The following is a 57,671-nucleotide window of genomic DNA, read 5'->3' as shown; positions in this document are numbered from 1 at the left end:
GCTGCGTGCTATTAGCGAAGAGCTAAAAGAAGCGTTAGATCAATACGAAGGCGTAACCGATATTAACGATACTTTCTCTGGTGGCAGTGATGAAATTCAGTTAGCGCTTAAGCCACAAGCTGATGCACTTGGTATTTCGTTACGAGACCTTGGTCAACAGGTACGTTTTGGCTTTTATGGCGCAGAAGTTCAGCGTATTCAGCGAGACGACGAAGAAATAAAAGTTATGGTACGCTACCCTAAAACCGAGCGAAGCTCCGTAGAGCATCTTGAAAATATGCGTATTCGCGCACCAAATGGACAAGAAATACCTTTTGAGCAAGTGGCGACCTTCACTGTTGGCCAAGGCTTTGACTCTATTATTCGCGTAGACGGAAAGCGTTCTGTTACCGTTACGGGTGTAGTTGATAAAGCATTACTCGACCCATCAGAAGTGACGAATGACGTAATTGAAAACCTAATGCCAGACTTGTTGGCTCGTTATCCAAAAGTTGACTTTCAGCTGCAGGGGAACTCAAAGGAACAAGCCGAAGCTATGTTTAGTCTGATGCAAGGGTTGTTGTTTGCATTGTTCGCTATCTACACATTACTTGCTATTCCGCTCAAATCTTATAGCCAACCTCTGATCATAATGTCAGTAATTCCTTTTGGCATAGTGGGCGCTATTATCGGCCACTTGGTGCTTGGCATGGCGGTAAGTGTATTGTCTGTCTGCGGCATTATTGCGTTATCTGGGGTTGTGGTAAACGACAGCTTGATCATGGTGGATTTTGTAAACCGTGCGCGCAAAGAAGGAATGTCTCTAATGGAGGCGGCAATTAGCGCTGGTACGCAGCGTTTTAGAGCGATAATTCTAACGTCATTAACTACCTTTATGGGGTTGATGCCAATTGTATTTGAACGCAGTCTGCAAGCACAGGTTGTCATACCTATGGCTATTTCCTTGGCCTTCGGTATTTTGTTTGCAACGGTGATAACGCTGCTACTCGTTCCTGCACTTTATCTAATTCTTAACGACCTTAAGAATGTATTTAAAGGCAGAAGACAAGCTCAAGTTACGACAGAAAGTTAAATAGATAATGCCGGGTAAAACCGGCATTTTTCTTTTAGGGAATAAAAAATGAAGAAAAATCTAATATACGCAGCTGTGGTTGCAGCTTCCGCAGGCTTAACTTTGGCTTGCACAAGTTCGCCAAGCGAAATGTCTGATTCAGTTAAAATAGAACAGAACAGCGCTAGTATGCCGAAAGTGTCAGGTTACCCAGAAACGAAAACCGTTGCACAGCAGGATAATTATCATGGCACTATGGTTAGCGACCCCTATCGCTGGTTAGAGGAAGAGAAAAGCGGAGAAGTAAAAACGTGGGTTGAGTCGCAAAACACGCTTGCTCGCCCTTACTTGGCCGAATTACCCTCTAGAGAGCGTTACAAAGAACGTTTAACCGCGCTTTGGGATTATGAGAAGTATTCGACGCCATACATGGTAAACGGCAAGCTATTTTATTCCTACAACAACGGTTTACAAAATCAGTATGTGCTTTACATGGCAGACGGCGTTGACGGTGAACCCGAAGTGTTGATTGACCCAAATACGTTAAGCGATGATGGCACAGTATCAATGGCATCAACAGAGCTTAGCCCCAAAGCCTCGTACCTTGCATATATGCTATCTGATGGTGGTACTGATTGGAAAACCATTCACCTTCGCAACACCAGCAATAAATCAGACTTAACGGATACTATCAAAGGCATTAAGTTTTCGAATATCGCCTGGTTGCCTGACGAAAGTGGATTCTTTTACTCTCGTTACCCAAAAAATGAAATGGGCGAGTATGATGATAGTCAAACGGTAGCTATCTACTTTCATGAGGTAGGTACAGCACAAAGTGCAGACAAAAAGATCTTTGCGTTTGAAGGAAAGGATACCTGGAACCCATATCCTTCAGTTGTACAGGATGGTGAAACATTACTTATTTCTGTTTTTGAAGGGTATCAGGCTAACGGTGTGTATGCTAAATCGCTTAGAGAGGATGACAGCGAGCTTGTTCCTGTTTTCGACAAGTGGGATGGTCGATACGATTTAATTGGCGAGCATGGCGATGCGCTGTTCTTCACTTCTACTGCAGATGCCCCAACAGGCAAGGTCGTTAAAGTAACTTTTGATAATGGTGTTAACGCTACTGAGACCGTTATTGAGAGTACACCTGATACCTTATCTAGCGTTTCTCTTCTAGGTGAGAAGCTTTTTGCACAGTATCTAAAAGACGTGAAAGGTCAGGTGAGCGTATTTGATTTAACCGGCGAAAAAGTTGATGAAATCACGTTCTCTGACATAGGTAGTGTAAGCGGCTTTTTTGGCGGAAAAAATGCCGATACAACCTTTTATAAACTGACTGGATTTACAAATCCAGGTCAGGTGTATGCCTACAATATAAAAAGTGGTGAGTCTTCGTTATTTAAAACCATCGATACCGGTATTAATTATGACGATTACGAAACAAAGCAAATTTTCTATACCAGTAAAGATGGAACGAAAGTGCCCATGTTTATTGTACATAAAAAAGGCTTAAAGCTAGATGGCAACAACAAAACCCTGTTGTACGGGTATGGTGGTTTTAATATTTCATTAGTACCACGGTATTCAGTATCGCGTATGGTATGGGTAGAGCAGGGCAATGTACTGGCCATAGCTAACCTACGCGGTGGTGGCGAGTATGGGCAGAAATGGCATAAAGCTGGTACTAAGCTAGACAAGCAAAACGTGTTCGATGACTTTATCGCAGCCGGTGAGTATTTAGTTGAAAGCGGCTACACCACACCTGAGAAAATGGGTATTCAAGGTGGTTCGAATGGCGGCTTGCTTGTAGGCGCGACCTTAACTCAGCGTCCGGACCTTTTCTCTGCGGCCTTACCTGCAGTCGGTGTGTTGGATATGCTTCGCTATCACACGCCAAGTGCGAACGCACGCGCTTGGTCTTCTGATTATGGGTTAAGTGAAAATAAAGACGAATTTGAAGCGCTTTACGCTTATTCGCCACTTCACAATACTAAGCCTGGCACCTGTTACCCAGCTACATTAGTCACTACAGGTGATCACGATGACCGTGTTGTGCCGTGGCACAGCTATAAGTTTGCAGCCCAACTACAAGAAGATCAAAGCTGTGATAACCCGGTTCTGCTTCGTGTAGAAACCCGCGCAGGTCACGGTGCAGGTACGCCAACGTGGATGCAAATTGAGGGGTATGCCGACCAGTGGGCCTTTTTAGAGTCTGCTCTTAACTAACTTCCTATCATTTTCAACAAAAACAAGCCGCTGTGAAAAAGCGGCTTTTTTGTTTGCATTTTAAACAAATGAACATACACTGTATAAATATCAGTATGGTTTATTTTGAATCTTATTTAGGCGTGCGACTTTGCACAACCTTTAGGAGAAAATTATGCAAACAGGCATTAAAGCGGTTGATCAACTTATATCGAAACACGGCATTATGGCTGAATTCGGAGCCGACACGTTTCAACGCCGCACTCGCTTAACCGGTGGCGATGAACGCGCGAACACACTGCCTTTTTGTATGTATCAAAAAGTGGCAAACGCTCCTTTATCAAAGCAATTTACCGTGCATCATTTTTACATGCCGGGGAACAAAGGAAAGTTAGCGAGCTTTTTGTTTGATGAAAAAGGGCAGTTAATAGAGCAGGTCTACTATCAAAAAGTCGCGCGGTGGGTGCAGGTGTGCAGAAAACTACAGCAGTTAGTGGAAGTGCCAACCTCAGACGTTCATATGGCGGCGTAAAAAAAAGCGGTAGCGTTTTTAAACGCTACCGCTTTTGATAAACCAAATCGCTACCCTACATGAAAGTAGCTACCTATATTGGCTTAGAAATAAGTGTACTTAAATTCAACACCCCAAACGCGTGGCTCGTTTACGATACCCGTTAGGTTGTTAAAGTCGATTGCACCTTTAACGTTATCTTCGTCAGTAATGTTACGGCCAAATAGCGCTACTGTGTAGTTGTGCGCGAAGTTTTCGTAACCAATACGTAGACCACCTTCGAAGTTGTCGTCAGTAGTGAATTCAACCGCTTCGTATAGGAAGATGTTAGTTTCACCTTGGAACGCCCAATCGGTAAACACGAAGAACTCACCGTCATCACCCATAGGAATGGTGTAACGCGCAGTAAAGTTGAAGATTGACTCTGGTGCTTGTGGGAATGGGTTGCCGTCGATTGAAGCAACAAATCCATCTGGACGAGGGTCGGTTACCGTACAGTTGCCTGTAGAACCAAACACTGGGTTAGTACCACATGGCGAAACCGTTAACGTATCGTCTTTGATTTCTGTGTGGTTGTAGCTATAACCTGCAGTAAACGTTAGTTCATCAGTTGCAAGCCATTGTGCATCTACTTCAAAACCGTACGCTTCACCTTTGTCTGCATTTACTAGTGCTGTAAAGTTGTTGCCACCACCAATCGCAGAGAACTGCATATCATCTACTGTGTAGTAGAATGCAGCTGCGTTTAAGCGAAGTGTGTCGTCTAGAAGGTCAGATTTAACGCCTACTTCAAATGAATTGATAGTTTCAGCATCAGCAACAGAAGGTGCGCCTTCAAACGCAACGTCACGGCCTTGAATAGTTTGGGCGCGGAAGCCGTTTGCATAACGTGCGAAAACAGACATGTCGTCAGTAACGCGGTAGTTTGCACTAAGTTCAAAGCTAGCTTGACCATCATCTACATCAATGTCGTCGTAGTCCTGAATTTGAGCATCTCCGGTAACCAACGCAAAACCATTCACGTTTTGATCGCCAACCACTAAACTCTTAGAGTCGTGCGTATAGCGAATACCACCGGTAACGTTTAGTTTTTCGTTAACTTGGTAAGAGGTTTGACCAAATACCGCCCATGTTTGGTTTTCGTGGAATACGGTTGTTGCACCAAAGTAGCCGTCGATACTGGTTACATTGAACGATGCATCATAGTAGAAGGCTCCAACCTGCCAGTTCATCGCATCACGGCTGTTGCTTGCAAGTCTAAATTCTTGAGTGTATTGCTCTAGGTCATCAAGGTTATCTTGCGTTACCGCCGAGAAAGGAATGAAACCAGGACCTGAAGTACCGTCTGCACGGTTAAAACCACCATCAACATCGCCTAAGCTTGAGCCATCAGCTGTTTCGATAGCCGAGATAGACGTGAAGGTAACTTCATCCATATCGTATTCAAGTTTTAGTGACGCACCAAAACCGTCATATTCTTGTGGGTTATTGTCGATGCCGTCGCCTTGAAGGTCGCCATCATAGAAAACCGTTTCGCGATCGTAGTTTTCGTTAAGCTCGTTACTGCCTTTGGTGAATACGTTGGCACGGAAAATAGACGCTGTACCTTCAAGCTCGCGACCGTGTACGTTTAATAGTGCAGAGAAGTCAGCAGACGGTTCCCAGAGAAGCTGTAAACGATAGGCTTTCTCATCGTAGCCACCGATTGCATCGTTTTCGCCTGTGAATGCGTTATCGATGTAGTCGTCACGTTCTTGTGACAATACAGAAAGACGAGCAGAAAGTTCGTCAGTGAGGCCACCGCTAATAGCACCTTCGAAGTTCATTGTTCCGTAAGAACCAAAACCAGCTTTCGCGTAACCTTCAAGGTCTTGTGTCGGTTTTACAGTATCAAACTTAATGATACCTGCAGTGGTGTTACGACCAAATAATGTACCTTGTGGACCGCGAAGAACTTCAACTTGTTGAACGTCGAAAAGCGGGAAGCTCTTAAGTACTACGTTTTCCATTACCACTTCGTCCATGATAATAGAAACAGGTTGTGACGCCGCTAGGTCAAAGTCGGTGTTGCCAAGACCACGGATATAAAAGCGTGGAGCGACACGACCGTTTGACGACTCGGCGTAAAGACCAGGTACACGTACCGCTAGTGCAAGAATGTCTTCACCACCAGAGAAAAGGCTTTCGAATTTTTCACCGCTTAACGTCGCTACAGAGATTGGTACTTCTTGAATTGACTGAGTACGCTTTTGCGCAGTAACGGTAATTTGTTCAAGTGAGGCTTCTTTTTTTTCTGTCGTTGCGGCCTCTTGTGCAAGAACTGAAGAGCTGAACGCGGCACTAACAGCTAGTGCTAGCGTGGCGATTTTGTGTGTTCTCATGTTTCCACCAAGATGATTTTGAAATTATACTTTTGTAGTGTTTTAAGCACATAAATTTTCGATCTATGCTTGGCGCTGCATTTTACACAAAGTTTGGAATAAAAACTTCAAATTTGTGCAAAAAAGGGCTCATTTCACCTGATGTGCACTATATTGGAAAACTCGCATATACATTAAAGCCCTGTTTGCACTGTCATGACCCAATTAGTATTCGAAACTATTCTTACTGGTGCAGCTCCCTTGTAAAACGGGAAAAGCTAGTTTCGCTTAAACTTCGCTCGATACTGAGAAGGGGACATTCCTGTCGCTTTTTTAAATAGTCGAGTGAATGAACTTAGGTCTTCGTAACCTACGGCGCTTATCAGGCTTTCTAATGGAGTATTTGAGGTTTCTAACAACTTTCTTGCCTGTTCAATCCGCAATGACTGTAAATATTGACCCGGAGTGGTATTGCATGCATTTTTAAACCGGCGTATTAACGTTCGCTCGGTCATATTGTGCTGTGTTGCCACGTCAGAAATTGTGACTTTGCTTTGCAGATGCTTTTCCAAAAATGACTGAACCTCCATAATATCTTTATCCGAATGGAAACGCCGTTGGCGACTGCTCGCATAAATAGTTTGGCTTGTCCTCGACACATCTAACACATGAGATTTCGCAGTATCGCTTGCCACTTGATGACCACAATATCGCTCTATCAATAAAATGGACAAATCAATCCATGCCATCCCTCCACCTGCACAATAGATTTCATTGTCTTCCGTCACCATTTTTTCAGGCTGTAAATTGACTAAGGGAAACATAGCGCTAAATTTTTCGGCATATCCCCAGTGCGTTGTGGCAATCTTATCTGTAAGTAACCCTGTATTTGCCAATAAGAAAGTGCCAGTGCAGTTTGCAGCAATATCGGCGCCCACCTTTTGCAATCTTTTTATATGAACAAGTAATGGCAGTGTTTCAATGAGAACTTGGTCTATATCCCCACCAATAGTAGGGATCAATAAAATATCCGTGTGAGAGACGTCTTCAATAGCGATATTCGGCTGCAATGTAACCTGATTCGAGCAAAGAAATGCTTGGCCGTGATGACTGGCTAACTGCACTTTAAACTGCGGTGAGGTTGGTAATTTGTGAATGCGCTGCCAACTGATACCAGCAAACGCAAATACATCCAACGCTCCAGTTATTGCTGAAGCGAGAGCCTGATCAAAGCCGAGCACGGTAACGGTAAACTTCGGTTTATTCATAAAAGTAATTCAGGTTATTAATACGGATAAAAGCTGCTTATTGTTGGCGGTATTGACCATTATTGTGTCATTAATGACAATAATGGCACGATAACGAATATGACACAATGTGTTAACAAGTATTTGTAAAGGACAAAACACCATGGCCGACCAACTCATTCCTCGTCGTGAAATGCAATTCCAGCTTTATGAAGTATTAGACACTGCTGCTCTTTGCGAGAAGACGCGATTTGAAGAGCACAACGTTGAAACCTTTAATGCCGTTGTCGATATGGCTGAGAAGATGGCAGAGGAGCTTTTTCTTCCTCACAACGCTGTTGCTGATAAGAATGAGCCCACATTTGATGGGACCAAGGTATCAATGATCGATGATGTGAAAGTGGCATTCGACACATACAGAGAGTCGGGCTTTATTGCAGGTCACTTCGATTATGAAGATGGTGGTATGCAGCTTCCTGTTACTGTGATGAATGCTTGTGCAGGTTATTTTTTAGCAGCGAACCCTTCGTCCACTGCCTATCCATTTTTAACGGCAGCTGCAGCGAACGTTATAAAACACTTTGCATCAGAAGACGTAAAAAACGCGTTTTTACCTAAAATGCTCAGCGGCGACTTTACCGGCACCATGGCACTTACCGAGCCTCATGCCGGATCGTCGCTTGCAGATATTCGCACCTCGGCACGGCTTCAAGAAGATGGCACCTATCGGGTAAAAGGTAGCAAAATTTATATCTCAGGCGGAGAGCATGAGCTTTCTGACAACATTGTACATTTAGTGCTAGCTAAAATTCCTGGCGGCCCGGCTGGTGTGAAAGGTATCTCACTATTTGCTGTGCCTAAATACCGTTTAGATGCTGATGGCAATCCAGATGTGCGCAATGATGTAACCCTTGCCGGCCTTATCCACAAAATGGGCTATCGGGGCACCACATCCACGGCGTTAACCTTCGGTGAGAATGGTGATTGTCATGGTTATCTGATTGGTGAACCACACCAAGGTCTGCGCTACATGTTCATGATGATGAATGAGGCACGCATAGGCGTGGGCTACGGTGCAGCGATGATTGGCTATCGCGGTTATCGTTATTCATTAGAATATGCAAAAGATCGCACGCAGGGGCGTGCGGCACCTAATTTAGCGCCAGAAGACGACCCAACACCAATCATTAATCACGGTGACGTTCGTCGTATGCTGCTAGCTCAGAAAGCATATTGCGAAGGCGGTATGGCGCTTTGTCTTTATGGCAGCATGCTCATAGACGAAATGGAAACCGAAACTGATAGCGAAAAACGCACCGAACTTTCCCAGCTTCTTGACCTATTAACGCCAGTGTTTAAGGCCTGGCCGTCTGAGTTCGGCCCTAAAGCAAACGACTTGGCGATTCAAATACTAGGTGGCGCGGGTTACACCCGAGAATATCCTGTTGAACAATGCTGGCGCGACAATCGCTTAAACCCCATTCATGAGGGGACTAACGGTATTCAGGCGCTTGACTTGTTAGGTAGAAAGTTATGGCAGCATGACGGGAAAGGACTTCAAGTGTTACTTGCTCGAGTAACCGCTGACATGAAGCGCGCTGAAACACCAAGAGCACAGGCACTCGCTGCTAAGCTTAAGCCCTACTTAGACAAACTCGGCGTGCTTATTCAGCAAGCGGCGGGAGATTTACGCTCAGATAAGCAGTCGGTATTGCTAACCAATGCCAGCTGCTTTTTGAACATATTCTCAAGCTGCGTTGTGAGTTGGATTTGGTTACGCCAAGCAAACGTTGCTGAGCAAGAGTTGGCTCATGAAGTGGGTGAACAAGATGTCGATTTCTATGAAGGTAAGTTAGCTGCTGCAGAGTACTTCCTGAATTGGGAGCTGCCGTTGGTAAGCCGTGATATTGAAGTTTTGAGTACGCGTGACACAACGTGTAATGACGTAAAGGCAAGTTACTTCTAGCTGTAGAGCACGATTTATAAAAAGCGATGGCGTGCAGGTTCACGTCATCTCGATGACTTAATTACTTGGAGTACAGCTAATGAACATAGCTGCAAATGTTGAAGGCAAACATATTCTTATTACTGGCGGTGGCTCGGGAATTGGCGCTGCATCTGCCCGCGTATTAAGCGCCAGAGGCGCAATGGTAGGTATCGCTGACCTAAACGAAGATAACGCAAAAGCGCTTGCAGATGAAATTACCAAATCAGGTGGCAAAGCCTTTGCGGTGTCGGTAGACGTGACCGAGCCTGCTCAGGTTAAAGCGATGTTTGATACCGCTTTTTCTCATAATGACAAAATTGACGTCATTATAAATAACGCGGGTATTGATCATTTTCCTGCGCCTCTTACCGAAGTTGACGACGCTATGTTTATGAAAAACATTCAGGTCAATTTAGCTGGCGTATGGTATTGCATGAAAAACGCGCTGAAGCATATGACGGCAACAGGTGGCGGCCATATTATCAATATTGCTTCTGTGGCTGGGCTGCGCTCTGCGCCTATGATCAGTGCTTACAGTGCGTCTAAGCATGGAGTTATAGGTTTAACGAAATCAGCAGCAGTAGAATACGCGCGGGCTAACATTCGCATCAATGCGGTATGCCCTAGTTTTGTAGACACACCGATGGTACAGGGCGTGCTATCTAAGCTAGATGAGCGTGGTCAAAAAGGCCTCATTGGCGCAAATCCGATGAAGCGCCTTGGTAAGCCCGAAGAAATTGCAAATGCTATTGCATGGCTGTGTAGCGACGAATCATCGTTTATGACTGGCCAGTCTGTTGTACTTGATGGAGGCATGCTGGCATAGAACATTCATGTTTCGATGCCTAAAGGCTTGCCTTCTATTCTTAGAATTTGAGCCTATGATTTTTTTAACAGATTTCGCAACTAACGTAGGTAGCTAAAAAGCTATCCAATTGGTTAGTTCATAAACAGCAAGAGAAGGAATATTTGATGAAGAACTTATTCGATTTAACAGGAAAAGTTGCACTGGTCACTGGCGCCAGCCGTGGTATTGGAGAATCTATTGCTCGTTTGCTTGCACAATACGGGGCCCATGTGATTGTATCGAGCCGCAAAATTGACGGCTGTGAAGCGGTTGCTTCATCTATTCGCGACGCAGGCGGCAAAGCTACCGCACTGGCGTGTCACGTAGGCGAAATGGAACAAATTACTGAAGCCTTCAATGTAATCAAACGTGATTTCGGCAAACTGGACATTCTTGTAAATAACGCGGCGGCTAATCCGTATTTCGGTCACATTCTAGATACTGATCTGGGTGCCTACAACAAAACTGTAGATGTAAATATTCGCGGTTATTTCTTCATGTCTATTGAAGCGGGCAAAATGATGAAAGAGCAGGGCGGTGGTGTAATTTTAAATACGGCATCAGTAAACGGCGTCACCCCTGGTGACATGCAGGGAATTTACTCTATTACCAAAGCGGCGGTTATCAGCATGACTAAATCGTTCGCAAAAGAATGCGGTAGCCTGAACATTCGCGTCAACGCGCTTCTCCCTGGATTAACGGATACTAAATTTGCATCGGCGCTAACAACCAATGAGCAAATTCTTAAACATGCGCTTAAAGTCATTCCTCTTGGTCGCGTTGCTGATCCCGATGAAATGGCGGGTACCGTATTGTACTTAGTCTCAGACGCTTCAAGCTACACCACGGGCACGACAGTGGTGGTAGATGGTGGTATGCTAGCGTAATTAGTCACAATTACGAGATACGACCATGCATATATGGGTTGACGCCGACGCGTGCCCTGCAGTTATTAAAGACATTCTTTTTAAGGCAGCCAGACGAACTAAGCTGCCTTTGTCTTTGGTGGCGAACCATTCTATGTCTGTTCCACCAGACAAACATATAACATTGACCCAGGTGCCTTCTGGCTTCGATGCCGCAGATGATTACATCGTGGAGAAGTGCGAAGCTGGTGATTTGGTGATAACTAATGACATCCCCTTAGCGGCTGATGTGCTGGCGAAAAATGCCCTAGCGCTCAACAATCGTGGTGAAGAATACGATAAGTCGTCTATCAAGCAGATATTGGGTATGCGAGATTTTATGGACACCATGCGCTCAAGCGGCGAACATACCGGTGGGCCCAAAGCATTTTCACAGCGCGACAAACAGAACTTCGCCAACGCACTAGATCGACTTCTAACCCAAGGCCTCCGCAACCTCAAATAAATTATTGGGGTCAGAGTCTGAGGGATCCCCACGAATTTAATTCCATGTGCCTGCGGCCCAGGCCCGGTCGACTATGGAGCTGTACCATTTGAGTGCAGCTTTCCACTGTCGCATAGTGAATCGTATTCGGCAAGCAACAGCTCTCAGGCCGAGATAGTGGAATGACAGCACGCTTCTGGTGTCGGTATTTGCTTGGAAGCGCCGATGTTTATTCGAAGAGACGACCACCATACCCAGTAGTATTGCCACCAGTGACGCTAACGTAGTCAGCAATACCAGTATTGTTAGACGCTGCTTTTTCACGCTTTTATTCTGTTCATAGCCAAGCCCGAACTTCGTGCTTTTCATGTCTCTGAAGCCCTCTTCAATCTGCATACGTTGGCGATAAATAGCAACGACCTGTTTTGATAAGCTTCGGTGAGACGCCAGTGATGTCGCTAATAGCCACGGGTCTTTTGCGCCTTGTGCATGCACTTTTGAGCGCTTTGAGGCTTTGCGTGTACCATCTGGATTTGAAGCATGACGTCCTTTAGATTTCTGTTTAAACAGAACTAGCGTGCAGGTAAAGGGGTTGCTCCTTACTATTTGGCTGTTATCAAAGCGCTTCGGTCGATTGGTCGCTTGGGCATAAAGGTGACGAATACACTGCCACGTATTTCCTCTATCAAGCGAGTAAAAGTGTGGCTTACGAATACGCCCGACAATATCCCAGCCTAACGCTGATACTTCCCTGAACCAGGGGGATTTATATCCTGCGTCGGTGACGATAATGGGCCGACAGTTGGAAGGTAATATGGCGTGCAACGTTTTTAAGAATGCCTTGTGCGTGGCTGGCTTCTCTTTGGTCTTGTTGCAGTGTACTTCTTGGTAAAGTGTGACGGGTCTACCTTTTAAAGATATTGCCGCGCGTAAAAGAAAATGTGCTTTACGGTCGTCTAAATCAGACCAATCGATTGAGATAACAGGGCGTGACATGCTGCCACAAAATAGTTGGCATATAGATGCATAGATAAACGGTGTTTCACTGAATAAATGCGGGTTTGAAAGCAAGCGGTCAGCTCGTTTAATCCGATGTTTTTCATAAGCTTTAGTGTTAATCCCACGACCTATGCTGGTTACGGTTGCTGCGCTTCCATGAAGAAGGCTTTTTACGCACGCCGTTAGCACATCCCGACGCGCTTTATGCATTTTATAGCTGACAAGCGATACGACATTGTTCACAATAGATAGGGCATTCATGGCAGTTTGGTCTCAGTGATTTTTGGCGATTGATCTGATCACCAAACGTCATGAATGTTCCTATCTTTTTTATCTCACTGATATCGTTATATTATTTGTGGGGATACCTCAGACTCTGACCCTATTAAATTTTAGCAGTCGCCACCTCCGCCATCACTTCCGCAAGATGAACTCGAACTGCTTGTTGGCGTGTAAATCGCAGCACTACTGTCTGCGTGAGAACTGGATGTGCTGCCGCGAGTTTTTGTTGCAAATGATACTAAAAACACCAATGCACAAAGAGCAACGATAGCGACAGATGCTTTCCATTCGCCGGTTATCGCCCCACTGTAACAAGCGTATGCAGCGACGGCTAAACTAACAAGCCTTATTAGTAACCTCATAACGATCTCCTTTTCATTTAAGGGATTAGAGCGTTACATGCACACTAGCCTATTTTCAAGGTTAATTTGCACGTCAACCTTGTTCCAGTGTAACGATTATTGGTTATTTAGCTTAGTAAAAAGAGTTCGTAGAGAGGGATATTTTGTTAGGAAGTGTAACCAACTGCCGTTAAAAGCATGGTAAGGCTGTTTACCGCACATATAAAAAAGCGAGATTAATCTGAGGGAAATAAAAAAGGCAGAGTTTTCACTCTGCCTTTAAGATTTTTACAACGGTTTGCTTTCTATCAAAGCACTGATACCAATGCTTTCGCTAGCGTTTCTACGTTTTCGTGATTTATGCCTGCAATGTTTACGCGGCTAGAATCTACAAAATAAACACTGTGCTTTTCACGTACTTCGCGCACTTGCTCAGGTGTGATACACAAGAACGAGAACATACCTTTTTGATCGTTTACGAAGCTAAAGTCTTTAGGTGAACCATTGTCGTGAAGGTTTTGAACAAGCATGGCACGTAGTGACTTCATACGATCGCGCATTTCGTTTACTTCAGATACCCACTCGTTGTTAAGTGCTTCGTCAGCTAGGATAATATCAACTAAAGCGCCACCATAGCTTGGCGGCATAGAATAGATGCCACGTGCAATTGATTGAATCTGACCCTGTGCAATTTTTCGGGTTGCTGAATCTTCTGTAATGATGGCAGCTAAACCAACGCGTTCGCGGTACAGGCCAAAGTTTTTAGAGCAAGATGCTGCAACGATAACTTCTGGCAGATTTTCTACCAACAAACGCATGCCGTAAGCATCTTCTTCTAAGCCTTCACCAAAACCAAGGTAGGCCACGTCGATGAAAGGCAGGAACTCGCGCTCTTTCGCTACTTCTAGTACTTCGTCCCATTGTGCATTGGTAAGGTCAGCACCTGTTGGGTTGTGACAGCAACCGTGAAGAAGAACGATATCGCCCTTTTCAGCTTTGCGAAGGGTTTCCATCATCGCGTCAAAGCGAATGCTTGCTGAAGCCTTATCGAAGTACGGGTAGGTTTCAATTTTAAGGCCCGCAGAGCCGATAAGTGGAATGTGGTTTGCCCACGTGGGGTCGCTTACCCATACTTTTGCGTTGTCGTTACAACGAGCAAGTAGTTCTGAAAGAATGCGCAGTGCACCGCAACCTCCTGGTGCTTGAACCGCAGCAACGCGGTCAGCTAAAAGAACTGGGCTATTCTTACCTAACAGCAAAGACAACATACCATCGATGAAACCTTGGTTGCCCTGAGGCGTGATATAGGTTTTGCTGGTTTCTGTGTCTAAAAGCACTTTTTGCGCTTTAGCAACACTTGAAAGAATAGGGGTATTACCTTGCTCATCTTTGTAAACGCCAACACCTAAATCGATTTTATTTGGGTTGGTGTCTTCACGAAAAGCAGCAGACAGGCCAAGAATTGGATCTGGGGCGAGATGGGGTAATACTTCAAACACGATATGTCCTCACGTTACGTTGGTGTGCAAAAGATAGCAGGCAGGCATTATGCCACCGATGGTAGAAAAAACGACCCCCAAAGGTTGAAAATATTTCAATTAGTCAAAGAAACAAAACGTAAACGAAAGTTTCATTTCAAAAATGCCTTAAATTGAAAAGGAAAATTCACGTGTTTCTAGTGTCTCGCCTTTGTGTGAAAAGCACCGCTCTTTCCAATTCAGCGTTTTGTTTTTATCTACCAGCAGCAGGGTAGACGTGCGCGTGCCGTACTTCTCGGTTTGAATGAAAATGGAAGATAACGCCTTTTCCCATTCATAACCCACTCCCGTATCGGGAAGCAGCGCGTCATCGGCTTTATTTTCACGGCGCAAAATATCAAACAAGTCGTCATCATTAATAACGTCTTCATTTGTTACATAATGGTTCAATGCCTCTACGCCTTGAGTTACTTTTGGCCATGGTGTAGCTATATCTGCGTTTGATAAACCGTACACGCCTTGTTCGATCAAATGGGTTGAATTGTTTACGTTATTGTAAACCCTTAGCGCGTCAACATGACCAAATAGCAAGTTATAGCCATTATATAGCGAACGTGTATTTTCGAGTGTTGCCAAGTATTGTGATTGCGCAGCGTGTTTCCTATCAACAGAGTCTTGCTTTAGCCAGTTAGCGACTAATTCACCCCGTGATACGGCATTGTTGTTGATATTCTGTGGGTCTCTGACATTGGTCAGTGCCGCCAAGTTTCCATTACGCGTAACGCCCATCCAAGTGCCGTTTGCTTCTAAATCCTGCCCTGCAAGTAAATTAGGATGCCCATCCCAAAAGGTAGATGGGGCAGTAGGGCGCGCGTAAAACTCGTCCCGATTTGCAGCAATGATTAGCGGGTAGTCCTCTCGCTTTTTGTTAGCGATAAATAAAATACACATACTGAAATTTTCGAACCTTTCTCTTTTGAATGTTCTAATCGGCTATTTCATGTTTATGTTAACAATTGTTTTACATGTCGAATTTGATTACTCTTCGAAGAAATAAACACAGAATCATGGTTTGTCTAAAGCAAAGTAGTTACGCCTTAATAAATACTTTGAGAGCGCTAAAAATTGCGACTTATTGAGCACTCACTCGTTAAGCACTCATTCATCACGTAATTATTGAGCCGTATTAAACCAAGAAAATAGAGCATAATAATAATGACAGAACCCTCACACCCTAGCACGTATTCTCAGTCTGCCAATAATGTTATTGTCGGAAAAAATATTCCTCGAAAATGGCCAAATTGGTTGTCGACATTTGCGGCATGGGTGCTCACAAAGCGAGGTTGGCACGTGGAAGGTGAGCTGATTAATCAGAAAAAAGCCATTTTAGCGGTAGCACCACACACATCTAATTGGGACTTCTTTATTGGTTTATTCATTGTCTTTTCATTTAAGCTGGATATTAATTTTTTTGGAAAACACACTATATTCAAGCCGCCTTTAGGCGCGATAGTGAGAAGACTCGGTGGCATTCCGGTTGAAAGGAGCAAAGCGCACGGTGTGGTAACATCTATAGCGAATAGGATTAAAGAGGCTGACACGCTTATTCTAGCATTGGCGCCAGAAGGGACAAGAAGCCCCATTTACCCATGGAAAACAGGGTTTATGCATATTGCTCGTGAAGCCGAAATACCCATTCAAGTCATTGGGTTGGACTACGCCAGAAAGGCAATTGTGCTAGGGCCAATTATTCAGAAAGTGACTAACATAGATGAACAAATGCAAACTATCTATACGTTTTATGATAATGTTTGCGCAAAATATCCTAAAAACTGCATAACAAAGCCATAATCATTTCTGGTGAAGTGGTAAGTACGCAACCGTATCAAGTAAGATAACGGTGAGCGCATGGCAAAGTCGCAAACATCTATTTTCGGAGCTTTACCCGTGACAAAATTGGGATTCACAACCCGTCAGGTTCATTCTGATCGTATGCTAAATACCCCAGAGCATGGCGGTGTACATAGCAGTACGTCTAATTCCGTTCTTTTTGAGTTTAAAGATGCGCAGGGCATTATAGACGCGTTTCAAGGCAAACGTGCTGCCCACGTTTATTCTCGTTCTTCATCACCTTCTGTTGCTGCGCTACAAAATATGCTCAATGACCTTGAAGGCGGCGTTGGCACACTATGTTATTCGACGGGGATGGCAGCGATAAGCAGCACCTTATTTGCACTGCTTAAATCGGGCGACCATTTAATTGTGAGCCAATACCTTTTTGGAAACACGCGCAGCTTTTTTGAAACAATTAAAGATTTTGGCGTACAGGTTACCTACGCAGATGTAACTGACATTCAGCAAGTTAAAGAAGCCTATCGTCCAAACACTAAAGGGGTTTATACAGAGACCGTGGCTAACCCTGTAACTCAGGTTGCCGACCTTCACGCAATCGGTCAATTCTGCGAAGAAAAACACATGCTGTTTATGGTCGATAACACCATGACGCCTCCGCCCGTTTTCTACGCAAAAGATGTTAAGGCGTCGTTGGTGTTCTGCTCGTTGACGAAATACATCGCAGGTCACGGCAACGTTTTAGGCGGTGCAGTAGTCGATACGGGTAACTTTGACTGGACAAAGTTTGATAACCTAAAACCTGCTTATCAGGTTGCAGATACTGCACAATGGGGAATTACCCAGATTAAGAAGAAAGGTTTACGGGATCTAGGTGCAACGCTAGCTCCGCAATCTGCTTCTGCCATTGCGTTAGGCATGGAAACCTTAGCTCTGCGTTTGTCACGAAGCCAGCATAATGCGATGCAGTTAGCGACATTCCTTGATAATCATCCGAAAGTATCTAAGGTCTTTTACCCTGGCCTTGCCGATCATCCTCAGCATTTCATGGCACGGGAATATCTAAAAGGTGGGTACGGCGCAATTTTAAGTTTTGATCTGATCGAAGGTGCTGATCCGGTGGCTTTTTTAAACGAAATGAAATTGGTTATTTGTGCCACGCATTTAGGGGACAATCGAACGCTCGCACTCCCTGTTGCACCTACTATCTATTTTGAAAATACAGCCCAAGAGCGTGAACTTATGGGGATTTCCGATACCATGCTGCGTATATCGGTAGGTATTGAAGATACGCAGGATCTGATTGAAGATTTTGAAGCAGCGCTAAATACAATTTAGATAACGTTTTTCTTTTTTATATACGAGAAAGGGGCCTAGGCCCCTTTTTTTAATTTACTTCAGTCTCAGTAAGTGTGAAACGCAATGCGTTTGGCTTACTTCGTTTAGTCGAAGCCTAATGTGATCTGACCGCGAATTTCACCACTTGGAAATGCATCTGAGTGGAAGTTAGTGTAAAGACCACCGTCTGCCATAACACCCATTTGCTCAGCCGTTAACGTTGTATTAGTTGGTACTGACCACATACCATTTGCACCGGCAGTGAGTCCCAATAATACGTTACCGTTTGCGCCCGCTTCACCTTCGTGAATATGCGCCATGTTCGCTGTCATACCGGTAATAGTTACACTACCTGACAATGCGCCTGTAGACGTGTTAAGGGTAAATGCGCCAGCGCCGCTCGCATCGGTAGTGACGGCTGGTACCTCTTGTTGCCCGTTGGCGATAATGCCGTACACTTCAATGTTGTCAGGCGTGATCTGGCCGCGAATTTCGCCACCAGTAAACGCGGCAGTGTGAACATTGACATAGTGACCGCCTGAAAGTAACTGCGTTGCTGTTGCCTCATCTAGCATTAGGCTTCCATCTGTCATCCAAACACCAGCTGTTTCTTCACTTTCAACAAGCGCTTCTAGCACAGGACCATTTACACCGGCGAAGCCAGTATGAATATGTGCCATCGTCGCGTTTTCGATGGTGGTTACCGCAACAAGAGAAACATTATTGTTGGTCGTATCGAAAAGCGCATAGCCAGAGCCCATTGCCATTGTATCGACCGCTGGAACCTCTTGGCTGCCACTTAGTGAGAAAGTAACCACCGCTGTCGTGTCAGGAACAATTTGACCACGTACTTCGCCGCTAGGGTTAGCTGTAGTGTGTACATTTAAGTACCATTCACCACTAGTCAGCGCATCTAAGTTGCTAGGTGATATATTGGTTTCAGCTAAAATATACGTACCGTTGCCAGCATCAGTGAGTGGGAAAGCAACTGGCCCATTCATGCCAATGCCACCATCGTGTACGTGCACACCAGTAACATCGGTTAGGCCTGAAACATCAACGCTTACACTAAACGCTGGTAAGTCTTCGTCAATTTCAACCACTGCTGTTGCAGAAGACATGGTAGTAACAGCGGGCACTTCTTGAGAACCGCTTAAGCTTACATTATAAGTCATGTCGGCGTTAAAAGCTGGCGGAGGTGGAGCCAGACCATCAAGTAATGCTAGTTGAGGTAAGTCGCCCTCCATCGCACCGTCTAGCGCAATCGCAGTATATATCTCGCCATTTTCTAACGAGAGCACGCCCGTTTCGATTGCCGCTGTTTTGGTGCCTGTTGGTGTAACAGTGACTACATAGTCGCCTTCTGCCAAGCTTACATAGCCCGTCTCAACTAATTCGCCAGTTTGATAAGCAATATCGGCAAACGCTGGTTCAACAGCGTCAATTTCACCATCTGCGGATACATAAATATCCACGTTGCCCGCTGAAGGTGAAGCGTGAACAATACGCACTTTCGCTTCAGTTGCTACAGAGCGAGGCATATCAACAAGAACATCAAGTTCTGGTGAGGCTAAAACGTTGTTTGCTATGGCGGTATATGACATTCCCACTTCTAGCGTCAATTCAGCATCGTCAACTGCTACAACACTATTGTCACTATCGGCCACAACGTCAATTAGGTAGTCACCTGCAGCAACAGACAAGTAATCGGTGGTTCGCGGAAACTGAATGCCGTCTACCAGTACAATTTCGTTATTTGCTATAACATCAACCGCTGGCGCGTCACTAATTCCATGCACTACGCGAATTTCGGAACCCGCTTCTGCATCCCATATTTTGAAACTGCTATCGCCGTCTGCAGCTAGGAGTGTTACAGGTGAATCACCCGTGCCAACATTGTTAGTTGCGGCTATGAGCAAATCAGCACCGTCGGCTAGGTTTACAGTACCAGAATCATACACAACTGTCGTCTCACCCGCCGGTGTAATACGAATTTGATAATCGCCCGCAGGCACTTGAATCAAATCTGTTGAGTCAGTAAATTCTGCCGTTACAAGTGGCTGTTCCGCACTAATATCTGCATCGGGCGCGGTAACGTAAATATCAACTGTTGGAGCCATAGATGCTGCATGTACAATTTGTACTTGCGCGTTACCTGCCTCGACCGCGGTTTCCATGCTGGTCACTGTTAACAATGCCAGTGTCTCGTCGCTAACATTTCCTACGGCAAAAATATCGTAGTTCATATCAGCTTCAAGCGTAACGTCAGCCTGTAATACTTCAGCGTCTTCTCCAGGAAGAATACCTGTTACGCCAATGTCGTAGGTTCCTGTTTCTACTTCAAAACGCGATGAAGCAACTTGATAATCAACATTTTCCAAACCGTTTAGTATGGCATCGTTAGCGGTAATATTAACCATCGGAGCGTCAGATGCCGCGTGAACAACGCGTACATTTGAATACTCGATAACGGGGGCGGGGACTTCAACTACTTCATCATCGTCATCATCAGAACAACCAATTAGAAATAGTGGTAATATTGAACATGCAAGGAGAGCCTTGTTCCTTCTCATTTTTCGTATCCTCTTAATTGTGTTGTAGCAGACTCGATTACGCTAGGGAATTGTGGGAAGATCATCCTCCTTGCAACATTAACGCAATGTAATGTTTTCATTGTTTTTACAAGATGTTTCGAACACGTAAGATAATGTTCTACAAAATAGAACGCACCCTTCATTTTTTTGATATTTTCATTCAATTTAATTGCTCTAGTATAAGTCCGCATAATTGAAACAACGAATATTGGAGTTCGGCATGAAAAAAGTTTTAGCGATATTTTCCAGCCTTAATGGCAGTGAAGGTAATTCTTCAAAGCTTGCAAACGAGTACCTTTCTAAAATGGGGAAGGATGACTCGGTACGTATCAACCGCGTCGATGTAGCCTCGCTAGCGCTACCTCACCTAACGGGTGAAGAAATGCAGGCTTGGATGACTGAGGCTTCCGAACGAAATGAATCGCAGCAAGCGTTGGCTAAAGTGTCTGACGATATCGTAGAAGCGGTAAAGGAAGCTGATGAGATTGTGTTAGCAGTGCCAATGTATAACTTTGGCATTCCTTCAAGTCTAAAAGCATATTTTGACCGTGTGGCTCGAGCTGGTATAACGTTCAAATATACTGAAACGGGTCCCGTGGGCTTGTTAGAGAATAAATCAGCTACGGTTTTTGCGGCCCGTGGTGGTGTTTATGCAGGTTCAGACTTCGATACGCAAACGCCATACTTAAAACACTTTTTAAATTTCGTTGGCATTAACAATGTAAAATTCGTTTATGCTGAAGGACTTAACATGGGTGAAGAGCAAGCAAACGAAGCTTTTTCAGCTGCAAGTGAAAAAATTATTGAACTTACCAACGGCTAAACACACTAAATTATTGCAGTTAGCTAAAACGTAGGAAGTATGTTTCAGCTAAAAGTGTGTTCCAAGTTGAGTGTGCTTGATTGCCCCGCGTATTACGCGGGGCTTTTTTATATGCGTTAACATCGTAGGCGTTAAATTGTAGCCGTTAATAAGAGGTCAAGAGACGCTTATGAAAGAAATAACGTTTACTCACTTTTTAATAGCGCTTCAACCTCAGCAATAAAGGCAGGATCGGTAGGCTTTGTTGAACTAGGGTAGTGAGTGATTTGCTTGCCCGTGCTATCTATAAGGTATTTGTTGAAATTCCAAGATGGCGCTTTGCCAGTAGCAGTTTTAAGCATTCGATACATAGGGTCCGCGTCTTCACCTTTTACCGATATTGGCTCAAACATCGGAAACTTCACGCCGTAGGTTAATTCGCAAAGTTCGGCGGTTTTACCTTCATCATTATCTTCCTGATTGAAATCATGTGATGGAAAACCAAGTACTACGAAATCTTTGTCCTTGTAGTCACTGTAAAGTGCCTCTAAGCCTTCAAACTGTGGTGTATAACCGCAATAGCTAGCTGTATTAACCACCAACAGCGTCTTGCCACCATATTCGTTACAGAGATTGACCGTTTCTTGAGAGTTGAGTTTGCGCTTCATAAATTTGAGTACACTAGGGCATTCATTTGCAAAGCTAGTAGAGGTTAAAAAGGTAAGCGTAAGCAACGCCGGTACAAATCTTTTTGCTTTCATAATGTTTTACCTCGAGAGTTAATTTTTGTTATTTTGAAAGGGTAAGAGACCCAATGTAGACAAACCATAAACGGGGATGCTTTACGTTTGGTTCACTATCACAATCGATGAACGTTAGCGCTTTGATAAATGCTCTGGGTATAATGTTAACGCTTTTTACATAACAACGACTTAAAATAATGAAAAAATATTCTTCTTTACTCATCGCGGCCAGCGTAACGTTTGCGCTTGGTGGATGCGCAAGCACAACGAACGACACGTCAATTACAACAACCTCTTTGCCATTGCCTGCGACGAGTATTCAACAATCGGTCACACCTGATGTAGCGCCGTCAGCCAGCCAAACAAACGGTGAAATCACGCTCAAACAAATCATGTCAGATCCTCAATGGATAGGCGCGCTGCCCGAGGGTATGGGCTGGTCAGTTAATGGCGACAAAATTGTGTTTGAAAGGGAAAAGCAAAATAGTGCACTCAAAGATGTATATATTGCTGACCTATCAAATCCTGAGAATGTGATTAAAGCGCCGCTATCCGACTTACACAAATATCGTTTCAAAGAGCGCGTAGTAAGGAACGATGGTGTCATCGCTTATTCCTTTGAAGACAGTGTTTATGTGCAATTTACCAATGGCGAAACTGTGCGTATTGCTCGTGGCGGGAATGCGCTGTCAACGCTTTCATTTATGACTGATGGCCGCTTAATGGCGTTAAGCGGTAACAAATTTATTGCTATAGACCTATCTAACGGCACCCGCGAAGAATTATTGAGCTGGGAGTTTAGCGACGAGCCCAAAGCGGTTGAGCCGCCTAAAGATTATATTGCCGAGCAGCAACAGTCGCTGGTGGAATACATCAAGCTACAGCGTAAAAACAAAAAAGATAAAGACGATGCAAAAAAAGCACTGGCTGAAAAGAACGACAGCGTTGCACCTTCGCCGTTTTATTTCGATAAGTCGCATCGACTAGCAGGGATCAGTGTATCGCCTGCGGGTAACTTTGCTGTGGTTGCAACTACTGAAAGTAAGCCGACTCGTGATGACAGCGACATCATGCCGCATTATATCCAAGAAGACAGCCGTATTGCCGCGAAACCCGTACGCCAACGTGTTGCAGATGCTGAATCGGTAAATCATGAACTGTGGCTGCTTAATTTGAAAACTGGCGAGAAGAGTGAACTTAAGTACTTTAATTTGCCTGGGTACAATGACGACGTACTTGCAGATGTAAAAGAAGAAAACGCGAAAGCAAAAGGCGAGACCTATGAAGTTAATCGTTTGCCCCGCGATATTACCTTACTGCAAAGCTGGTACTGGACTAAGCCTTCGATTCGCTGGCACAAAAACGGTAACGCTGTTGCCGTTATGCTTGAAGCATGGGACAACAAAGACCGCTGGATTGCGACTGTCGATCTTGCAAATAAAACGCTGGAAAACCAACACAGGCTTCATGACGATGCGTGGGTAAACTATCGTTTCAACGCATTTGATTGGCTGAATGACAGCGAGACTCTTTACTATCAGTCTGAGCATACTGGCTACTCGCATTTATATATTCAAAAACCTGGTGAGAAGCCTGTCGCGCTTACCAGTGGCCGTTTTATTGTTGACGATTTAACGCTTTCCAACGATGACAACTATATCTACTTTAAAGCCAATATGGAGCATCCTGGTCTTTACGAAGTTTATCGTGCCGATTTACGTGATAACACTATCGACACAATGACTGATTTGAATGGTATGACGGACTATTCACTTAGCCCCGATGGTGAAATCTTGTTGCTAAGCCATAGCAAAGTGAATCAGCCACAAGAGCTTTATATTAAGCCATCAGATGAAGCAACAGCAGCAAAGCAAATTACGCGAAGCACCAGTGCTGAATTTAATGCGCTCCCTTGGGCAGTACCGAATATCGTTGCTATTGACTCATCGCATACCGATGCGCCAATTTACGCTCGCGTTTATCTACCAGAAAATTACGACAAATCAGCACTAAACAAAGCGGTAGTGTTTAATCATGGTGCAGGTTATTTACAGAATGCCCACATGGGGTGGTCTGGGTACTTCAGAGAATACATGTTCCACAGTATGCTAGTGCAGCAAGGCTATGTCGTGCTTGATATGGATTACCGTGCAAGCGCTGGTTACGGGCGTGATTGGCGTACCGCGATTTATCGCCAAATGGGTACGCCTGAAGTGCAGGACTTACGTGACGGTGTGAATTGGCTGGTAGACAACGCGAATGTAGATCGCGAGCGCATAGGCACATATGGCGGATCGTACGGCGGTTTCTTAACCTTTATGTCTATGTTTACCGCTCCTGACCTATTCGGGGCTGGTGCAGCACTTCGTCCGGTAACCGACTGGGCACATTACAACACACCATATACGGCAAACATTCTAAATACTCCTGATATCGATCCCATCGCATACGAGCGTAGTTCGCCAATCTATTTCGCAGATGGACTCGAAAAGCCCCTACTAATTAACGCGCCAATGGTTGATGACAATGTGTTTTTCCACGATACGGTTCGATTGGTACAGCGCCTTATCGAGTTAGAGAAGGAAGATTTTGAAACGGCGATTTATCCAGTAGAGCCACATGGGTTTGTTCAGCCTAGTTCATGGCTTGATGAATACCGCCGTATCTACAAGCTATTCGAGGAAAACTTATAACTGAAACGGTTAATTCGAGAAAAGCTCAGTGTTTAAAAGCATCCGCTTTTTCATATCGTGTTAGTTTGAAAAGCTACGAAAAAGGCCCGAATTCAACTGAATTCGGGCCTTTTTATTCTCATTAGCATTTTGGTTTACGCGCTTTTTATCTATCGCAGGCGGTTGAAATACATGGAAAGAGCGTCGCTCTATCGCAAGGGCGTTTATTTTCTTTTAGCGGTGATATACATAAGCAAAAATATAACAATGCCTGTCAGCGCACCGAATAAATGGGCATCTACGGCAACTTTTGCGTCAATCAGATTTGCGACTTGTTCGCTGCTACCGTCAATTTGTTCGTATCCCACTTTAATTGCTAAACCGATAAGTAATAACCAACCCGACTTCATTTTCTCTTTAATATCAACACAGGCGCCCCAGGCGAAAATACCGTGTAGTGCGCCCGACAAACCCGCGTACCAAATCAGATCTGGAGAGAAAAAATAAAGCCCGACACTAGTTCCTAAGCAGCACCAAACGAAAACTTTTAAGTACAAACCAATTCGATAATGTTCACCGTGAAGGGCCCACAACAGCGCCAGACCGGCTAAATTTAAAAGTAGGTGGTAGCCATTGGTGTGAACGATATTACCGCTAACTATACGCCAGGTTTCTAAACCTTGTATGGCATAACGGTCGTAAGCCAAATAATTGCCAGAAATGGGTTCAAAGCAAAACGCAACAACGGAGCATAGCGCTACAAATAAAGGACCAGCGCTATACTTAAGCGAAAACGGCAGTGACATCATCAGTGTTAGTTATTTTTGAATTTCGAATTTGCTGGCTATGATACAGAAATTGCCTACAGGGTGAAAACTGAAGTACACCTAAAATAAAATAGACGACAGTAAAGGAGTGATAATGTCTTACATCATTACCGAAAAAAATCAGCAGTGCTTAACTATTACACTTAACCGCACAGAGAAAAAGAATGCATTAACACGGGATATGTACCAGGCAATGGCGAATGCTATATTAGGTGTTAAGAACGATGGCTCGACGAAAGTGGTGGTGATTAAAGGCGCGGGCGATTGTTTTACCGCGGGTAATGACATTGGAGACTTTGCACAGCAACAAGAGCACGCTCAGGTGCCGGAAACAGCAGCGTTTATGCGCGCTCTGGCTGCATGTAACATACCTGTCATTGCACAAGTTCATGGTCTAGCGGTGGGAATAGGGACGACCTTGCTGCTTCACTGCGATTTTGTTTACGCTACTCCAGATACCCGATTTGTTCTACCGTTCATCAATTTAGGGCTTGTTCCAGAATATGCATCAAGTTATCTTTTGCCTAAGGTTGCAGGTCATATCAAAGCGGCAGAATGGCTAATGTTGGGTGAGCCTTTTTCTGCTGTCGACGCATTTCAATTCGGAATTTTGACCAAAATTACTGATGCCAATGAAATCGATCAGACTGTTCAAGCTACGGTTGATAAACTCATCGCCAAGCCTTCATTTTCGCTTAGACAAACAAAAGCACTATTAAAAGGCGATGGAGAGCATATCAATCAGCAAATGAACGAAGAATTTGATATTTTTTTAGAGGCATTGGGCACTACTGCAGCCCAAGAAGCGTTTGATGCGTTTCTTAAAAAACGCCCCATTAACCCCGAAAAGTTTAAATAAGAGGAAGTATTATTTTGAGACGCAGTGCTTTGTTGAGAGCTTCGGTAGTTACCTTTGCATTATCTAGCTGTTTTATTTTTGGTGCGACCGCGAAGCAAGCGCGCGAAGTAGGTGAGCCAGAAGCAGCCACAGGCTATATTGAGAAAAAGGCGTTTGAAGCTAGCGAATATATGGTTGTAGCAGCAAACCCTTACGCGTCTTGGGCGGGGAAGAATATACTAGAGAGAGGCGGAAGTGCTATCGATGCGGCCGTGGCTGTCCAATCAATGCTTTCTTTGGTTGAACCACAATCGTCCGGCATCGGTGGTGGCGCTTTCATCCTTTATTGGGATAATAAGAATAAAGTACTTCACACCTTTGACGGCCGCGAAACCGCGCCAAAAGCAGTAAATTCTCATTGGTTCATCGAAGGCAACAAACCTATGCGCTGGTTAGACGCCGTTGTAGGCGGTAAATCAGTAGGTGTGCCTGGCGCAGTAAAAGCGCTAGAAATGGCTCAGGGAGAGTTCGGTAAGCTACCTTGGAATACGCTCTTCGACGATACGATAAAAACCGCTGAAGACGGCTTTAAAGTGTCACCACGTCTGGCAAAGCTGGTGGCTTTAGACTATCACCCTGGTCTTAAAACTTTTCCTGCAAGTTCTACTTACTTCTTTCCAGCGGGTTTGCCGCTAAAAGAAGGCACAGTGAAGAAAAATAAAAAGTTAGCCAAAACGTTGAAAGGAATTGCTGAAAAGGGCAGCGATTATCTATTGAAAGGTGAAGTGGCTGAAAAAATTGTTGAAGCAGTGAATAGCGCTGAGATTAACCCAGGCCAGATGACGTTAGAAGATTTAGCAAACTATGAACCTGTAAAACGTGAACCTGTTTGTGGCCTTTATCACGAGAAACGTATTTGCGGCATGGCACCACCTAGTTCAGGAGGTGTAAATGTTTATCAAATTTTGAAAATGCTAGAAGGTTTCAATCTTGGCCAATACGCACCGGATTCGGTAGAGTTTGCAAATCTGTATACCCAAGCAAGTGCACTTTCATACGCGGATCGGGAGAAGTTTATTGCCGACAGCGATTTTACCAATCTTCCGTTTGCAGCCATGATCAATACGGCTTACCTAGAGCGCCGAGCTGAAAGCATTGGTGTGGATAAAGAGTGGAGCCGTAAGCGCGCAGGAAACCCGTACGCTGATGCGAACGTAGCACTTGGTACATCAATGGAACTGCCTAACACCTCTCATGTTTCCATCGTGGACAAAGAGGGCAATGCAGTATCAATGACTACCAGCATTGAGTTTATGTTTGGTTCTGGAATTATGGTCGAAGGCTTTTTGCTTAATAATCAGCTAACCGACTTTTCATTTTCGCCAACTAAAAACCGCTTTCCTGTCCCAAATCGAGTAGAGCCAGGTAAGCGCCCTAGAAGCGCTATGAGCCCTACAATGGTGTTCGACAAAGAAGGGAACTTAGAGGTGGTTGTCGGCTCACCAGGCGGCTCTAGAATTGTAAGCTATGTCGCTCAAACCCTAATTGGTGTTTTAGATTTTGGCTTGGATATTCAACAGGCTATCAACTTGCCTAAAATAACCAATAGAAACGACTATACGGCGTTAGAGAAGGGCACTCCAATAGCTGAACTAGAAGAGCCGTTAAAAGCCCTTGGACACAACGTTAAAGTGGTAGATTTAAACAGTGGTCTTCACGGAATACAGTTTAAATCAGGCAAACTGATTGGCGGTGCAGACCCACGTAGAGAAGGTATTGCTGTAGGGCGCTGATTTTTAAAACTAAATGCAGCAACCCGCAACGTGTTGATACATAATGAAAGCGGAAGGCTAAAAATCTTCCGCTTTTTCGTTTGTGTAAGACGATATGAGTCAAATGTGAGTCGATTGCCAATTCTGTCTAGTTTCTCTTCAATGATAAACCATCAGATAGATATGTACCCTTCAAGATAAGACACCGCTTGGCCGGAAATAAGCACGCGGTCGCCTGCAACTTCACATTTTAACGTTCCGCCTCGTTTAGATGCTTGATAGGCCATAAGTTTTGATTTTCCCAACCTTTTAGCCCAAAACGGTGCCAACCCAGTGTGGATTGAACCGGTTACTGGGTCTTCATCACCACCATTGGCCGGCCAAAAGTAGCGTGAAACAAAATCAAATTGTGTCCCAGGCGCTGTCACTACCACATCATAGGGCGCGAGTGTTTTAAGTTTATCACTGTCTTGTATCACGCTTATTACGTCGTCTTCGTCAGAGTAAACTGCAAAATATGCTTGACCGTTCTTCAATATACTTTCGGGCTTAATAGAAAGGCCTGCTAGCAATGCCTCGGGGACGTCATCGACAGGAGAAGGCATTCTGTTTGGAAAGTCCATTTGAATGAAACCGTCGTCTTTTCTAACGACTTTCATCATTCCCACCGAGTCTGCGAAAAAAGTAATGTGCGGTAGTTGATAATTATCGCTAAAAATCACGAATGCAGAAGCCAAGGTTGCATGCCCACAAAAATCAATTTCTGTAAGCGGGGAAAACCAGCGTATAGCAAAAACGCCGTTATCGTCTTCTACTAAAAATGCAGTTTCTGAGAGGTTATTTTCAGCTGCGATTTCCTGCATTTTTTCATCGCTGAGCCATTTTCCGGTTATAACGACGGCAGCTGGATTGCCTTTAAACCTGACGTTGGTAAAGGCATCAACAACATGTATTTTAATTTTCATACGATCGCGCTTTCTCTATTACTCTTTCAAGCTTTGGATTTATCGGCATCGCTTTAAATGGACTAACGTTAGCTCCGCCTGTATTTCCATGAGGTACAAGCCCGAAAACGGTTTTTGTGGCAGCGCCTATTATTCTGAATAGTTGACCACAAAACTCACCCAAATTACGCTGCTTAACTGCCCACAAAAGCATCATGATATGTACTTTTACGTGGAGTCGAGTGGAAGCTTGACCAAGAACGTGAGCATTTTCTAGATGTGCAAAAGCGTCTGCCTTGTTGTGTTGAAATTGCTTATTGCGAGCTAACGCCAGTTCGGCTTCGATATGGGGACGAATTTTGCGCGTAAAGCTCATTGCTTCAAACATGGTGTAAGCACCTTCTATTGAGGTTGATTTAAACCAAGCTCTTTTTGCATTTTCTTGGTTAACCCTAACGATACTAGTTTGTAAGATGCGCTTAAATAATATTCTAACGCCTCATCTTCATCATTCTCACAATTGTACTGTTGTATCCATTTCATTCCACGACTAGCAAGATAGGGCGCAGGTCTATAGCCAGGCTTTTCTTCTAGAAAAAAATAGTTTTGCTCAGACGTTTTAAAGGTAAAAGCAGGGTGTCCGTCCCTGCTAATGCTCCCAATAGCGAAAACTTTTCCACCCACTTTCCATACGTCAGAGTTACCCCATTGAACTATATGGGTGGTGCACGGTAACAATTCACAAAGGTGATTAAATTCCGCAAGGTTCATAAAAAACTAATCCACAGTAATTGAAAGAACTGATTTACCGTTCCTAGGTTACTTTTGTGAGATGTCACTCTACGTTATCTTTGGAACCACATACTAATGTTTCTTCGCCTAAATGATAAGCATTGTTAATAGCCATAAAGGTGCCGGAAACTACGCCAGAAATTCGAAGAAGTATAAGGCCACTTATCGAGTAAAAAGTGTTCGTATCTTCAAAGGCATTCACGACCTTTTTGGTGACATCCGTTTCTCTTTCTTAAATACATGGGGGCAAACATATACCCTGTAAATATCATTAAACTCCATAATTCCCTTTACACATAACTTTTTAATAACGGGCGCAGGCTGATTGTAATGGCGAAGCCGCCGTGCGTGTATGCGTTCCAGGAGCGCATTGAGTATGTTGATTAGATTGTTAGCTGCCATTGTCAAATTGAAAAGTGATAGCATATACGCGAGCATGTAAGCTATGAATAAAGTAGTTATTGACACCAGTGTACTTATTAGTGCTCTGATTGGCAAAACAGGGCCAGCCCGAGAAGTGATAAGGCAATGCTTGTTGGGGGATTTAAAGCCGCTGATTAGCACGACCTTATTCTTGGAGTACGAAGCAGTAAGCAAGCGAGACAAAATTAAAGAATTGTGCCCGCTTACCGAGGACGAAGTGAGCGAGTTGCTAGCAACATTTTTTAGTATTTGCGAATGGGTGCAGATACATTATTTGTGGCGGCTAAATTTAAAAGATGAAGGCGATAGCTTTCTTATAGAGCTGGCAGTTGCAGGAAATGCCGAGAGGATTATTACGAATAACCTAAAAGACCTGAGAAATACGGAATTACAATTTGATGGTTTGAAAGTGTTAGCGCCTGAAGATTATTTGAGAGAAGTTTAATATGTCCACTTTAACTGTACGTTTACCAGACGATAAGCATAATCGATTGAAGGCTTTGGCAGCGCATAAAAAGTTGAGCTTAAACAAATTGATAGAAGAATTGTCTACGCAAGCGATAGCTGAATTTGATACTGAGGTAAGATTTAAGGCGATTGCTGCTACTGGAGACAAAAAGAAAGGTTTGGAACTTCTAAATAAGCTTGATTCACATTTTGGCAGCTAACACCCGCATAACGGGCAAAAATGCGTAGGCTACAATTCCGAGCGAAGCGAAGGGAGCCTATGTGTTTTTGTCCCTAACGAGCACAGCGAGTGTTAATTCGTTTGTTATACGCAATTTGCTACAAATGTAGCGCATTGCTACAATGTAGTGGTGAACTACTAGGAGACATGTTATGGCAACAGCGAGCGTAAGACTAGACCAGAATTTAGTTGAGAAGGCGACCATTATGGGCAAAGCACTAAACCGAACTATGCCAAAACAGATTGAGCATTGGGCAAAGATAGGTGAAATGATGGAAGATAATCCTGATTTAACATACGAATTCGTGAAACAGGCAATTATTTCCAAAGCTGAAAAAGAGGCAGGAAAATTGGAGCCTTACGATTTTGGCTAAGATTACCAGTGTTTTACAGACAGCCAATTTTAAGAGAGCAGTAAAGAAGTTACATCAGAATCAGAAAAAAGACCTGGATAAAGCTGTAAAAGAACTTATGGACGATCCTCTTCTAGGAGAGCAGAAAAAAGGCGACCTAGCCTTTCTTCGTGTGTACAAGTTCAAGATGGTTAAGCAGTTAACTTTACTCGGTTACAGCTACGAGGATGGCACTGTAATACTTGAATTGATAGCGCTTGGCTCTCATGAAAACTTTTACCGCGATGTTAAAAAGTTATTCTGACCAATTGCGTATAACTTTTAAATAAGGGGCGCAGACATGTGGGGCATAATGGCGTAGCCGTCCCGCGTGTATGCGTCCCAGCGACCGGAGGGAGTGAACTTTAGGGCTTTGTTATGTGACGTTTCAAGAACTCAGGTGCCAGGTCGGCACCATTCGGCCAAACCACTGTCTCTAATTCTGGGTCAACAGCAACTTTAGAGAAAAAAGAAGAGTCCTTTAGCGGTTCAAAGACACTGCCAGATAGTTTGTTTTCTAAATTGACTTCGCCAGCTGTACCATCGTCAAATGTTACCCATAGTTTAAAGCCGTCGAGATATTTTGCGTTTCTAACGTGAAGCATAGTTTTACTCCAATGGTGCAATGTAGTTTAACGGTTCGCCATTTTGAGCCTTATGCCAATTCTCTTCTAGTTCGGCTCGATGCTCTGAAAGCCATTACTGAACGAATTTCGTGGCTCTGTTAGGAAGCGCTCCTTCAAGTATTGAACCGTCAAAGCCAAAGAGTGCCTCGTAATCAGAATATTTAGCATGAAAATGGGGAGGATTATGGTCGTTAAAATACATTGCGATTATAATCCCATAGAATCGGCTAATTACGGGCATTGTTGTTTGTGTCCCCCAACATTTGATTGTTAGATGCGTAGCTTAAAACTAATGAAATGTTTCTGCCTATCTAGCGTTATGAAGCTCATAAATATAAAAGTAGGCAAAAGGATTAGCCATGAGCCTTCTAAAAAAAAGACTAGTGGCAAATGCAATGCAGCTGAAAATATTAGTTTTTTAGGGCGTGACCAAGTGACGTAACTGATTTGAACCCATTTAGGCTCAAATATCATGATCGCCGCGATACCTAAGCATGCAGAGATAACGAAAAAAGTGGTAAAAGTGATAATATCCATTATTTTCTCCGCTTCGTCCAAGTGTCGTATAGTAATTGAACGATTTGATTTGTCAATTTACGGGAAGCACCTAACTTTTCAATAACGGGCGCAGGCACGTAGGGCATAATAGCGAAGCGGCCCTGCGTGTATGTGTCCCAGCGAACGCAGTGAGTATGTTGATTGACTTGTTATGTTCACTTTGCTGAAAACTCCTCAAGAATTCGCATAGTGGGTGTAGGCTTTGAAACCCATTCTCCGTTTTCCATAACCTGCATGGTTTCATTGAAGCCACCTTGAGAATTAAAATAATCCACAACTTCTGCATAAAAGTCTTCGATAACTTTGTCTTCTCGTTCACTTGTAGGTGGCAGCCTAAAGGCATCTGTAACTAGAACTTTGTGAGAAACATGGCCTCTTAAAGCTAACCTAGCTTTTTCAATCTCTCGATTTTCGATATGTCTTAACGCATATAGCATAAATCTTCCGTTATCTACGTGCTCTTTGGTGTAGCTAGCAGAATCCAATGATGTGGTTAAATAGAATGAAGAGAAAAAGCCAAGGCTAAACACAGCCATGGTAAAAAGGCCGCCAAGAACTCCTATTAAAACTTTAGATTTCATAAACCATCCTTGTGAACATAGACGCATAACGGGCAAAAATACGTAGGCTACAATACCAAGCGAAGCGCAGGGCGCCTACGTGTTTTTGTCCCTGGCGAGCGCAGCGAGTGTTAATGCGCTTGTTATGTGCGTGCAGAAACAAGCCTTTTGTTTTGCATCATTTTAAATAAAAAGTAGATGGTAATAATAGGACAAATAAACAGCGCTTTGTATGAAAAAGTGACTGGGTATGTATCTGGTAACCAGAGTCCGATAGCAATTGCAAAAAGAATCGAAGTAATGCCTAAACAGCAGAAGATCAAAAGGGAATAGAGTGCAATTTTCAGCAGAGTGGAGGGCATTGGAAAAATTGCTTTTTCGATGAGCTTGTACCCTGTAATGAAGAATATAATTGTTACCAGATTTGCAAAAAATAGATCCATCTAAGCATTCTCTTTAGCACATAACTTTTAAATAAGGGGCGCTAACACGTAGGGCATAATAGCGAAGCGGCCCTGCGTGTTAGCGTCCCAAGAGCGACCGAAGGGAGTGGTCTTAAGCGCCTTGTTATAAGCAAAGCCAGTTCCTTTGATCTTTTTAAAAACTGTTGAAGCCAGCATACGATTGATTGTTAACGCAGACAAGAAAAACGACTGTGCAGTGATGTTTTTGATTTGACAGAAGCTAGCCGCTATCTGAGCTATCAAGTGTAATGGCGCTTGCTGGCTGAAAATAAGAACTAGAAGGTAAAGCGCCTATTACACCACCTTTGAATTGAAAGCGGCGGATTTAAACCTACCACAAGCCAGAGCGATGCTAATGAAAACAGGTGAGGGTAGTTTTACTGGAATTTTTATATAGCCAAACGAAGTTTAGGCTGACGCCTTATAACTTTTCAATAACGGGCGCAGACATGTGGGGCATAATGGCGCAGCCGCCCCGCGTGTATGCGTCCGAGGAGAGTGGTCTTAAGCGCCTTGTTATAAGCAAAGCCAGTTCCTTTGGTCTTTTTAAAAACTGTTGAAGCCAGCATACGATTGATTGTTAACGCAGACAAGAAAAACGACTGTGCAGTGATGTTTTTGATTTGACAGAAGCTAGCCGCTATCTGAGCTATCAAGTGTAATGGCGCTTGCTGACTGTGAATAAGAACTTGGTGTCAAAGCGCCTAACGCGCAACCGCAGTATTTAAAGCGGCGACATTAAAGCTACCAAAAGCCAGAGCGATGCTAGTTAAAACAGATGAAGGTAGTTGAACTAAGTTTTTTACAACGCCAAACGAAGTTTAGGCTGACGCCTTCTAACTTTCCAATAACGGGCGCAGACATGTGGGGCATAATGGCGCAGCCGCGCCACGTGTATGCGTCCCAGCGAACGTAGTGAGTGAGTTTATTGGGTTGTTATATGCCTTGTTTATTAAACCTGATGACATCTTTGTGTAATCCATAAGACATGCTCAATCCAAGCGTATCGTTAAAATAGAACTGAATATATCCATTATTGAGCCTAGCTTCCCAGTTACTGATATTGTCGTAGCGAGAAAGGTATAGATTTACTTTTTTCTTTCTCCCAAGGTTCCAAGACCTTCCAATGGGATCGTCGTACCAAGCACTTGAAACAATGCCATTCGTTTCATAAATAGCTACATTGTAAGCTGCATTTGAAACTTTATATTGCCTTTCCTCTTCGGACTCAAAAAAGACAGGGCTGCCAATCTTTTTTAATATAGCCAATCCATCTTCTATTGGAATGCCTAAAGGTACGTGAGGGCTTTTGAGTTTTTTAAACCAGATAATGTCCGTATTCCTTTGGCATATAACACTAAGCTAAGGGGCAAAAGCACAATGCGAAAATGGCGGAGCCGCATTGTGTTTTTGTTCCAGCGGCCCGCGCAGCGGGTTGCGACTTGAGCGTTTTGTGTACGCCCAGCATGGGCATGAACTAATGAGGTGAAAGTCCTCTGTAGGAAGGTCACCATCCTTAGCGATTAATATTGCTATTAGATGATAACTACTAGCGAATGGCAAGGGCAAACCCGTGAGGGCTTGTCTGGAGGAAGCCGCTAGCAAATCTGCGAGCTGATGAACAAGAACATCATATGAGGCGTAGGCTGAAGGTGAGTTGGCACAAGACAACGAAACCATGTGACTTAACGGCTACCGTAAATGATGCAGCAGTGCAGAGACAGTGCATGCTCTTATCTGGGGAGATCTGCTTAACAAGCGATCGGTAATTAACCAGTGAGGTTCTGGTATACAAGTGCCTTGGCTTTTCAGCGTCATCGACTGGAAGGAGCGAACTAGATGAAAACCGATAGCGCCTACAAGGGTAACCTTGAAGGTGATTAAGTAGAAGTCAGCAGACGGCATAGTAGCCAAACGCCCATCGTAATGGTTGGGACACGGTGAAGGCCTGAATACTTAGATCAAAGGAGGAGCCTTATTGAACTTGAATACACGAATGCCGACCGGTAGTGACGTGACTCAGCGTATCGATAAGCAGCCAGCCTTTAGTGCTGATCTACTTGTGCTCATTCTCCGACCCGCTAATATTCTAGCTGCGTGGAAACGAGTTCGAGCCAATAAGGGGGCCGCTGGCATCGATGGCATGTCCATTGATGATTTCCCTGCTTGGGCAAAACAGGGCAACTGGAAACGTATTATGAATGAGCTCCACTCAGGCCAATACCAACCTTCACCTGTTAGACGCGTGGAAATTGATAAACCCGATGGCGGTAAACGCCAACTAGGTATTCCTACCGTCTTCGACAGGGTTATCCAACAAGCTATTGCTCAAGTGTTAACGCCCATCTTCGACCCAACCTTCTCAGACAACAGTTTTGGGTTTAGGCCAAACCGAAATGGGCAACAAGCGGTGAAGCAGGTACAAAGCATCATTAAAATGGGACGCCGTTTTACTGTAGATGTGGACCTGTCAAAGTTCTTCGACCGCGTTAATCACGATTTACTCATGACCCACCTTGGCTATAAAGTGAAGGATAAGCGATTGCTTAAATTGATTAAACGCTACTTGCGAGCTGGGGTTATCGATAACCAGCTTTATAGTGAGAGCCGAGAAGGTGTTCCTCAAGGCGGGCCGTTATCACCCTTACTGGCGAACATTATGCTCGACCCTTTGGACAAAGAGCTTGAGAAACGAGGCCATAAGTTTGCTCGCTACGCGGATGACTTCACTATCTTGGTGAATACTCCACGTGCGGGTAAGCGCGTGCTTAGCAGTATCAGCAGCTTCCTGAGTCACCGTCTGAAACTGATCGTGAATTCGGTCAAAAGCCACGTCGTCAAAACCAGTGAAAGCAAGTTCCTTGGATTCACATTCAAGGCAGGTCGCATTCAATGGCACCCAAAGACATTGCTGAAATTTAAGCAACAGGTCAGACGGTTAACGAACCGTAACTGGGGCGTGTCTATGCACTACCAACTCTCTAAGCTCAGCCAATATTTACGTGGCTGGATAAATTACTTTGGTATCGCTAGTGGCTATCAGCGATGCGTCGATCTAGATCATTGGATCAGGCGCAGAATCAGAATGGCCTATTGGCGACAATGGCGAAAGCCGCGCACCAAAGTGAGACGCTTAATGAAATTGGGTGTGCAAGTTCAGGCCGCAGTTGCGTGTGGTATCACCAGCAAAGGGCCATGGCGCAGTGCTAAAACTCCGGGGGTTAATCAAGCTTTATCACTTGATTACTTAAAATCCGAAGGGCTTTATTCATTGCGTGATGGTTGGATCGCGCTTCACCATTCTAAGTGAAACGCCCTGTGCGGAGCCGCATGCAGGGTGTTGTGGGGGCTGGAGGTTAGATACCTCCGGCTACCCGATTAGGCGTACAACGAAACGTACGCAGCTTTGCTGCCACCACTAGCCAATTAGCCAGCTTGTTTAAATTATTGAATTTAAGATAAAACAACCCTGTGCGAAAAGCCAGATGTTAACGACATTGCTGGATAAAAGAGCGAGTTTAGAAAGCTGGTGATGTTGAATGTTGGCGTTGCGATGTTGATGAAAAGCGCGTTGCTAGAGCCGTTGAAACAACCGAGAAAGCTAGCCGCGAACACGACCTAGCGAAACAACCTTGATGCTGGAATGTCACTTCTTAACCAACATTTTAATGCTGTAAGTAAATGACGCCTAACACCCAACTTTGGGGCGCAAATACGTAGGCTAAAATACGGAGCGAAGCGAAGGGAGCCTACGTGTTTGTGTCCCAGCGAACGCAGTGAGCGACAATAGTTGTTTGTTAGGTGCGTGCATGTTTAAGCCGCCTTTTGTCTTTTAGCAAGATACCAAAAAAACACTCCTAAAATCGAACCATAAATTGAGCAAGTCAATATAGTAAGTAAAGCTGATTCAAAATTTTCGTTACCCAATAATTCAATAAACAGTAACCCGAAAGAGTTCGCTAAAAGAACAGCGGCAGAAAGATACCAATATATGGCGCCTGATGTTTTATTTTTAATTAAAAGAAATATTGGCAACGAGAGCAATACTATGGCCAAGGCAGGAAACAAAAATACAAAAAACACTACTAATGGCATTGATTTCCTTGAAGCACCTAACTTTTAAATAAGGGGCGCAGACATGTGGGGCATAATGGCGAAGCCGCCCTGCGTGTATGCGTCCCAGCGAACGAAGTGAGTGACTTAATTTTTTTGTTAGGTGTAATTGCCAATAAAAGGACCGTACAATTTAAGACTGCCATCCAAGCCATTGTGAACCAGTATATAACTCAATGACTCACCTTTAGGCCTAAAGAGAGTAAAAGCTAAACTATCTGAAACCAATTCACTTCTTAGTTCACACACTTCATCAATACCTAACGTACCTCTTTGAAACTCTCTGTCTGAAATGTTTTCATGAATTAAGTTACCGTTTTGAAGCTGTAGTTTTATATATTTTACTTCTAAATTTTCGCAGCTGCGCACTTTTACTGCATGAGCATTAAAACTGCTGAACGTAGCCATAACAACGACAAAAGTAAGTATTTTCATCATTACACCTAACTTTCCAATAACGGGCGCAGACATGTGGGGCATAATGGCGAAGCCGCCCCACATGAATGCGTCCCAGCGAACGTAGTGAGTGTGTTTATTGGCTTGTTAGGTGCGCTCACGCCAAGACCCCATTTAGCAGCATACTGGGCATAAAAAAGTAAAAAGCCAATAAGCCCGAACTTGTAAATAGAAGTGCGGCTGCACAAAAAGAAGCTTGTACGAAGAAAACGGAAGGTTTAGCAGATGCGCTATGCCTAAAAGCCACTACTGAGGTTTGTAAACATTCTTTAATTGCATGGTATTTTGTTGAGAACCAAGAAATGATGGGAGCTAGGCTAGCAAAAACGAGAGCAAATGCGACTTCCATACCACCCAATTGAACTAAGAAGGCTATCTCTGGCAAAACTGCCGCCGCAACAACCATTGCGATACCGATAACTGCGCGTTGTAGATTAGTTAATTCATTCCATGATTTCATAATTTTTCCTTTCAGCACCTAACTTTTAAATAAGGGGCGCAGGCGCGTGGGCTAAAATGCGAAGCAGCCCACGTGTATGCGTCCCAGCCTGCGCTAGCAGGCGACTTAATTTTTTTGTTAGCCCAACTACATAAACTTACGCGGCTTGCCGCCAACAGATAATGAATTTACCTAAAGGCTAAACTGTTAAAAACGACTATAAGACAACACTGCGATAATTGAAACAACCATGTGATTTAGCGTCGTCTTGTGATTTGAAGCTGAAAAGAGAGAAGACGGACATGCCTACGATTGGTTTAAAAATGAAGTGAAGTTGACGGCGTCTTACGAAGCGACTGAAAACTACCTTGTTGTACCTGATTACCTGATGAATTTATTCTTTGCGCTTAAATTAGTAATTCGGGCTAACAATTTATTATACGGAAAAAATCCTTTATGCAAGGCGGAAAGAATCCGTATATCAATTTAGGGTGATACCAAAATATCACCCTAAAATAATATTTTAAATAACAAATACAATAATAAAGGCGTCAAATACGGAAACTATCCTTTTTATTTTCGCGTGCCGCAAATAGCAGGTAACATGTATAAATAAACAGTGGTTTGGTGTGGCTATAAATAGGCATCTGGATGAATTTTATTTACCTTCCACTCACCACCTTCTTTTATCAGGTCTAAGCTACGTAAGTCTTCTACTTTGTCACCGTTATAGTTGCCGCTAAGAAAAACGGTGATGGTTGATTTCTCAGAAAACTCACTTCGGCCAACTTGGCCAGCGCTTTGTGGGGTTACTGTAACAGTGTCGTACTTTAAATTAAGTAGATGTCGCTGTACGTTGTTATTTGTATGATATCTCGTCAAAATTCGCGACATTTTTTCACTTGAAAGGCGAATGGCTCTGTCAAGGTTATCGTCTTCGTAAACGCTTTTAAGGAACATAACGGTTGTATATTCGGGTGTGCTTTCATCAAGCATTCCGTATCTACCTATTCCTTCTTCTTTTTCACCACAGGCAGATAGCATCAAAACTGTAAAAAGCCCTGTAAGGGCGTACCACATACGCGTTTTCATTTGGATTACCTTAATTTTAAGAGGTCCGTTTCTTATTGATAGTTTTATACCCCATTGAAGTCAACACACATAGTACTTCAATCACTCTCATGTTGATTATTCACAACATTCAGTTAAAAAGCAAAGTTGAAAGAAGGGGCGAGCGCTAAAATAGGAGCAGAGTAGGGGGAATAGAACAAAACATAAGATATAAAAAAGCGAGGCATTGAGCCTCGCTTATCAAATACAACTGCAGTTGGGTTTACTGAACTTCTTCTTGCTCGTCGAAGGCACCAGCAAAGAGTGGGCTGCTTAAATAACGCTCTGTTCCGCTTGCTAACAATACAACAACAATTTTGTCTTTGTTCTCTGGGCGTTCAGCAAAGCGTTTTGCTGCAACAACTGCTGCACCTGACGAAATACCCGCAAGAATACCTTCATCGGTCATAAGTTTGCGCGCCATTTCCATACATTCTTCGTTTGAAACCTGTTCAACTTCATCAATCAAACTTAGATCTAGGTTACCAGGAATGAAACCAGCGCCTATGCCTTGGATTTTGTGTGGTCCAGGAGTTAGCTCCTCACCAGCAAGGGCCTGCGTGATAACTGGCGAGTCTGTCGGTTCTACTGCTACTGAAGTAATAGCTTTACCCTTGGTATTTTTAAGATAACGACTAACTCCGGTAATTGTACCGCCCGTACCTACACCCGCAACGAATGCGTCAACTTTACCATCGGTATCTTCCCAAATTTCTGGGCCCGTGGTTTTTTCATGAATGGCTGGGTTAGCCGGGTTGTCGAATTGTTGTAGCAATACGTATTTATCTGGGTCTGATGCCACAATTTCTTGTGCAGCGGCAACCGCACCTTTCATACCCTTTGGCGCTTCAGTAAGGACTAGGTTTGCACCCAATGCTTTTAACAGCTTACGACGCTCTAAACTCATGCTGCTAGGCATTGTAAGCGTAAGTTTGTAGCCGCGAGAGGCTGCAACAAAGGCTAACGCAATACCGGTATTGCCACTTGTAGGCTCTACTATTTCTTTGCCTTCGGTTAAAACACCGCGCTTTTCTGCATCCCAAATCATGTTAGCACCGATGCGGCATTTAACACTGAAACTTGGGTTGCGCGACTCGATTTTTGCGTAAACATTACCTGATGTTACGCGATTCAATTTTACTAGCGGCGTGCGGCCAATAGATAGGGAGTGGTCGTCAAATACGTTCATTATAAATCTTTACCTCGTTCCTGATTTAAAGGAAACCCCTTCTGTCGTGATCTGTACGACCTTTTTAGTAGTTAATAATTCAACGCCTGTGATAGTTAATAATTCACAGCCTAAATTAGGGGATTTCGTTATACCCCTATATCATTGGTCCCATTTATAAAAATGCAAAGTGCTTTTTAGCTATATGTTATATCGATGGGAAATCATATGAAGCCCTTGATATCATAGCTAAACTAGCAAAGACGAAAAATTAAACGGAGTACAACAATAATGGCTTTCAGTGGCACGTCTAATTATATCGCAACCAAAGATTTACAGTTGGCTGTAAATGCAGCTATCACGCTTGAGCGCCCGCTTTTAATCAAGGGCGAACCCGGTACGGGCAAAACCATGCTTGCAGAGGAATTGGCCGAAAGCCTGGGAACCGAGCTAATTCAGTGGCACATCAAGTCGACCACAAAAGCGCAGCAAGGTTTGTATGAATATGACGCAGTATCCCGCCTTCGCGACTCTCAATTAGGTGATGACCGCGTACACGATATCGGCAACTACATCGTAAAAGGTAAGTTGTGGGAAGCGTTTAGTGCAGAAAAGCGCCCGGTACTGTTGATTGATGAAATTGATAAAGCTGACATTGAGTTTCCTAACGACTTGCTTTTAGAACTCGATAAGATGGAATTCTTTGTGTACGAAACACAGGAGCGTGTTGTTGCGAAACAGCGTCCTATTGTTATCATCACGTCGAACAATGAAAAAGAACTGCCAGATGCATTCTTACGCCGCTGTTTTTTCCACTATATTCAGTTCCCGAATCCAGATGACATGCAAGAAATTGTGAATGTGCACTTTCCTGATTTAAAGAAGAAGCTGCTTGATGAAGCGTTAAAAGCTTTTTTCGAAATTCGCGATGTCCCAGGACTTAAAAAGAAACCTTCTACGTCAGAACTCATCGATTGGTTAAAGCTTCTTGTTGCTGAAGATATTCCTCCAGAAGCGCTGCATTCAAAAGACGGTAAAGCAGCAATACCGCCACTGTACGGCGCTTTACTTAAAAATGAGCAAGACATTCATTTGTTTGAAAAACTGGTCTTTATGGCGCGTCGCTAATGCTTATTCAGTTTTTTTATACACTGCGAAAATATCAGGTTAAAACCACGCTGCGCGAGTTACTTGATTTGCTGAGTGCGCTTGAAAAGCACGTGGTGTATGCCGACATTGAAGCCTTTTATAGTTTGTCGCGTACCATCATGGTGAAAGACGAGACCCAATACGATAAGTTCGATAGGGCGTTTGCTGAGTATTTTGAAGGGGTTGAGTCTATTGACCTGTTTGGCAAAGACATTCCCGAAGAGTGGTTACGCAAGGAAATTGAGAAAAACCTAAGCCCAGAGGAACGAGAAGCATTGCGTAAAGCGGGCGGTCTAGACGAACTGATGGAAACCTTGAAGAAACGCTTAGAAGAACAGGAAAAGCGTCACCAAGGTGGAAATAAATGGGTCGGTACGGGCGGTACTTCACCCTTTGGTGCCTATGGCGACAACCCCGAGGGCGTGAGAATTGGTCAGAAGGGTAATAGGAAGTTTTCTGCGGCTAAAGTATGGGATAAACGCGAGTTTAAAAACCTGAGTTCAGATGTGGAATTGGGGACCCGTAACATTAAAGTGGCATTGAGAAAGTTGCGTAAGTTTGCCCGCACGGGTGCCAGTGAACAGCTTGACGTGCATACAACCATCGGTGAAACCGCTAAAAAAGGCGGTTTGCTTGATATCCATATGGCCCCTGAGCGTCACAACGCGGTAAAGGTACTGATGTTTTTTGATGTGGGAGGCTCTATGGACCCTCACGTTAAGAGCACCCAAGAACTTTTTTCAGCAGTGCAGACCGAGTTTAAATATTTAGAGTACTTTTACTTTCACAACTGCGTTTATGAAGAAGTGTGGAAAGATAATCTTCGTCGCAACAAAGAGCGCATTCCTATTTGGGATATCATTCACCGCTACGGTAAAGACTATAAGGTTATTTTTGTTGGCGACGCTACCATGGGGCCGTATGAAATTACGTATCCAGGGGGCAGTGTAGAGCATTGGAACGAAGAGCCAGGCAGTGTATGGATGCAGCGTATATTGAATCATTTCAATAATGCCGTATGGCTCAACCCTCAGCCTGAAAACTATTGGCCTTATTATTCGTCAGTCAAAATAATGCGAGAAATAATGGAAGACCGAATGTACGGGCTCACTCTCGAGGGGTTAACGGCGGCTATTAAAGGGCTTAGCCGAAGCCGTTGATTTGTGCTTTTATGGTAAGAGCTCGTGTGAAAAAGCGCCGTGAGTTTGCCACAATTTAGCTGTAGCGTATTAACAGCTTGCGTGCGGCTTTCAACTTCTAGCACTATCCACGTTTGAAAAAACGCCCGCACAGGGCGCTTTTTATAAGTAATTCCAAGTCATGCTTTATGACCGCAGTTAAACTAAACATTAAAGGGTGCGTAAACGTTGCATACTGAAAGCTATCATTTGGCGTTTTTATTACTTGCCGGAGGTCGAAGTGCGCGTTACGGGGGGAATAAACTTTTATCTGAGCACCCTGAATCAAATCTACCTCTCGTTGAGCACAGTCTACGTGTGCTTTTAAATGCGAAAACGGCACATACAAATACGCAAGTCACCAATTGCGAAGCCGCGGTTTCTGAAGTAAGTCATAAAGGTTTATTCGATAAAACGAATCAGGTTACCCTAGTTGCGGGCAAATGGCATGAAAGTTTAGAAACACAGCTAAGCCACTGTCCGGTTAACCTTGTACACAATACACAGTGGGAAGAGGGGATTGCGTCTAGTATTCGTTTTGGATTGCAGCATATTTTAACAGTATCCTGTTCGGTTTCCGAGACAATAGCGCCAAAATCAAATGGCAATAACCACAGCGGCTTACACGGTCCAGAACACGCGAGCCGTAGCTACTCGCCGAGCCACTTGCTCATTTCTTTGGCAGACTTACCGTGTTTAGCAGAGCAGGATTTAGCAAACTTGATCCAAGCGTCGCAAAATAACCCTGATAAAATTGTGTGCTGTGAATGGAAAGCTAAAAACAGTGGAAACGAAACTCTGAATGGTTCAGAGGCACGGCTTACGGTACCGGCCATATTTCCTAAGGCTTTATTCGGCGAGCTTCTTACGCTTGAGGGAGACACAGGCGCTAAACCCATTATCAGAAAATACATGAAAAAAGGGAAAGTCGTTGCGATACCTACGCCCAATGCCCAGTTTGATATAGATGTACCACAAGACTGGGCCAATATAGCAATGCCAAGAAATCGAGCCACTCATGAAGACTAACCGATAACGCTTAATGAACGTTATCGGCTAAAGTGCCCTTAATCTTGCCGCATTACTAGGGCGCTGAATATAAAGCAGACGAGCGCCTAACATAACGGCCGCTGCGCTTAGGCCCACTATAAAACCAATCCAAAACCCTGCAGCAGCCATGGGCTCTGCCGTTATCCAGTTCGTTCTTCCCAAAATTACACCGGTTGGCAAGCCAATCAGCCAGTATGAGATAAACGTGATAATAAACATGGCCGTGGTATCTTTGTAGCCTCGCAGCGCGTTAGCTGAGATAACCTGAACCGCATCTGACAATTGGAATAGGGCTGCATAAATAAGCAGTGCATTGGCTAACGTGTAAACTGCTTCATCGCTAGTGTATAAGCCTATGATGAATCCTTTCGCTAAAAGAGTAAAACTAGCGGTACATGCGGCTGTGCAAAAGCCAATGAGAATAGCTGCACGAGCTGCGATCTGAGCCTGACGTTGATTGTTTTGGCCTATTCGATACCCTATGCGGATAGCCGCGGCCATGCCCATACTCATAGGAAACATGAACATTAGCGCTGAGAAGTTCAGCGCAACTTGGTGTGCAGCCACCGTTGTTGCCCCAAAAGGTGCAAGTAATAATGCCACCACTGAAAATAGCGTCACTTCAAATAAAATGGTCATTGCGATAGGCAATCCCATTTTAAATGTGCGGCTTATGGTCACCATGTTGGGTTTGTACATTTGCCCAAACAAGTTATATTTCTGAAGCGCAGGAGCGAAGCGTACATAAATAATGGTAGCGATAAGCATAGTGTAAATAACAATGGCTGTCGCTATGCCGCAACCTGCTCCCCCCATGGCGGGGATCGGTCCTACGCCATAAATGAAAAGATAATTACCCACTACGTTTGCCATAAGTCCGATGACGGTAATGATCATGGTTGGCTTTGTTTTACCTAATCCCTCGCAATAGTTCCTGAGCCATTGATAAAGAGCAAAACCAGGCATGGCAAACAGTACATAAAGCACATAGTCTACGGTAATGCTAAATAGCGCTGGCGCCATTGGGAATAGTGCAACAATGCTCTCGGTAAACGGTATTAACCCTGCGATCACTAATCCTACGAAGAACACCAAGTAGCCAGCCTGTTGACTGGCATCGGCAATGCCGCTTAAATTTTTATTACCTTGTAGACGAGATATGATGGGAGGTAGGGCTAAAGCGATACCCTGAATAAAGCATAGCAGTGGTACGGTAATGCTAAAACCGAGCGCTACGGCTGCCATATCCGTTGCACTGTAGCGCCCAGCCATAATGGTATCGCTAACACCCATCAGCATTTGCGTTATTTGCGCCACCAGCAATGGCCACGCGAGTTTTAAAATGTCTCGACCTTCTAGAAGAAAGCGTTTTTTAATCACGACAATGTGTCTCTTAAGTATTTGCCAGACTACAGGGGGTAATCTGTAAGGCGTATTAACGTTTTTGGCTATCAGCCAAAAGCGAGGAAATGTGAGTTATTCTATGTTGTTAAATCTTGCCCAGGCTAAAAGTGAAGAGGCATAACTTCAACTTTGTCGCCTACCTGCAATTCACTGACATCCTCGGGCACAACCATTAAGCAATTTGCTGACGTAATAGAGGTCATCACCCCCGAACTTTGGGATTTGAAGGGGGTCACTTCCCAATCGCCGCACTCATTTTTAACCATGGTTGCGCGCTGAAAATCTCGGCGTCCGGCACGACGATTAAGTGTGGTTGTGATAGTAGCGCTCACAGAAAATGGCGTGTAGGCATCTAATTGCCCCTGCATTTTCTTGATAATTGGTACCACAAGCAATTTGGCTGTTACAAATGAAGACACTGGATTACCAGGAAGGCCACAAAATAACGTGTTATTGATGTTGCCTAAAGCGAATGGTTTGCCTGGCTTTACCGCTATCTTCCAAAACTCTATGGCGCCTAATTCTGCAATAATATCCTTCACATAGTCTGCGTCGCCTACGGATACGCCTCCGCTACTTACCATTACATCCACTCGTGAGCTTGCATCGGTAAATAGTTTACGTAAAGAGGTCTCGTCGTCTTCCACAATACCAAAATCAATGAGTTCTAGGTTTTCGTTTTGTAAGATGCTACTAACGCCTACGCGGTTTGATTCATAAATTTGAGTATCTGCACGTGCTGAGCCTGGCGCAGCTAATTCCGACCCTGTAGCTACAACGCCAACGCGAAGTTTTCGTATAACGTCTACCGTATTTTTACCCTGTGAAGATAGCAACATTAGGTGCTCAGCATGTAAGCGCGTTCCCTTTTTTACAAGCGCGTCGCCGCGTGCTATATCATTCGCCTTTTTACGAATATTTTCTTGTGCGATAGGGCGTTTGTTTATCACCACTGCGCCCTCGAATTCCGAGGTGTTCTCTATCATTACAACCGCGTTAGCATTTTCAGGAACGGGCGCTCCCGTCATAATTTTGAATGCTCTACCGGGTTGAAGGGGAGTATCTGCGCGCATGCCTGCTGTAATAACACCCTGTACTTCCAGCTTTGATGTAGCCGTCTGTTCCAGTTCTTCAGTGTTAACGGCATAGCCGTCCATCGCAGAATTATCCCATGGTGGTACGTCTACATTTGCTACAACATCTTGCGCCAAAATGCGATTATGTGCGTCAAAAATACTCACTTGTTCAACGTCGGTTATTGCTTTGGCAGCGTCCAATGCTTTTGTGAGGGCTTCTTCTAGCGAAAGCCATTTAGATGACATACCAAAAACTCCATGAAATTGTTTAACAGGCGGATATTACAGAAAAAAACACGTTATACCAAAAGTTAACGTGTGAAATTAAGTATAGTCAGCTGGCTAATGGCGACGTTTGCTCGGTAAATTTTTGAAAAGTTGTTAAACGTTCAGTGCGTTAATGACTAAGGCTTAACATATCCAACATGTTGCCGATGTCATCCATCACCCAGTCAGGATGGAAAATTGAAATGTCTTGCCCGTAATTGTAGCCGTAAGTAAGGCCAATACTTCTCATATTGGCCGCTTTAGCTGCAAGAATATCGTTTTTAGAATCTCCTACCATCACGCATTGAGAGTGAGACACGTTAAGCACTTCACATACGTGTAAAAGGGGGAGCGGAGACGGTTTCTTTTCTTCAAGTGAGTCGCCACCAATACATAGGTCGAATAAGTGATTAATGCTGAAATTTTTAAGAATAGCGGGAACAAATGCTTTCGGCTTGTTTGTTACCAGAGCGAGATTAAATCCATTTTGTTTTAGCGTGTGCAAGGTATCGCTTACATTAGGATAGAGGGTTGAAGCGTCACAAACATATTTTTCATAGTGGCGAAGGAAGACCTCAAGCGCGTTGTTTAGGTAAGTCTCTGGAATAGAATTATCAACCTCATGGCTGCCAGATAGCCCTCTATGCACAAGCATTTTTGCGCCATTGCCCACCCAACCTCTAATTTCAGGTAAGGAGAATTGAGCTTTGCCTAATTCGGCAAGCGTGAGGTTTAAAGATGTCGCCAAATCCGGTGCCGAATCTACCAATGTGCCGTCAAGGTCAAATAAAAATGTATTAATATCGCGCATGGCAAATGTGCATTTTGAAATGAGATGTTAATCATAACACCGCAGTATCCTTACCGCGGTATAAAAGTTAGTCAGTTGATTTATTCAAAATCTTGGTTACTGATCCAAAGAACTTGGTATGGTTTCATTTGTAAGAAACCGCTGGATAGCGCTATTTCATCGCGAGTGATGAGATCTATCCAATTATCAGTGCCTATCAAGTTGATATCGGATAACAGAATAGTTTGCTCTTCATCACTGATATTGCTAATGCAGAATATGCTTTGTTTCCGGTCTAAACTCTGGCGCCAGTAGCCGAAGATTTGGTTTCCTAACTGTAGCGTAAACTGCGTTGCATTGGGGTGAAATGCTGGCTGTGCTTTACGGATGCGGATCAATTGAGAAATACGGGTCAAGACTTTGTGATGCTGAGAGAACGGAGAATCTAGCAATGCCTCTAGCTCATTAAAGTGCCAGCGCTTCCTATTGATAGAGCGATTTTGCCCGGTATTAGCCACTTTTTCATAGTCATTAGAGGTACCCAATAAGCTATGAATATAGATACCAGGAATGCCCTCCATGCCCAACATGATGGCATGAGCGCAAATAAAGCGGTCAACCTGATATTTGTCAGGGCCTTTTATCGTGCCTTGAAGCGCATCAAACAAGGTGATGTTGATTTCGTATGGTTTCTGTTGGCCGTGCTCAGAGGCGCGCCACGATACCTTTCCACCAAAATGCTGCATAGCGTGAACTAAATCAGATATTTCCTCATCGCTTAGCAAACCCTCAGCGGGTCGAAGACCAATTCCATCATGCGAAGCTATAAAGTTGAAATATGCGGTACCGTTTTGAGCGGGCGGCATACTCATCATCCAGTTTTTAAGATAGGTGCAGTCTCCGCTAACCAGCGTATTAACCAGCAGTGGGGGAAGGGAAAAATTATAGATAGCATGGGCTTCGTTTGCATTACCGAAATAGGTGAGGTTTTCCCTGTTAGGAATATTAGTTTCAGTAATGATTATGATTGACGGGTCAACATGCTCTATCAACGTTCTTATCAAACGGATGACTTCGTGGGTTTGAAACAAGTTAATGCAGCTGGTGCCGACAATTTTCCATAAAAATGCCACCGCATCTAAACGAAATATTTTGGCGCCCTTATCAATGTAAAGTTTGATAATGTCGATGAACGCTAAAAGTACTTTTGGGTTTCTAAAATCAAAATCTACCTGATCGTGACTAAAGGTACACCAAACATGCTTGGTTCCCTCTGCTGTCTCTGTTTCGCGAAGTAGAGGAGACACTCGTGGACGTGTCACCATAGACAAGTCATCAGCTGGGTCCGCTGTGAAGAAAAAATCAGACCCAGGCCCTTGGCCTTTTATAAAATTATCGAACCAAGCGCTTCGTGCTGAACAGTGATTTATCACTAAGTCTGTCATGAGGCCATAGTCTTTAGCGATGGCTTCAATATCATCCCAAGTACCTAATGCTTCATTTACTGTTGAATAATCGATAACCGAGAATCCATCGTCCGAGCTATAGGGAAAGAATGGGAGGATATGCACGTTATTTACGGTGTTCTTGCAATAGCGATGCAAAAATTTGTTCAGCGTGACAAGAGGGCGTTCGTTTTCGTCAACAATGCTATCACCATAGGTGATCATGACAATGTCGTCTTCATCCCAGTAGTTGTAGTGCGATTTAGGGGAAGCTATGTCGGTTTGTTGTTGAATACCTATCGTATTTAATAACTGAGTGGCTAGCGTCTCATACGAGACGTCTAGCGCTACATCGGCATAAATGCTTTCTAAATGGTGCTTTACTTTGTCATGGAGGTGCTCCCATGCCATATTACTTACTCCATAAATTCTGCAGTATCAGCTTCAACCGCTTCTAACAATCTTTCTAAAATATCAGGTACCGCACTGGTCACGCGATTCCAACTTGGAATAAAAGGCGTTTCCATAGGATTTTCTAAGAAGTTTTGACCCGCTTTCATAATATTGCTGGCAAACATCTCGACCGCTTTTTCTTCACTGTGGATGTCTAAGTTCAAGCCGTTCATAACCGCATCATTGTGATAGGTTTCAATAAAGTCTAGCGCAATACGGAAATAGGTCGCTTTGATAGAGCGGAACATTTCATTGCTGAACGTGTAGCCTTGGGTCGCCAACTTACGGAATATCGCTTTCGTAATGTCTATAGACATTTTAGATAAGCCGCCTTGGTCGTTATTAAGCGAAAGATCTTGATGCTTGTGATCATAAATATCGCAAATATCGGCCTGACAAAGACGATTATGTGAATAGTTGCGGTGCATCTCTGAAAGTACACCAATTTCCAAACCCCAGTCGCTTGGAATGCGAATATCGTTTAATACATCGCGTCTAAACGAGAACTCACCGGCCAGTGGATAACGAAAACTGTCCATAAACTCTAAATATTCATTGTCACCCATGATGCGCTTAAGGGCGCGCAATAGTGGCGTAACAAGAAGGCGAGATACACGACCGTTAATTTTGCCATTAGCTACGCGGGCGTAATAACCCTTACAAAACTCGTAGTTAAACATTGGATTTGCGACAGGGTAGATAAGCTTTGCCAACAAGTCCTTGTTGTAGGTAACAATATCGCAATCGTGCAGTGCTACCGATTCTGCGCGGTTTGACGCGAGTACATAGCCCATGCAGTACCACACATTACGACCTTTACCTAACTCTTTTGGCGCTAAGCCCTGTGACTGAAGCTCCTCGTCTAGCGCTTTAAGTCGAGGCCCATCATTCCAAAGTACTCTGTGGTGCTGAGGCAGTTTGCCAAAAAACTTAAGTGCATGTTTGTACTGGTCTTGATTTGCACGGTCAAGGCCAATAACAATCTCTGACAAATAGGGAACGTTTGTTAACTCATTGACAATATGGGGAAGTGCGTCACCTTCTAGTTCAGAAAAAAGTGAAGGAAGAATAAGTGCCATTGGGCGCTTTTGAGAAAACTGTAGCAGTTCGGCTTCAAGCTCTTCGGTGGGACGACGAGCCAAGTTATGTAACGTAGTAACCACACCATTTTGATAAAAATCAGCCATGTGTCCTCCTGATCAAAGGGATAATAATTGAGTAAGCATTTCGTTCCAGCCTTCAGGGCCGGTTAGGGTGCTGGTATAGACCTCTTCTTTTTTTACTGCAGGTGGAGGATTTACCGGTGATAAAATGCGGATTGGAACGTGCGCTGCTTCAAGCATTGCCACGTCGTTTTTACCGTCGCCAAGGGCGATTGTTTTAACTTTAGTAATATGTTGTTTTTGGTATTCACTGGCCAGCCACTTAAGTGCTTGGCCTTTATCACAATTACCTGAAATATGGATAAAACGGCCGCCTTCCAGAGGAAATGCTCCTCGGTCTTTGACAACTTTTAGAAAGCGTTCTTTCTCTTCGTCCGTGCCAAGCCATAAAACAGGTTCGCCAAATTGACGCTTTGCAGCGAGCGATGCTGATAGTTCGTCTAACCCTGTGCAATCTTGTATTTCTTGGACCGACATTTTAGAAAACTGTTTGTACTTGCCGTCAAACTCACTACCCATTTTTTCTAGCAGTTTAATCCAGTAATTTTTATTGGAAATAAATGCTTTGCACCAGTAGCCATCAATCCAAATAGTGCCCGTGGGCTTTTGCTTAAAGAAACCATGCGGAATAAAAACAGCGGCGCCATTTTCAATAATGAATGGCCCATCAAGACCAATCTTCTCCCGCAATGGTTGTAGCTCTGCAAATGTCTTACTGGTAGTGGGTATAACGGGGATCTCTTTTTCTTCTAATGCCGTCAAAGCCGGTTTCGCCGCCTCAAAAGAGTAGGTATGGTGGTCTAACAGCGTGCCGTCCATATCGGTGAAAACAAGCGTTTTCGTCATTGTTTTACGTCCTGTTCAGTTATTGTTCTTTTTTCATCAAGGTAGAACACCGTATCGCACTTTTCAGGCAAGTACTGCAACGCGTTCTCCGTGATGCGCTGATAGTGTTGCACAAAGTTTGCCACTTCTTCGTCAGACATTACTCCGTCTCTTTCTTTCAAGGCTTTGGCTGCAAGTTTATGTTCCTGTTCTAGCCTCCATTGATACACGCAATCAAAGCTAGGTGCCTTTAGCATAATACGATAGTCGATTTTCTCGAATAACGTTTGGTAATCACCAGCAAGTTCTGTGTTTACAAAGGAACGCCAGATTGCTAAAGGGTCTTCAACTTCTTCTAAGTGGTTGATTGGCTTTTTAATTTCGGAATTCGACTGTGGAATGGCACCCACGCACCAGCCCTCAAGTATGATGAAGTCAGGTTTAACTTCTATGACAGGCCATTGTGCTTGAGGGAAGGGGTTATCCGTTGCTTTATTAAATCGAGGAAGCAGCGTTCGCGCACCTTTATCTAAACTACGAAATGTATTTAGCGCCAAAGTAACGTCATGTGTCCCCGGAACGCCTCGGGTCTTCAGAAGCGGGTGAACTTTTATCGCGAGCGCGTTTCGTTGGCTTTGGTCAAAATAGAAATCGTCGATAGACAGCGAAACTACCCGTTTTCCATGAACAGACGAGAGGTAGGTTTCAATAAAGCTGGTTAGCGTAGATTTCCCAGAACCTTGGCTACCATTAATGCCAACAATAAGGGGGCTGCTTGCCCCTTTTTGGTGCTCAATTAGCCGTTCGCATAATGGTTTGAACCATTGTTGTGCAATTTCTGCATAACTACTTGGCAATTGATGCGTAGTTAAAAAGCCATGTATATCCATATTGTTACCTCAATCAATGCAGAATTCACACTTTCAATAGTAAGTGAGGTAACAACAATTGTGCCAATAGCGTTATTGAATATGGATGTTAGTTTCTACTTCTTGTTTGCAACAATAACGGCTCGTTGTGGTGCAGGGTAACCCTCTATGGTGCGAGTAATATCTTCCGGATCGAGAAAATCTTTCAAAGATTGGGTATCCATCCAGGGTGTTGACCGCTGTTCGTCAAGCGTAGTGTGATTAACATCTACGACACGGATATTTTCAAATCCCAACCGGCTTAGCCATACAGAAAGAGCGTCCGTACTTGGCAAGAACCATACGTTCCTCATTTGAGCGTAGCGTTCCCCGGCCATCAGCACCGTATTCTCATCACCGTCTACTACTAGCGTTTCAAGAACGAGCTCTCCGCCTTTTCTCAACTGATCTTTTAATTGTTGTAAAAAAGCCATTGGATCTTTTCGATGGTACAACACGCCCATAGAAAAAACCGTGTCGAAGGCTTTAAGTGGTTGCATGTCCTCAATGCCCATGGGAAGGAAATGTATATTTTCACTCGATGCATCGGTGTTACGAACAAAGTGCTTAATTGCGTGAAATTGAATTAGAAACAGTTGTGTGGGATCGACACCAATAACTCTGCTTGCGCCTTCACCGAGCATACGCCACATGTGATAACCACTACCACAGCCAACATCTAATACATTTCTGTTTTTAAGCGATGCAATGTGTGGTGATACACGATCCCATTTCCAGTCAGAACGCCATTCTGTATCGATATGTATATCATGGAGGTGAAAGGGACCTTTCCTCCACGGCATAAATTGCTTCAAAAGACCTTCTATCTGTTTCTTCGTGTATTCATCAACATCGGCATGACTACCAATGGAAACGGACGATGTAAGGTCAATGTAGCTAGGCAATGTCTTTGGAAGTTTGTTTAGTAACCGACACCACTTGTCAAACTCTCCGTGTTTAGCCGTTCGCTGCCATGCGTCCATTAACGAAGGTAGCGTCTGTAGCCAGTGTGAAAGTGGGCTGTCTATTAACGACTTATAACACTCGTTAAACCAAATCTGTTCAAGTTTAGTCATGGTTATCTCTGTATATTTATTGAAGCTTTGCTTGAGGGTTATTGGCAGCACTTAAGCTTTTATGGCAACCATTGATGTGAAGTTATAGCACTTGTACCACATGACAACATCTGAAAAGCCGACCTTTGTCAGGCGCATTTCATGTTCATTGAACGTATCAGTGAGCATGACTTTTTCCAGTGCCGCTCGCTTTTGGCTTACCTCTAATTCACTGTATCCATTATCTCGCTTGAACTGATGGTGCAAGTCTACAAGCAACTCATTACCGGCGAGGGAAGGGTGGCGAATTTTCTCAGACAGCACAAGCATACCGCCAGGGTTCAAGCCATCGAAAATGCTTTGAAGAAGAGCTTCTCGATCGGTGGGTGGAATAAACTGGAGGGTGAAGTTCATAATAACCAATGAGGCGTTTTGAATATCAACATTTTGTGCAAAATCATGTTGAATTTGTATAGGATTGGGAAGTGTAAACGTCTGCACAACACGCTTGCAGCGCTCAACCATCGCCTCTGACGCATCGACACCGATTATTTTGCATGACGCAGCGTTTACCGCTCTTGACACCGATAAGCTCGCAGCACCAAGGCTACATCCGAGATCATAAACCATCGAGTTAGGCGTTACCGCGACTTTAGCCAGTTCTCCGATAGTATGGACGATGGTTTCATATCCAGGCACAGAGCGTTGAATCATGTCGGGAAAAACATCAACGACAGACTCGTCAAATTTAAAGTCGTCTACTTTACTAAGTGCCTTCGCGTATATATTGTCGTGCTTCTTCACTGATTGTCTTCACTTGCCTAATTTGAGGCGCAATTTTACCGTTTGACGCGCAAATGCCAATGAAAAACACTAAATTAGTCATAAATTACGTCTTTTTGTAGATTAGGGCTTTTCGTTACTATTCTAAAGTATTAATCTATGAGCATAATGAAAATAAGGAAGTAGTAACGCCAATGACGAGAATTCTAGTAGCAGATGATCATCCATTGTTTCGCGAGGCACTGAGCGGCGCATTGGAGCCTTACTTTGAGAATGCGCAAATAATTCAAGCCGGAAGCTTAGATGATGCAGTGTCAAAGCTTAAGGAGTTCGATGGCATAGAATTAGTGCTTCTCGACTTAAATATGCCTGGCGGCGAATATTTCAACGGTCTCATTACGCTCCGTGAGCAATATCCGTCCATTCCAGTTGGGGTTATCTCAGGAAGCGACACCGTTGAGGTAGTTGCACAAGTAATGAGTTTGGGTGCTCAAGGTTTTATTCCGAAAGTGTCTGAAACCCGCGAAATTGCTCAAGCCATCGTTGATATGATCGGCGGTAAAAGATGGCTTCCACAAGGCATGGAAGAACAGTTGGAAAAGGTTGATGACGAGCTTAAATTGCTGCTTCAGCGCTTCCGCGAACTAACACCTAAGCAAATTCAGGTGCTTTCTTATTTGCGAGCAGGGCTTATGAATAAGCAAATTGCTCATGAAATGAATGTTACAGAAGCAACGATAAAAGCGCACATCAGTGCAATATTACGCAAGTTAGAAATCAACACGCGTACACAGGCAGTGCTGCTCATGGACAAACTTCAGCTAAGCTAAACCAAACGTCGCGTAATAAAAAAACCGGGTTATTGACCCGGTTTTTTTGTTTGAAGAATAATTTCCCCACCCTCAGTTACAATACCTAAACCTTTGTCAGGCACGTTTTCAAACTTCTTCTCACGCTTTATCAAGACCGTAGATGGCTCTGAACCATAGGGGGTATCACGATTATCTACTTCATCGGCTAATTTAGTTAAGTAAATTGCCCAATATTCCACGTGGGGCGTTGAGTAATCTTTATAAAACCCGATCCCAATTTGGTCTTGCTCTTCATAAAAGGGCAACTCCCCCAACAAATGCTGTCGGTGAGACGTCGAGGTTTTCAACGCGTACCAGACTTCATCCGCCGTAATATAACCACCCGCTAGTGCCTCTACCTGATTGCTCATTGCATCACCATAGTATTCAGGCAGCGTTAGACCCGCATTGCGGATACGAGTGTTTGGGCTTCCTCCAAGAAAGTGAGATACCAAGCCTCTTTCTGCCATATCTTTAGCTTTTTCTTCCGCTAGTGCTACAAGGGTAGGGTTGCAGAGCAATACTTTACGTTGTTGTCGTGGGTCGTTAGCTATTAACAAAGAGAGTGCTTTCGCCTGTTCTTTATCGCCACAGGTCGTTTCGTTAGAAAAAGTAGAAGTGGATATTAAACTGGCGAAAATTGCCAAGGACATTTCTTTACGACGAAAAAGGCCGCTAATGCGGCCTTTGGTCTTAAGCGTTAAACTAAGCAGCTTTTCCACCTCGCTTCTTAGCAGCAGTTGAAGAGTTTATTTTCGCGACTAACTCTTCATGGTCAAAATCATCAACGTTGATGGTGCGAAGTCTGCCAGCTTCTGTTTTACGCAGCAGAGCCGCTTCATCTTCGTTAATAACTTCTTCTGCAAGTGCTTCGTCAGCTAGCACGTCTAAACGAGTAAATGGAAGTTTAGCTTTCTTGTGCTTGCAGATGCGCTCAAAGATAGGTTCACTCGCCAATACATCGTCAAGCGTCTGTTCTAGGTCGCCGAATAAGCTTCCATCTTCACGGCTTAGGTACTGACCATAGCCTAAACGACTACGCGCTGTTGACGGTGTTTGAAGCATTTGAGCAATGGCGTGCTCTGTTTTATCAGAAGGCTTGCCAATACGACGACCAAACGGGATAACCATCACACGCATTGCCGCAGCAATAGCACGATTTGGGAAGTTCGCTAAGAAATCGTCAATTGCCGTCTCAATGTCATGCAATGTGGTTTGCATTGCCCAATGAAGAAGTGGCAAATCTTCTTTCAAACGACCATCTTCGTCGAAACGCTTAAGCGTTGTGCTGCCCATGTAAAGACCACTTAGGATGTCACCTAAACGTGCTGACAATCGCTCACGACGCTTTAAATCGCCCCCAAGTACGCCCATCGAAACATCAGTTAACAGTGCTAAGTTAGCGCTGTAGCCTTGAAGCAGCTTGTAATAACGAGCTGTTTCATCGGTAAAAGGTGCACTGCTAAATGCGCCATTAGTTAATGAGAACCAGATACTGCGAACTGTGTTAGCTACAGCAAAGCCAATATGGCCAAATACGGCTTTGTCAAACGCTTGCAGCGCCTCTTTTTTATCTTCAATAGACGCAGCCTGAATTTCTTTAAGCACGAAAGGGTGGCAGCGCATTGCGCCTTGACCGAATATCATCATATTACGGGTTAGAATGTTTGCACCCTCAACCGTAATAGAAATAGGGACTCCCTGATAACCGCGGCCAAGGTAGTTATTTGGCCCAAGCATTACGCCTTTTCCACCGTGGACATCCATCGAGTCGTTGATGACTTGACGCATTTTCTCGGTTAAGTGGTACTTACAGATTGCTGAGATAACAGAAGGTTTCTCGCCAAGATCAACACCCACAGTTGAAAAGCGCGTTACACCATCCATCAGGTAAGCATTACCACCAATACGGGCAAGCATTTCTTCAACACCTTCCATATGGCCTACAGGCATACGGAATTGACGGCGAATGCGCGCATAGGCACCAGTAGCAAGCGATACTGATTTCGCGCCACCCGCTGCCGAAGATGGAAGTGTAATGCAACGACCAACAGACAAACATTCCATAAGCATGCGCCAACCGCGCCCTGCCATTTTAGGGCCACCAATAATGAAGTCGATAGGTACGAAGATTTCTTCGCCCTTGATTGGACCATTTTGGAAAGGGGTATTAAGAGGGAAGTGACGACGGCCAATTTCTAGACCTTTTGTGTCTCTTGGAATAAGTGCACAAGTAATGCCTGGCTCTTTATCGTCACCTAATAGACCATCAGGGTCTTGAAGTTTGAACGCAAGGCCAATGACCGTAGCTACAGGTGCAAGGGTAATGTAACGCTTACTGAATGTTAAGCGCATGCCCAACACTTCTTCACCATCCCATTCACCTTTACACACAACACCAACATCAGGTATTGCGCCAGCATCCGAGCCTGCTTCAGGC

55 protein-coding genes (2 of these 55 running past the window's edge) are annotated in these 57,671 nt (G+C 44.0%); 22 read left to right on the top strand and 33 right to left on the bottom strand.

Features of this window, described 5'->3' with window-relative positions; all coding sequences use genetic code 11:
- From ACM0P2_RS11335 to ACM0P2_RS11325, 3 genes are all read left to right on the top strand, one after another.
- Positions 1 to 1,072, top strand: partial view of an efflux RND transporter permease subunit gene (locus ACM0P2_RS11335; protein ID WP_419226607.1) — the end only. The gene continues 2,063 nt to the left of window position 1, outside the view; 1,072 of the gene's 3,135 nt are visible here — the last part of the coding sequence; its start codon lies off the left edge, out of view; it ends in the stop codon at positions 1,070 to 1,072.
- Between the two features lie 48 nt (positions 1,073 to 1,120).
- On the top strand, positions 1,121 to 3,283 hold the full coding sequence (locus tag ACM0P2_RS11330; RefSeq protein WP_173359968.1) for a prolyl oligopeptidase family serine peptidase: 2,163 nt from the start codon (positions 1,121 to 1,123) through the stop codon (positions 3,281 to 3,283).
- Between the two features lie 154 nt (positions 3,284 to 3,437).
- A complete protein-coding gene (locus tag ACM0P2_RS11325) occupies positions 3,438 to 3,794 on the top strand; it encodes a hypothetical protein (protein ID WP_173359969.1) in 357 nt (118 codons plus the stop codon).
- Between the two features lie 83 nt (positions 3,795 to 3,877).
- Here the strand turns inward: ACM0P2_RS11325 and ACM0P2_RS11320 are convergent, their stop codons facing one another.
- Both ACM0P2_RS11320 and ACM0P2_RS11315 read right to left on the bottom strand, forming a co-directional pair.
- Positions 3,878 to 6,154: a TonB-dependent receptor gene (locus ACM0P2_RS11320; RefSeq protein ID WP_419226606.1), complete on the bottom strand. Its 2,277-nt coding sequence runs from the start codon at positions 6,152 to 6,154 to the stop codon at positions 3,878 to 3,880.
- Between the two features lie 257 nt (positions 6,155 to 6,411).
- On the bottom strand, positions 6,412 to 7,401 hold the full coding sequence (locus ACM0P2_RS11315; protein WP_159117727.1) for a GlxA family transcriptional regulator: 990 nt from the start codon (positions 7,399 to 7,401) through the stop codon (positions 6,412 to 6,414).
- 142 nt (positions 7,402 to 7,543) lie between these two features.
- Here ACM0P2_RS11315 and ACM0P2_RS11310 point away from each other — a divergent pair, with 142 nt between their 5' ends.
- From ACM0P2_RS11310 to ACM0P2_RS11295, 4 genes are all read left to right on the top strand, one after another.
- Positions 7,544 to 9,346, top strand: a complete 1,803-nt coding sequence (locus ACM0P2_RS11310) for an acyl-CoA dehydrogenase (protein ID WP_173359971.1) — start codon at positions 7,544 to 7,546, stop codon at positions 9,344 to 9,346.
- A gap of 79 nt (positions 9,347 to 9,425) precedes the next feature.
- The gene (locus tag ACM0P2_RS11305) at positions 9,426 to 10,193 is read left to right on the top strand and encodes an SDR family NAD(P)-dependent oxidoreductase (protein ID WP_159117729.1); all 768 of its coding nucleotides are present in this window, start codon (positions 9,426 to 9,428) and stop codon (positions 10,191 to 10,193) included.
- A gap of 146 nt (positions 10,194 to 10,339) precedes the next feature.
- Positions 10,340 to 11,101 (top strand): SDR family oxidoreductase, encoded by a 762-nt coding sequence (locus ACM0P2_RS11300; protein WP_120959090.1) that lies wholly within the window; start codon positions 10,340 to 10,342, stop codon positions 11,099 to 11,101.
- A 25-nt stretch (positions 11,102 to 11,126) separates the two neighbouring features.
- Positions 11,127 to 11,585, top strand: a complete 459-nt coding sequence (locus ACM0P2_RS11295; protein ID WP_120959091.1) for a YaiI/YqxD family protein — start codon at positions 11,127 to 11,129, stop codon at positions 11,583 to 11,585.
- A gap of 36 nt (positions 11,586 to 11,621) precedes the next feature.
- Here ACM0P2_RS11295 and ACM0P2_RS11290 read toward each other — a convergent pair whose 3' ends face one another.
- The 4 genes from ACM0P2_RS11290 to ACM0P2_RS11275 form a co-directional block, all read right to left on the bottom strand.
- Positions 11,622 to 12,824 (bottom strand): IS4 family transposase, encoded by a 1,203-nt coding sequence (locus ACM0P2_RS11290; RefSeq protein WP_419226605.1) that lies wholly within the window; start codon positions 12,822 to 12,824, stop codon positions 11,622 to 11,624.
- A 131-nt stretch (positions 12,825 to 12,955) separates the two neighbouring features.
- A complete protein-coding gene (locus ACM0P2_RS11285; RefSeq protein ID WP_159120579.1) occupies positions 12,956 to 13,207 on the bottom strand; it encodes a hypothetical protein in 252 nt (83 codons plus the stop codon).
- A gap of 287 nt (positions 13,208 to 13,494) precedes the next feature.
- Complete coding sequence (locus ACM0P2_RS11280; RefSeq protein ID WP_120959094.1) at positions 13,495 to 14,685, bottom strand: aromatic amino acid transaminase; 1,191 nt, start codon at positions 14,683 to 14,685, stop codon at positions 13,495 to 13,497.
- Positions 14,686 to 14,832: 147 nt separating this feature from the next.
- On the bottom strand, positions 14,833 to 15,615 hold the full coding sequence (locus ACM0P2_RS11275; RefSeq protein ID WP_159120580.1) for an NRDE family protein: 783 nt from the start codon (positions 15,613 to 15,615) through the stop codon (positions 14,833 to 14,835).
- A gap of 264 nt (positions 15,616 to 15,879) precedes the next feature.
- Between ACM0P2_RS11275 and ACM0P2_RS11270 the strand changes: the two genes are divergently transcribed.
- Complete coding sequence (locus ACM0P2_RS11270) at positions 15,880 to 16,515, top strand: 1-acyl-sn-glycerol-3-phosphate acyltransferase (protein WP_159120581.1); 636 nt, start codon at positions 15,880 to 15,882, stop codon at positions 16,513 to 16,515.
- 141 nt (positions 16,516 to 16,656) lie between these two features.
- A complete protein-coding gene (locus ACM0P2_RS11265; protein WP_419227701.1) occupies positions 16,657 to 17,853 on the top strand; it encodes a cystathionine gamma-synthase family protein in 1,197 nt (398 codons plus the stop codon).
- A gap of 104 nt (positions 17,854 to 17,957) precedes the next feature.
- On the opposite strand, the gene ACM0P2_RS11260 is transcribed toward ACM0P2_RS11265, so the two are convergent.
- Positions 17,958 to 20,426 carry a CHRD domain-containing protein gene (locus tag ACM0P2_RS11260; protein ID WP_159120582.1) on the bottom strand — a complete coding sequence of 823 codons (2,469 nt, stop codon included), beginning with the start codon at positions 20,424 to 20,426 and terminating at the stop codon, positions 17,958 to 17,960.
- Between the two features lie 241 nt (positions 20,427 to 20,667).
- Here ACM0P2_RS11260 and ACM0P2_RS11255 point away from each other — a divergent pair, with 241 nt between their 5' ends.
- Complete coding sequence (locus tag ACM0P2_RS11255) at positions 20,668 to 21,270, top strand: FMN-dependent NADH-azoreductase (protein WP_159120583.1); 603 nt, start codon at positions 20,668 to 20,670, stop codon at positions 21,268 to 21,270.
- Positions 21,271 to 21,455: 185 nt separating this feature from the next.
- On the opposite strand, the gene ACM0P2_RS11250 is transcribed toward ACM0P2_RS11255, so the two are convergent.
- Complete coding sequence (locus ACM0P2_RS11250) at positions 21,456 to 22,010, bottom strand: glutathione peroxidase (RefSeq protein WP_159120584.1); 555 nt, start codon at positions 22,008 to 22,010, stop codon at positions 21,456 to 21,458.
- Between the two features lie 179 nt (positions 22,011 to 22,189).
- Here ACM0P2_RS11250 and ACM0P2_RS11245 point away from each other — a divergent pair, with 179 nt between their 5' ends.
- On the top strand, positions 22,190 to 24,685 hold the full coding sequence (locus tag ACM0P2_RS11245; protein WP_159120585.1) for a prolyl oligopeptidase family serine peptidase: 2,496 nt from the start codon (positions 22,190 to 22,192) through the stop codon (positions 24,683 to 24,685).
- A 203-nt stretch (positions 24,686 to 24,888) separates the two neighbouring features.
- Here ACM0P2_RS11245 and rrtA read toward each other — a convergent pair whose 3' ends face one another.
- Positions 24,889 to 25,473 (bottom strand): rhombosortase, encoded by a 585-nt coding sequence (gene rrtA, locus ACM0P2_RS11240; protein ID WP_159120586.1) that lies wholly within the window; start codon positions 25,471 to 25,473, stop codon positions 24,889 to 24,891.
- A 112-nt stretch (positions 25,474 to 25,585) separates the two neighbouring features.
- On the opposite strand from rrtA, the gene ACM0P2_RS11235 reads away from it, so the two are divergent.
- Together ACM0P2_RS11235 and ggt are read left to right on the top strand one after the other, a co-directional pair.
- On the top strand, positions 25,586 to 26,350 hold the full coding sequence (locus ACM0P2_RS11235) for an enoyl-CoA hydratase (protein WP_419226604.1): 765 nt from the start codon (positions 25,586 to 25,588) through the stop codon (positions 26,348 to 26,350).
- 14 nt (positions 26,351 to 26,364) lie between these two features.
- Positions 26,365 to 28,122 (top strand): gamma-glutamyltransferase, encoded by a 1,758-nt coding sequence (gene ggt / locus ACM0P2_RS11230; protein ID WP_419226603.1) that lies wholly within the window; start codon positions 26,365 to 26,367, stop codon positions 28,120 to 28,122.
- 152 nt (positions 28,123 to 28,274) lie between these two features.
- Here ggt and ACM0P2_RS11225 read toward each other — a convergent pair whose 3' ends face one another.
- Genes ACM0P2_RS11225 through ACM0P2_RS11215 form a run of 3 tightly spaced genes read right to left on the bottom strand, consistent with a single transcriptional unit; the run spans position 28,275 to position 29,816 of the window.
- Positions 28,275 to 29,066 (bottom strand): PhzF family phenazine biosynthesis protein, encoded by a 792-nt coding sequence (locus ACM0P2_RS11225; RefSeq protein WP_419226602.1) that lies wholly within the window; start codon positions 29,064 to 29,066, stop codon positions 28,275 to 28,277.
- Positions 29,056 to 29,433 carry a DUF3703 domain-containing protein gene (locus ACM0P2_RS11220; RefSeq protein ID WP_173361179.1) on the bottom strand — a complete coding sequence of 126 codons (378 nt, stop codon included), beginning with the start codon at positions 29,431 to 29,433 and terminating at the stop codon, positions 29,056 to 29,058. The genes ACM0P2_RS11225 and ACM0P2_RS11220 overlap by 11 nt, the downstream gene beginning before the upstream one ends.
- A 14-nt stretch (positions 29,434 to 29,447) precedes the next feature.
- Positions 29,448 to 29,816, bottom strand: coding sequence for an MmcQ/YjbR family DNA-binding protein (locus ACM0P2_RS11215; RefSeq protein WP_173361180.1), 369 nt, complete (start codon positions 29,814 to 29,816; stop codon positions 29,448 to 29,450).
- Positions 29,817 to 30,282: 466 nt separating this feature from the next.
- On the opposite strand from ACM0P2_RS11215, the gene ACM0P2_RS11210 reads away from it, so the two are divergent.
- The 4 genes from ACM0P2_RS11210 (at position 30,283) to ACM0P2_RS11195 (ending at position 31,605) form a co-directional block, all read left to right on the top strand.
- Positions 30,283 to 30,705 carry a putative toxin-antitoxin system toxin component, PIN family gene (locus tag ACM0P2_RS11210; RefSeq protein WP_173361181.1) on the top strand — a complete coding sequence of 141 codons (423 nt, stop codon included), beginning with the start codon at positions 30,283 to 30,285 and terminating at the stop codon, positions 30,703 to 30,705.
- A 1-nt stretch (position 30,706) separates the two neighbouring features.
- Positions 30,707 to 30,928, top strand: coding sequence for a toxin-antitoxin system HicB family antitoxin (locus ACM0P2_RS11205; protein ID WP_173361182.1), 222 nt, complete (start codon positions 30,707 to 30,709; stop codon positions 30,926 to 30,928).
- A gap of 172 nt (positions 30,929 to 31,100) precedes the next feature.
- Positions 31,101 to 31,322 carry a TA system antitoxin ParD family protein gene (locus ACM0P2_RS11200; RefSeq protein WP_173361183.1) on the top strand — a complete coding sequence of 74 codons (222 nt, stop codon included), beginning with the start codon at positions 31,101 to 31,103 and terminating at the stop codon, positions 31,320 to 31,322.
- Positions 31,315 to 31,605 (top strand): type II toxin-antitoxin system RelE/ParE family toxin, encoded by a 291-nt coding sequence (locus ACM0P2_RS11195; protein WP_061997674.1) that lies wholly within the window; start codon positions 31,315 to 31,317, stop codon positions 31,603 to 31,605. The genes ACM0P2_RS11200 and ACM0P2_RS11195 overlap by 8 nt, the downstream gene beginning before the upstream one ends.
- Positions 31,606 to 31,705: 100 nt before the next feature.
- On the opposite strand, the gene ACM0P2_RS11190 is transcribed toward ACM0P2_RS11195, so the two are convergent.
- The 5 genes from ACM0P2_RS11190 to ACM0P2_RS11170 all read right to left on the bottom strand — a co-directional run bounded on the left by ACM0P2_RS11190 (position 31,706) and on the right by ACM0P2_RS11170 (position 34,817).
- Positions 31,706 to 31,945: a DUF2442 domain-containing protein gene (locus tag ACM0P2_RS11190; RefSeq protein ID WP_159120625.1), complete on the bottom strand. Its 240-nt coding sequence runs from the start codon at positions 31,943 to 31,945 to the stop codon at positions 31,706 to 31,708.
- A gap of 94 nt (positions 31,946 to 32,039) precedes the next feature.
- Positions 32,040 to 32,168 (bottom strand): DUF4160 domain-containing protein, encoded by a 129-nt coding sequence (locus ACM0P2_RS11185; protein WP_419227700.1) that lies wholly within the window; start codon positions 32,166 to 32,168, stop codon positions 32,040 to 32,042.
- A gap of 511 nt (positions 32,169 to 32,679) precedes the next feature.
- Positions 32,680 to 33,105 carry a hypothetical protein gene (locus ACM0P2_RS11180; RefSeq protein WP_173361185.1) on the bottom strand — a complete coding sequence of 142 codons (426 nt, stop codon included), beginning with the start codon at positions 33,103 to 33,105 and terminating at the stop codon, positions 32,680 to 32,682.
- Positions 33,106 to 33,554: 449 nt separating this feature from the next.
- A complete protein-coding gene (locus ACM0P2_RS11175; protein WP_419226601.1) occupies positions 33,555 to 33,791 on the bottom strand; it encodes a hypothetical protein in 237 nt (78 codons plus the stop codon).
- Positions 33,792 to 34,484: 693 nt separating this feature from the next.
- Positions 34,485 to 34,817, bottom strand: coding sequence for a hypothetical protein (locus ACM0P2_RS11170; RefSeq protein WP_419226600.1), 333 nt, complete (start codon positions 34,815 to 34,817; stop codon positions 34,485 to 34,487).
- 727 nt (positions 34,818 to 35,544) lie between these two features.
- On the opposite strand from ACM0P2_RS11170, the gene ltrA reads away from it, so the two are divergent.
- Entirely contained in the window at positions 35,545 to 36,858 is a 1,314-nt protein-coding gene (gene ltrA, locus ACM0P2_RS11165; RefSeq protein WP_173361254.1) for a group II intron reverse transcriptase/maturase, read from the top strand.
- 503 nt (positions 36,859 to 37,361) lie between these two features.
- Here the strand turns inward: ltrA and ACM0P2_RS11160 are convergent.
- The 5 genes from ACM0P2_RS11160 to cysK all read right to left on the bottom strand — a co-directional run bounded on the left by ACM0P2_RS11160 (position 37,362) and on the right by cysK (position 40,855).
- Positions 37,362 to 37,643 (bottom strand): hypothetical protein, encoded by a 282-nt coding sequence (locus ACM0P2_RS11160; protein ID WP_419226599.1) that lies wholly within the window; start codon positions 37,641 to 37,643, stop codon positions 37,362 to 37,364.
- A gap of 117 nt (positions 37,644 to 37,760) precedes the next feature.
- Positions 37,761 to 38,162: a hypothetical protein gene (locus tag ACM0P2_RS11155; protein ID WP_419226598.1), complete on the bottom strand. Its 402-nt coding sequence runs from the start codon at positions 38,160 to 38,162 to the stop codon at positions 37,761 to 37,763.
- A gap of 52 nt (positions 38,163 to 38,214) precedes the next feature.
- Positions 38,215 to 38,577 (bottom strand): hypothetical protein, encoded by a 363-nt coding sequence (locus ACM0P2_RS11150; protein WP_419226597.1) that lies wholly within the window; start codon positions 38,575 to 38,577, stop codon positions 38,215 to 38,217.
- Between the two features lie 612 nt (positions 38,578 to 39,189).
- The gene (locus ACM0P2_RS11145) at positions 39,190 to 39,648 is read right to left on the bottom strand and encodes a hypothetical protein (protein ID WP_159119184.1); all 459 of its coding nucleotides are present in this window, start codon (positions 39,646 to 39,648) and stop codon (positions 39,190 to 39,192) included.
- 241 nt (positions 39,649 to 39,889) lie between these two features.
- Complete coding sequence (gene cysK, locus ACM0P2_RS11140; protein WP_105931433.1) at positions 39,890 to 40,855, bottom strand: cysteine synthase A; 966 nt, start codon at positions 40,853 to 40,855, stop codon at positions 39,890 to 39,892.
- 270 nt (positions 40,856 to 41,125) lie between these two features.
- On the opposite strand from cysK, the gene ACM0P2_RS11135 reads away from it, so the two are divergent.
- The 3 genes from ACM0P2_RS11135 to ACM0P2_RS11125 all read left to right on the top strand — a co-directional run bounded on the left by ACM0P2_RS11135 (position 41,126) and on the right by ACM0P2_RS11125 (position 44,190).
- Positions 41,126 to 41,962: an AAA family ATPase gene (locus ACM0P2_RS11135; protein ID WP_159119182.1), complete on the top strand. Its 837-nt coding sequence runs from the start codon at positions 41,126 to 41,128 to the stop codon at positions 41,960 to 41,962.
- The gene (locus tag ACM0P2_RS11130) at positions 41,962 to 43,143 is read left to right on the top strand and encodes a vWA domain-containing protein (RefSeq protein ID WP_159119180.1); all 1,182 of its coding nucleotides are present in this window, start codon (positions 41,962 to 41,964) and stop codon (positions 43,141 to 43,143) included. The genes ACM0P2_RS11135 and ACM0P2_RS11130 overlap by 1 nt, the downstream gene beginning before the upstream one ends.
- Before the next feature lie 207 nt (positions 43,144 to 43,350).
- Entirely contained in the window at positions 43,351 to 44,190 is an 840-nt protein-coding gene (locus tag ACM0P2_RS11125; protein WP_159119178.1) for a nucleotidyltransferase family protein, read from the top strand.
- Positions 44,191 to 44,217: 27 nt separating this feature from the next.
- Here ACM0P2_RS11125 and ACM0P2_RS11120 read toward each other — a convergent pair whose 3' ends face one another.
- From ACM0P2_RS11120 to cmoA, 9 genes are all read right to left on the bottom strand, one after another.
- Entirely contained in the window at positions 44,218 to 45,591 is a 1,374-nt protein-coding gene (locus tag ACM0P2_RS11120) for an MATE family efflux transporter (RefSeq protein WP_159119176.1), read from the bottom strand.
- Between the two features lie 125 nt (positions 45,592 to 45,716).
- Positions 45,717 to 46,937: a gephyrin-like molybdotransferase Glp gene (gene glp / locus ACM0P2_RS11115; RefSeq protein ID WP_159119174.1), complete on the bottom strand. Its 1,221-nt coding sequence runs from the start codon at positions 46,935 to 46,937 to the stop codon at positions 45,717 to 45,719.
- 151 nt (positions 46,938 to 47,088) lie between these two features.
- Complete coding sequence (locus ACM0P2_RS11110) at positions 47,089 to 47,769, bottom strand: phosphoglycolate phosphatase (RefSeq protein WP_159119172.1); 681 nt, start codon at positions 47,767 to 47,769, stop codon at positions 47,089 to 47,091.
- Between the two features lie 80 nt (positions 47,770 to 47,849).
- Entirely contained in the window at positions 47,850 to 49,604 is a 1,755-nt protein-coding gene (locus ACM0P2_RS11105; RefSeq protein ID WP_159119170.1) for a sugar phosphorylase, read from the bottom strand.
- 5 nt (positions 49,605 to 49,609) lie between these two features.
- Complete coding sequence (locus tag ACM0P2_RS11100) at positions 49,610 to 50,833, bottom strand: glycosyl transferase (protein ID WP_173358539.1); 1,224 nt, start codon at positions 50,831 to 50,833, stop codon at positions 49,610 to 49,612.
- 12 nt (positions 50,834 to 50,845) lie between these two features.
- The gene (locus tag ACM0P2_RS11095) at positions 50,846 to 51,655 is read right to left on the bottom strand and encodes an HAD-IIB family hydrolase (RefSeq protein WP_173358540.1); all 810 of its coding nucleotides are present in this window, start codon (positions 51,653 to 51,655) and stop codon (positions 50,846 to 50,848) included.
- Entirely contained in the window at positions 51,652 to 52,524 is an 873-nt protein-coding gene (locus ACM0P2_RS11090) for a kinase (RefSeq protein ID WP_159119166.1), read from the bottom strand. The genes ACM0P2_RS11095 and ACM0P2_RS11090 overlap by 4 nt, the downstream gene beginning before the upstream one ends.
- Positions 52,525 to 52,619: 95 nt before the next feature.
- Positions 52,620 to 53,618: a tRNA 5-methoxyuridine(34)/uridine 5-oxyacetic acid(34) synthase CmoB gene (cmoB, locus tag ACM0P2_RS11085; protein WP_159119163.1), complete on the bottom strand. Its 999-nt coding sequence runs from the start codon at positions 53,616 to 53,618 to the stop codon at positions 52,620 to 52,622.
- A gap of 51 nt (positions 53,619 to 53,669) precedes the next feature.
- The gene (cmoA, locus tag ACM0P2_RS11080; RefSeq protein WP_159119161.1) at positions 53,670 to 54,401 is read right to left on the bottom strand and encodes a carboxy-S-adenosyl-L-methionine synthase CmoA; all 732 of its coding nucleotides are present in this window, start codon (positions 54,399 to 54,401) and stop codon (positions 53,670 to 53,672) included.
- Positions 54,402 to 54,574: 173 nt separating this feature from the next.
- Between cmoA and ACM0P2_RS11075 the strand changes: the two genes are divergently transcribed.
- Positions 54,575 to 55,210, top strand: coding sequence for a response regulator transcription factor (locus ACM0P2_RS11075; protein WP_159119159.1), 636 nt, complete (start codon positions 54,575 to 54,577; stop codon positions 55,208 to 55,210).
- Between the two features lie 29 nt (positions 55,211 to 55,239).
- On the opposite strand, the gene ACM0P2_RS11070 is transcribed toward ACM0P2_RS11075, so the two are convergent.
- Complete coding sequence (locus ACM0P2_RS11070; protein WP_159119157.1) at positions 55,240 to 55,953, bottom strand: CAP domain-containing protein; 714 nt, start codon at positions 55,951 to 55,953, stop codon at positions 55,240 to 55,242.
- Positions 55,937 to 57,671: the 3' portion of an acyl-CoA dehydrogenase FadE gene (gene fadE, locus ACM0P2_RS11065; RefSeq protein WP_159119155.1), read on the bottom strand. It continues 728 nt past the right edge of the window; the window shows 1,735 of its 2,463 coding nt (coding positions 729–2,463); the start codon falls outside the window, past its right edge; the stop codon is at positions 55,937 to 55,939. The genes ACM0P2_RS11070 and fadE overlap by 17 nt, the downstream gene beginning before the upstream one ends.

Origin of the sequence: Alteromonas sp. OM2203 (assembly GCF_048517045.1) — a bacterium.
GTDB lineage: Bacteria > Pseudomonadota > Gammaproteobacteria > Enterobacterales > Alteromonadaceae > Alteromonas > Alteromonas gracilis.
This window is presented reverse-complemented; position numbering and strand designations above follow the sequence as displayed.

Excerpts from the sequence above, each read along its gene's own strand:
- cmoB (WP_159119163.1), bottom strand. The coding sequence starts at position 53,618 with ATGACTAAACTTGAACAGATTTGGTTTAACGAGTGTTATAAGTCGTTA.
- ACM0P2_RS11315 (WP_159117727.1), bottom strand. The coding sequence starts at position 7,401 with ATGAATAAACCGAAGTTTACCGTTACCGTGCTCGGCTTTGATCAGGCT.
- ACM0P2_RS11185 (WP_419227700.1), bottom strand. The coding sequence starts at position 32,168 with ATGTATTTTAACGACCATAATCCTCCCCATTTTCATGCTAAATATTCT.
- ACM0P2_RS11250 (WP_159120584.1), bottom strand. The coding sequence starts at position 22,010 with ATGAAAGCAAAAAGATTTGTACCGGCGTTGCTTACGCTTACCTTTTTA.
- ACM0P2_RS11100 (WP_173358539.1), bottom strand. The coding sequence starts at position 50,833 with ATGGCTGATTTTTATCAAAATGGTGTGGTTACTACGTTACATAACTTG.
- ACM0P2_RS11310 (WP_173359971.1), top strand. The coding sequence starts at position 7,544 with ATGGCCGACCAACTCATTCCTCGTCGTGAAATGCAATTCCAGCTTTAT.
- ltrA (WP_173361254.1), top strand. The coding sequence starts at position 35,545 with ATGCCGACCGGTAGTGACGTGACTCAGCGTATCGATAAGCAGCCAGCC.
- ACM0P2_RS11205 (WP_173361182.1), top strand. The coding sequence starts at position 30,707 with ATGTCCACTTTAACTGTACGTTTACCAGACGATAAGCATAATCGATTG.
- ACM0P2_RS11320 (WP_419226606.1), bottom strand. The coding sequence starts at position 6,154 with ATGAGAACACACAAAATCGCCACGCTAGCACTAGCTGTTAGTGCCGCG.
- ACM0P2_RS11225 (WP_419226602.1), bottom strand. The coding sequence starts at position 29,066 with ATGAAAATTAAAATACATGTTGTTGATGCCTTTACCAACGTCAGGTTT.
- ACM0P2_RS11300 (WP_120959090.1), top strand. The coding sequence starts at position 10,340 with ATGAAGAACTTATTCGATTTAACAGGAAAAGTTGCACTGGTCACTGGC.
- ACM0P2_RS11075 (WP_159119159.1), top strand. The coding sequence starts at position 54,575 with ATGACGAGAATTCTAGTAGCAGATGATCATCCATTGTTTCGCGAGGCA.
- cysK (WP_105931433.1), bottom strand. The coding sequence starts at position 40,855 with ATGAACGTATTTGACGACCACTCCCTATCTATTGGCCGCACGCCGCTA.
- ACM0P2_RS11260 (WP_159120582.1), bottom strand. The coding sequence starts at position 20,426 with ATGAGAAGGAACAAGGCTCTCCTTGCATGTTCAATATTACCACTATTT.
- ACM0P2_RS11155 (WP_419226598.1), bottom strand. The coding sequence starts at position 38,162 with ATGTGGGGCGGCTTCGCCATTATGCCCCACATGTCTGCGCCCGTTATT.
- ACM0P2_RS11235 (WP_419226604.1), top strand. The coding sequence starts at position 25,586 with ATGTCTTACATCATTACCGAAAAAAATCAGCAGTGCTTAACTATTACA.
- ACM0P2_RS11190 (WP_159120625.1), bottom strand. The coding sequence starts at position 31,945 with ATGCTTCACGTTAGAAACGCAAAATATCTCGACGGCTTTAAACTATGG.
- ACM0P2_RS11330 (WP_173359968.1), top strand. The coding sequence starts at position 1,121 with ATGAAGAAAAATCTAATATACGCAGCTGTGGTTGCAGCTTCCGCAGGC.
- ACM0P2_RS11285 (WP_159120579.1), bottom strand. The coding sequence starts at position 13,207 with ATGAGGTTACTAATAAGGCTTGTTAGTTTAGCCGTCGCTGCATACGCT.
- ACM0P2_RS11130 (WP_159119180.1), top strand. The coding sequence starts at position 41,962 with ATGCTTATTCAGTTTTTTTATACACTGCGAAAATATCAGGTTAAAACC.
- ACM0P2_RS11325 (WP_173359969.1), top strand. The coding sequence starts at position 3,438 with ATGCAAACAGGCATTAAAGCGGTTGATCAACTTATATCGAAACACGGC.
- ACM0P2_RS11110 (WP_159119172.1), bottom strand. The coding sequence starts at position 47,769 with ATGCGCGATATTAATACATTTTTATTTGACCTTGACGGCACATTGGTA.
- ACM0P2_RS11200 (WP_173361183.1), top strand. The coding sequence starts at position 31,101 with ATGGCAACAGCGAGCGTAAGACTAGACCAGAATTTAGTTGAGAAGGCG.
- ACM0P2_RS11295 (WP_120959091.1), top strand. The coding sequence starts at position 11,127 with ATGCATATATGGGTTGACGCCGACGCGTGCCCTGCAGTTATTAAAGAC.
- ACM0P2_RS11245 (WP_159120585.1), top strand. The coding sequence starts at position 22,190 with ATGAAAAAATATTCTTCTTTACTCATCGCGGCCAGCGTAACGTTTGCG.
- glp (WP_159119174.1), bottom strand. The coding sequence starts at position 46,937 with ATGTCATCTAAATGGCTTTCGCTAGAAGAAGCCCTCACAAAAGCATTG.
- ACM0P2_RS11145 (WP_159119184.1), bottom strand. The coding sequence starts at position 39,648 with ATGAAAACGCGTATGTGGTACGCCCTTACAGGGCTTTTTACAGTTTTG.
- ACM0P2_RS11210 (WP_173361181.1), top strand. The coding sequence starts at position 30,283 with ATGAATAAAGTAGTTATTGACACCAGTGTACTTATTAGTGCTCTGATT.
- ACM0P2_RS11265 (WP_419227701.1), top strand. The coding sequence starts at position 16,657 with ATGCTAAATACCCCAGAGCATGGCGGTGTACATAGCAGTACGTCTAAT.
- ACM0P2_RS11105 (WP_159119170.1), bottom strand. The coding sequence starts at position 49,604 with ATGGCATGGGAGCACCTCCATGACAAAGTAAAGCACCATTTAGAAAGC.
- ACM0P2_RS11255 (WP_159120583.1), top strand. The coding sequence starts at position 20,668 with ATGAAAAAAGTTTTAGCGATATTTTCCAGCCTTAATGGCAGTGAAGGT.
- ACM0P2_RS11160 (WP_419226599.1), bottom strand. The coding sequence starts at position 37,643 with ATGCCATTAGTAGTGTTTTTTGTATTTTTGTTTCCTGCCTTGGCCATA.
- ACM0P2_RS11305 (WP_159117729.1), top strand. The coding sequence starts at position 9,426 with ATGAACATAGCTGCAAATGTTGAAGGCAAACATATTCTTATTACTGGC.
- ACM0P2_RS11095 (WP_173358540.1), bottom strand. The coding sequence starts at position 51,655 with ATGACGAAAACGCTTGTTTTCACCGATATGGACGGCACGCTGTTAGAC.
- ACM0P2_RS11290 (WP_419226605.1), bottom strand. The coding sequence starts at position 12,824 with ATGAATGCCCTATCTATTGTGAACAATGTCGTATCGCTTGTCAGCTAT.
- ACM0P2_RS11220 (WP_173361179.1), bottom strand. The coding sequence starts at position 29,433 with ATGTTTGAAGCAATGAGCTTTACGCGCAAAATTCGTCCCCATATCGAA.
- ACM0P2_RS11215 (WP_173361180.1), bottom strand. The coding sequence starts at position 29,816 with ATGAACCTTGCGGAATTTAATCACCTTTGTGAATTGTTACCGTGCACC.
- ACM0P2_RS11180 (WP_173361185.1), bottom strand. The coding sequence starts at position 33,105 with ATGAAATCTAAAGTTTTAATAGGAGTTCTTGGCGGCCTTTTTACCATG.
- ACM0P2_RS11150 (WP_419226597.1), bottom strand. The coding sequence starts at position 38,577 with ATGAAATCATGGAATGAATTAACTAATCTACAACGCGCAGTTATCGGT.
- rrtA (WP_159120586.1), bottom strand. The coding sequence starts at position 25,473 with ATGATGTCACTGCCGTTTTCGCTTAAGTATAGCGCTGGTCCTTTATTT.
- ACM0P2_RS11135 (WP_159119182.1), top strand. The coding sequence starts at position 41,126 with ATGGCTTTCAGTGGCACGTCTAATTATATCGCAACCAAAGATTTACAG.
- ACM0P2_RS11090 (WP_159119166.1), bottom strand. The coding sequence starts at position 52,524 with ATGGATATACATGGCTTTTTAACTACGCATCAATTGCCAAGTAGTTAT.
- ACM0P2_RS11275 (WP_159120580.1), bottom strand. The coding sequence starts at position 15,615 with ATGTGTATTTTATTTATCGCTAACAAAAAGCGAGAGGACTACCCGCTA.
- ACM0P2_RS11270 (WP_159120581.1), top strand. The coding sequence starts at position 15,880 with ATGACAGAACCCTCACACCCTAGCACGTATTCTCAGTCTGCCAATAAT.